We start from the raw sequence: 55,712 nt of genomic DNA on the forward strand, positions 1-55,712 counted from the left end.
TCCATCGGATGCATGGTCTCTCCCCCTGAAAAAACAATTGACGCAAAAATGTTTTTTCCCGATAAAAGACATTATATGTAAACAGACGCGTGTCAATCCGCGCATCCCCCAGGAACAGACCCAGGAAACTGCCCGTGAACGCCTCGAACAGCATTCTTCTGTCCCCCGCCGACAATGTCGCGGTCGCCAATGGCCGCATCGAGATCGGCACCGCGCTTCCCGGCGGCGCCGTTGCCACGGCCTTGATCGAGCCCGGCCACAAGGTGGCGATCAAGCCTATCGCCGCCGGCGAGGCGGTGGTCAAGTATGCCCAGGCCATCGGCCGCGCCACGATAGACATCGCGCCCGGCGACCACGTCCATTCGCACAATCTGGTTTTCGAGAGCGGCCGCCTGCCGGTGGTGCCGCCAAGCGAGGCCGAACACGCGACGGAAGCCGACCGTATCAGAACCTTCATGGGCTATCGCCGCGCCGACGGCCGTGCCGGCACCCGCAACTTCATCGGCATCATAGCCAGCGTCAATTGCTCGGCTACCGTCTGCCACGCCATTGCCGATGAGGCCAATCGTGTGCTGTTGCCGAAATATCCGGGGATCGACGGCTTCGTGCCGATCGTCCACGGCCAGGGCTGCGGCATGAGCGGCACCGGTGACGGCATGATGGTGCTGCACCGCACGCTCGCTGGCTATACCCGCCATCCGAACTTCGGCGGCGTGCTGATGGTCGGCCTCGGCTGCGAGGTCAACCAGCTTACCCTTTACGGCCAGAAGGGTGCTGCGGCCGGAAAACGCCATTTCAACATCCAGGACGCCGGCGGGTCGCGCAAATCGGTGGAAAAGGCGATGGGCGTGCTGGCGGAAATCGCCGAGGAAGTCGGTACATTGCAGCGTGAGCCGATCCCGGTCAGCGAGATCGTCGTCGGTCTGCAATGCGGTGGCTCCGACGGTATGTCGGGCATCACGGCCAATCCGGCGCTGGGTGCGGCAGTCGACATCCTGGCCGGCGTTGGCGGCATCGGCATCCTGTCCGAAACCACGGAGATTTATGGCGCCGAGCATCTGCTCGCCTATCGCGCGGCGACGCCTGAAATCGCCGCCAAGCTCGACGGCTATATCAAATGGTGGGAAGAGCATGTCGCCAAGCATGGCGCGTCGATCGACAACAACCCTTCGCCCGGCAACAAGCGCGGCGGCCTGACCACCATTCTGGAAAAGTCGCTGGGCGCGGTCGCCAAGGGCGGCCAGACGCCTCTCAACGGCGTCTTCGGCTATGCCGAGAAGGTCACCGGCAGCGGCCTGGTGTTCATGGACACGCCAGGCTACGACCCCGTCTCGGCGACTGGCCAGGTGGCCGGCGGCGCCAATATCATCGTCTTCACCACCGGCCGCGGCTCCTGCTTCGGCTGCCGGCCGACGCCCTCGATCAAGGTCGCCACCAACTCGACCATGTATCACCAGATGGAAGAGGACATGGACGTCAATTGCGGCGTCATCGCTTCGGGTGAAAAGACCATCGCCGGCATGGGCCGCGAGCTCTTCGAGCTGATCGTCGAGACGGCGTCGGGCCGCAAGACCAAGAGCGAGGCGTTCGGCTACGGCGACAACGAATTCGTGCCGTGGCACCTCGGCGCCACGCTGTAAACACCGAAAAAACATGGGCCGCAAAAGACAGCCCGCAGAGCAATTCCAGTAAAAGTGTAATCGGTTTTCCGTCCGGAATTGCGTCAAAACAGTCCGCCGTTGAAATGGCGAAATGCATTGGGGAGGCTTCGGATGAACAAACGCCGCATCGGCACGACTGCGCTCGAGGTCACCGAGATAAGTTTTGGCGGTGCGGCGATCGGCGGTCTCTACCGGGCCTGCCCGCGCGAGGCGGCGATGGAAACGCTGCAGACCGCCTGGGAGGCCGGCCTGCGCTATTTCGACACCGCGCCCTTCTATGGCTTTGGCCTGTCGGAACGTCGGACCGGCGATTTCCTGCGCTACAAGCCGCGGGATTCCTATGTCTTGTCGACCAAGGTCGGACGGCTGTTCCGTCCCGTGCCGGAAGACCAGGTTCCCGATCACTCCTATGTCGACCCGCTGCCTTTCGCGCTCGACTACGACTATTCCTATGACGGTATCATGAGCTCGGTCGAGTTCTCCTACGCGCGGCTCGGGCTAAACCGGATAGACATCCTGTTTGTCCACGACATCGGCGCCTATACGCACGGCGTCGAGAAGACGAAGCTGCACTTTCGCCAGCTGATGGATGGCGGCCTGAAGGCACTGGAAGAGCTGAAATCGTCCGGCGTCATTTCCGCCTACGGGCTCGGCGTCAACGAGGTGCAAATCTGCCTCGACGTTCTGCGCGAAGCGCCGCTCGACTGCATCCTGCTCGCCAGCCGTTATTCGCTGCTCGACCGCTCGGCCGAGGCCGAGCTGCTGCCGCTTTGCCGTGAGCGCCAGACCTCGCTGATCATCGGCGGCGTCTTCAACTCCGGCATCCTGGCGACCGGGCCGGTGCATGGCGCCCATTTCGACTATGCGCCGGCGACGCAGGACATACTCGAGCGTGTCGGCGCGATGGAGAAAATCGCTGATGAGGGCGGCTATCCGCTGGCGGCGGCGGCGTTGCAGTTTCCACTGCACGAACCTGTCGTGGCCAGCGTGCTGACCGGAACGGCCAAAGCCGCCAATCTGACACGCAATCTCGACCTGTTCGACATCAAGGTGCCGCAAACGGAATTCGCCCGCTACGCTCCCTACACCATCGTGCAGGAGCTCGGCTGACGAAAAGCCACGATCACGCGATTCTCAAGAAAGAATGAACATTCCATATTGACTGAGTTGTGGAATTAATATTCCATGACGGTGATGGAGGATCGGGAGCGCCGGAACGTGCCACAGAGGATCGGTAAGGAGACTTTCTTCGCCGCTGAGCCATGTGCAGGCCGATGTGAAACACCGCTTGCGTCGGCTGGGTCGATGCACTATCAAAAAGCGGCAACTGTTTTTTATTGATAAAGTTCCGTTTGGGCCACGCCTATCCGAATGGAGCTTCCGTAACCTTCACCGGGCGATCTAGGGAGGATTCCTAATGAAATTCGTGACCAGCATTCTCAACCGCCGCTCACTTGTCGCGCTTGCAGCCGCCTCGATGCTTGCCGGCGCGCTGCACACGGCGCCGGCTTCGGCGGCGGATGTGACCATTCCGATCATCGTCAAGGACACCACGTCCTTCTATTGGCAGATCGTCCTGGCCGGCGCCCGCAAGGCCGGCAAGGATCTCGGCGTCAATGTGCCGGAGCTCGGCGCCCAGGCTGAAACCGACGTCAACGGCCAGATCTCGATCCTCGAGAACGCCGTCGCCGGCAACCCGGCCGCCGTCGTCATTGCGCCGACCGAAGCCAAGGCGCTCGGCAAGCCGATCGACGAGGCCGCGGCCAAGGTCAAGGTCATCGGCATCGACTCCGGCGCCGACTCCAAAGCCTTCACCTCGTTCCTGACCACCGACAACGTGCAGGGCGGCCGCGTCGCAGCTGACGGTCTCGCCGCCGCGATCGGCGCCGCCAACGGCGGCAAGGTCGAGGGCAAGGTTGCGCTGATCACCGCGCTTCCCGGCGCCGGCTCGCTCGAACAGCGCGCGCAGGGCTTCAAGGAACAGCTCAAGGCCAAATATCCCGGCCTCGAACTGATCGCCGACAAATACGCCGACGGCCAGGCTACCACCGGCCTCAACATCGCGACCGACCTGATCACTGCCAATCCTGACCTGAAGGGCATCTTCGCGTCAAACCTGATCATGGCGCAGGGCGTTGGCCAGGCGATCGCCGAGAACAACCTTGCCGGCAAGGTCGCGCTGATCGGTTTCGACAGCGACGAGAAGCTGATCAAGTTCCTCAATGACGGCGTCATCTCCGGCCTCGTCGTCCAGGATCCCTACCGGATGGGCTATGACGGCATCAAGACCGCGCTCGCGGCGTCCAAGGGTGAGAACGTCGAGGCCAATGTCGACACCGGCGCCAATCTGGTTACCAAGGACAATATGAAGGATCCGAAGATCGACGCGCTGCTCAACCCGAAGCTCAACTAAGCAGCTCGACAAGTATCGTTTCCGGGGCTTCGCGGCCCCGGAAACATCCCTCACCGGCCCCATAGAGGCCGGCCGAATGCCTTGACGATGCCCCGCATCGCTGCGTGCCCAACCGCAAGACCAATCTGGGAGGATTGTCATGACGTCGACGGCGCAGGAACTGCACCCGGCCCCAACGCTGGAACCCGGCAGGACGATCCTCGAACTGCATGGGCTGGAAAAGCGCTATCCCGGCACGCATGCGCTGAAGCCGGTGCACCTTGCTTTCAAGGCCGGTGAGATCCACGCTATCGTCGGCGAGAACGGCGCCGGAAAATCGACCCTCATCAAGCTTCTGACCGGCGTCATGCCGCGCACCTCCGGCGATGTCATCTGGGAGGGCAAGCCGGCAGCGCTCGCTACGCCACATGAGGCGATGGCGCTCGGTATCAATGCCGTGCACCAGGAAGTGGTGCTCTGCCGCCACCTCACCGTCGCCGCCAACATGTTCCTCGGCGAGGAGAATTCGCGCTTCGGCATCCTGCAGCAGCGCGCCATGGTCAGGGAAGCGCAGGAGATCATCGACGGCCTCGGCTTCGATCTGCCGGCGCATGTCATGCTGGGTGACCTCACCATCGGTCAGCAGCAGCTGATCGCCGCCGCCCGCGCCACCGTTCGCGGCACAAAATTCCTGATCTTCGACGAGCCGACCGCCTACCTCACCCGCAAGGAGGCCGACCAGCTGTTCACGCTGATCCGCCGGCTTAAGGGAGAAGGCGTCACCATCATCTATATCAGCCATCGCATGGAAGAGGTCTTCGAGCTCGCCGACCGCGTCTCCGTGCTGCGCGACGGCACGCTGGTAGGCACCCGCAACATTGCCGAGACCAACGACGCCGAGCTGGTCAAGCTGATGATCAACCGCTCGATCGAGCAGGTCTACCACAAGGAGCATTTTTCCCCGGGCGCTGCGATCGTCGAGACGAGGAACCTGTCGGGCAAAGGCTTCGAGAATGTCTCCATGACTGTGCGCGCGGGCGAGATCGTCGGGCTCTACGGCCTGATCGGTGCCGGCCGCAGCGAGTTCGTCACCACGCTCTATGGCCGCCACAAGAAGTCGGCCGGCGAGGTCCTGTGGCAAGGCAAGCCGGTCCACATCAATTCCGAGCATGACGCGATAAAACTCGGCATGGCGCTGGCGCCGGAAAGCCGCCGCGACCAGGGCTTGTGCCTGAACCTGCCGGTCGGGATGAACCTCAATCTGCCGATCTACAAACGCATCTCCAGCAACCTGTTGATCTCCGGCGCGAAGGAGAAGGCCGAGGCTGACCGCCAGATCGCCGACCTCAGGATCAAGACGCCGACGCGTCATGCGCTGGCGTCCAGCCTGTCGGGCGGCAACCAGCAGAAGATCGTCATCGGCAAATGGCTGGCGCACGGCGCCAAGCTGTTCATCTTCGACGAGCCGACGGTCGGCGTCGATGTCGGCACCAAGGCCGAGATCTACCGTCTGTTCGGCGCGCTGCTGTCGAAGGGCGCCGGCATCATCCTGATCTCGTCCTATCTGCCGGAAGTCTATGAACTGGCCGACACGCTGCACGTGTTCCGGCGCGGCAAGCTTGTCGCCACGCACGGCTTCCGCACCGCCGACCACGAGGAAATTCTCACACAGGCGCTCGCCGAGAAACAAGAAAAGCTGGGAGGACAGACATGAGCACCGAAGCAGCCGCTGTCGAAAGACCGAAACGCAATTACAACGCCTTGTTCGGACTGACGCTGCTGGCGCTGCTGGTTCTGCTATGGGTTGTCCTGTCGCTGGCGACGTCAAGCTTCGCCTCAGCCAACAACATCTCAAACCTTTTGCGTCAGGGTTCGATGATCGCCATTTTGGCTGTCGGCCAGACCTTCGTCATCATCACCGGCGGCATCGATCTGTCTGTCGGCGCGGTGGTCGGCTTCGCCACCGTCATCGCCGCGATGTTGATCAATGCCGGCGTCCCGGTCTTCCTCGCCGTTCTGCTCACCCTGCTGGTCGGCGTCGCCATCGGCCTGTTCCACGGCTTCGGCATCGTCAAGATGGGCCTGCCGCCCTTCATCATCACGCTGGCGACGCTGACCTCGCTGCGCGGTATTGGCCTGTTGATGACCAACGGCAACTCGATCTCGATCAACAACGACCCATTCCAGGAGTTCTCGCGCAACTCCTTCCTCGGCGTCCCCAACCTGTTCTGGATGGTGATCCTGGTCGGCATCCCGGCCTACATCTTCCTGCATCACAGCCGCTGGGGCCGCTATCTCTTTTCGGTCGGCTCCAATGCCGAGGCCTCGCGCCTGTCCGGCGTCAACGTCCAGCGCACGATCTTCATGGCCTACACCCTGTCGGGCCTGTGCGCGGCATTCGTCGGCGTGCTGCTCGCCTCGCGCATCGGCATCGGCAACCCGACCCAGGCCGAGGGCTGGGAGCTGCAGGCGATCGCTTCGTCAGTGATCGGCGGCACCTCGCTGTTCGGCGCCGTCGGCTCGGTGCACGGACCGCTGCTCGGCGCCTTCATCCTCGCCACCATCAACAACGGCGCCAACCTGCTCAACGTCAACGCCTTCTGGCAGCGCATCATCACCGGCGTGCTGATCATCGTCATCGTCTACTTCGACGGCCTGCGCCGTCGCGGCAAATAATCCTCCCTGACTGCGCCGGTCCGCTCGACGGACCGGCGCCCTTTTGAACACTGGAATTGCTGAATGAAAGCCGTTATCTGCCGCTCGCCCGGCGATCTTGTCCTGGAAGATCGCGCCGCACCCGGCGCGCCGCCTGCGGGTTGGGCGCTGGTCGCGGTCAGCCATGTCGGCATATGCGGCACGGACTACCACATCTTCGAGGGCAAGCACCCGTTCCTCGCCTACCCCCGCATCATGGGCCACGAGGTGTCGGGCACCGTCGTCGAGGCCGGCGAAGGCGTTGATCTGGCCATCGGTGAACCGGTCGTCATCAACCCCTATCTCGCGTGCGGCAAATGCATCGCCTGCCGGCACGGCAAGCCCAATTGCTGCGTCAAGATCGAGGTGCTCGGCGTCCATCGTGACGGCGCCATGGCCGAGCAAATTCTTGTCCCGGCACAAAATCTCTATCCGACCAACGGCCTGTCGTTGGCGGACGCCGCCGCTGTCGAATTCCTCGCCATCGGCGCGCATGCCGTTCGCCGCGCCCGCGCCGAACCGGACGCCCGCACGCTGGTGATCGGCGCCGGCCCGATCGGGCTCGGCACGGCCATCTTCGCCGGTATCGCCGGGCTCGACGTCAGCCTGCTCGACATGAGCAGCGAGCGGCTGAGTTTTGCTCAAGCCGAACTCGGATTCGCCATCCTCGATGTTTCGAAAAAAAACGCCGCTGAGTTGGTTCGCGAGGCAACCGGCGGCGAGGGTTTCGACGTCGTCTTCGACGCCACCGGAAACACCGCCTCGGTGCAGTCCGCCTTTGCCCACGTCGCGCATGGCGGCACGCTGGTGTTGGTCAGCGTCGTCAAGGACGACATCGTCTTTTCCGATCCGGAATTCCACAAGCGCGAGATGACGCTGGTCGGCAGCCGCAACGCGCTGAGCGCCGACTTCGACCATGTCGCCGCCTCGATCCGCAACGGTGCCGTGCCTCTGGCCAAACTCGTCACCCATCGCACCACGCTCGCCGGCACGCCGCGCGATCTGGCTCGCTGGGCGCATGAGAAATCCGGCCTGATCAAGGCGGTGATCGAGGTGGGATAGCTTACCGTCTCGAGCCCTTGGTCACAGTGCCGACAGCTTCAACTCCACCCGCTCGGCCGGAAACCGCGTTTCGGCAAACTGGATCGGCTGACCGTCCGGCGTGACATTGACAGCGGTGGCGACCAGCACGATGGCGCCCGGCTGCAGATCGAGATCGGCGAGGTCGGCGGCATCGGCGTGGCGCGCGGACAGAACAGTCGACTGCCGGAGATAATCGTCGATGCCGAAGCGCTTGAGCGAAGCGGTGATGGATCCTGTCTCGGCCATCGCCTTCTCGATGCCGGCGAAACGCTTTGCTTCGTACCAGCTGGCAGCGCGCGACACCGGCCGTCCATCGGCTTCGCCGCGCGTCTCCAGCCGGATCACCTCGATGCCCCTGGCAAGGCCAAGCCCCTCGGCGACGCGCTGGCTGGCCGGCTCGACCACTGATGTAAGCAGCACGATATGCCGTTCCGACGTCTGTCCTTGCAGGCCCGTCGAAAACCGCGTCCGCGCGCCGATCGGATAGGACAGCCGTTTGCGCGACAGCACAAATGTGCCGCGTCCCTGTTCGGCTCGAAGCACGCCGTCCTGCACCAAGGCTGATATGGCGCTGCGCACCGTGTGACGATTGACGCCGTAGCGTTCGGCCAACGCCACCTCCGGCGGCAGCACGGCATTCTCGGCAAAGTCGCCAGCGGCAATCGAATGCAGGATCTGGTCGGCGATCTGCCGCCACAGCGAGACCCCGCTGCGCCGTTCAATACTGCTCACCATCTTATGCCCGGCCATTCTTGCCCCCGATCACGCCCTGTCATTCACCCGTCATGGACACGGGTTAGATAATAGGTATAATTTGTATAGTTGTCTATATCACTAGACAAATTTTGCATAGTCAGGGAGTTGCTGCATGCGAGGACAGGAAGCGCGCGACCGGGCCGAGCGCAAAGCCGTCATGGCGACGCTGGCGCAGGCCAGCGGCGGCGATATCGCCCGGCTCTGGAACGAGGCCGGCCTGACCTCGGAAGCCGAGCTTCTGCGCGGACCGGAAACCGGCCTGGTCACCGTGCGCGGCCGCATCGGCGGTGGCGGCGCGCCCTTCAATGTCGGCGAGGCGACGGTCACCCGCGCCACCGTGCGGCTGCCGAGCGGGCAGGTCGGCCACAGCTACATGCTCGGCCGCGACCGGAAGAAGGCGAAGCTGGCGGCGATCGTCGACGCGCTCTGGCAGGACCCTGCGCAGCGCCAGACGGTCGAGACCGCCCTGGTCGCGCCGCTGCGGGCGGCCCAGACCGAGGCGCGCGAAAAACGCCGCGCCGAGACGGCGGCTACGAAAGTGGATTTCTTCACCATGGTGCGCGGAGAAGACTGATGGATATCGCAGCCCAATCGATCGACGGCGGTTTCGCCGATCCTGTGTTCAACGCCCAGACCGTCTTCCGCGCGGTCATGGACGCCATGGCGCGACCGGGCAGCGTGCAGCCTTTGCCGGCCTTCACCCTGCCGCCGGCGCCGCTGTCGGCGACCGCCGGCGCCATCGCGCTGGCGCTGTGCGACAACGATACCCCACTCTGGCTCGACCCTGCTCTGCAGGGGTCCGCGGCGGTGAAATCCTGGCTTGGCTTCCACACCGGCGCGCCGCTCGCCAACACGCCAGCCGATGCGCATTTCGCTGTGATCGCCAACCCTGCGGAGATGGCAGCCCTCGACGGTTTCTCGCAGGGCACGCAGGACTATCCCGATCGCTCGACGACATTGATCCTGCGGGTCAGCGACCTCACCTCCGGCGCCCCGCTGCTGCTCGAAGGTCCCGGCATCGAAACCAGCGCGACCATCGCGCCGGCGCAGATGCCGCGGCATTTCGTCGAACAGTGGAAGCAGAACATCGGGCGCTTTCCGCGCGGCGTCGACATCATTCTGGCAGCGCCCGACGGCGTCGCCTGCCTGCCGCGAACGACGCGCATCAAGACGATGGAGGCGTAAAAATGTATGTCGCGGTAAAAGGCGGTGAGGCCGCTATCGCCAATGCCCACAGCCTGCTCGCTGACCGCCGGCGCGGCGACCGTTCGGTCCCGGCACTGCGCCTCGACCAGATCGTCGAGCAGTTGGCGCTCGGCGTCGACCGGGTGATGAGCGAAGGCTCGCTCTATGATCGCGAGTTGGCCGCACTCGCCATCGTCCAGGCGCGCGGCGACATGATCGAGGCGATCTTTCTGGTGCGTGCCTACCGCACCACGTTGCCGCGCTTCGGCTACGGCAATCCCATCGACACCGGCGCCATGCTGGTCGAGCGGCGCGTGTCGGCAACCTACAAGGACCTGCCCGGTGGCCAGTTGCTTGGGCCCACCTTCGACTACACGCACCGGCTGCTCGACCCCGAGCTTGCCGCCGGCGCCGAAGTCGCCGAACCTTTGCAACGCGCCGGCGAGGCGGAGGCGATGCCGCGTGTCTCGGCGATCCTCGCCCGCGAAGGCTTGATCGAGCCGGATGGAGAGATGCCTGGGGATCATGTCCCCGGCGACATCACCCGCGAGCCACTGGAATTTCCGATGGCGCGCGACATCCGGCTGCAGGCGCTGTCACGTGGCGACGAAGGGTTCCTGCTGGCGCTCGGCTATTCCACCCAGCGCGGCTATGCCCGCAACCACCCCTTTGTCGGCGAGGTCCGTATCGGCGAGGTCGAGTTGGAGCTCGACGTGCCGGAGCTGCCTTTCGCCGTGCCGCTCGGCAGCGTTCGCGTCACCGAATGCCAGATGGTCAACCAGTTCAAGGGTTCGGCCAAGGCGCCGCCGCAATTCACCCGCGGCTATGGCCTGGTCTTCGGCCAGAGCGAGCGCAAGGCGATGGCCATGGCGCTCTGCGACCGCGCGTTGCGGGCAACCGAACTCGGCGAGGATGTCGTGGCCGCCGCGCAGGACGAGGAATTTGTCATCTCACACTCCGACAATGTCCAGGCGACCGGCTTCGTCGAACATTTGAAACTGCCGCACTATGTCGACTTCCAGGCCGAGCTCGATTTGGTGCGCCGCATGCGCGCCGAATACGAGGCGCGGGAAAATGCGGATAGGGCGGCCGAGGACAAGCGGGAGGCGGCGGAATGATTTCAGCCGTCTCCGCTGCCACCATGACCAGCGCTGTGGTGGCCATTCAGCGCCTCGTTCCACTCTTTGCTGCCAGTGATAGCCTCACCACTCGCGCTTTCCTTTGGCGCGGGGAGAAACATCTTCCGCAGCGCGAAGGCCGCAACTGCGGCGAACACCAGCAACAGCACGCCAACATGCATCCAACCGGTCGAGTCCATCAGGGTCTTCTCCCGCGTCCTGGATGCCAAATCCATACCACAGAGCGGACGTGATCGCCATGACCGACATCGCCACCTACAACTTCGCCTATCTCGACGAGCAGACCAAAAGGATGATCCGCCGGGCGATCCTGAAGGGCATCGCCATCCCCGGCTATCAGGTGCCGTTCGCGTCGCGCGAAATGCCGATGCCCTATGGCTGGGGCACCGGCGGCGTGCAGGTCACCGCCTCGATCATCGGCCCTGACGATGTGCTGAAGGTCATCGACCAGGGCGCCGACGACACCACCAATGCGGTCTCGATCCGCGCCTTCTTCAAAAAGGTCGCCAATGTCGCCGTCACCACCGACACGGCGACCGCCACGATCATCCAGACCCGCCACCGCATCCCCGAGCATCCGCTCAGCGCCGGCCAGGTGCTGGTCTATCAGGTGCCGATCCCCGAGCCGCTGCGCTTCCTCGAACCGCGCGAGACCGAGACGCGCAAGATGCATGCGCTGGAGGAATATGGCCTCATGCATGTGAAGCTCTACGAGGATATCGCCAAACACGGCCGCATCGCCACCACCTATGCCTATCCGGTCAAGGTCGAGGGCCGCTATGTCATGGACCCGTCGCCGACGCCGAAGTTCGACAATCCCAAGATGCACCGCTCGCCGGCCTTGCAATTGTTCGGCGCCGGTCGCGAAAAGCGCATCTATGCCGTGCCGCCCTTCACCGATGTCGTCAGCCTCGACTTCGAGGATCATCCGTTCGAGGTCCAGACCTTCGACCAGCCCTGCGCGCTGTGCGCGGCCGAGAATGTCTATCTCGACGAGGTCATCCTCGACGACCATGGCGGCCACATGTTCGTCTGCTCCGACACCGATCATTGCGAGAAGCGGCGCGCTGACGGCCATCGCGGCCATCTTGCCCCGGAAATCTCGGAAACCCATTCTACCCCGGAAAAATTGGAGCCGGCGCAATGACCGACGAACCGCTGCTGCGCGTCTCGGCGCTGTCCAAATTCTACGGCTCGCGCGTCGGCTGCGAGAACGTTACCTTCGATCTTTGGCCAGGCGAAGTCCTGGCTGTCGTCGGCGAGTCCGGCTCGGGCAAGACGACGCTGCTCAACTGCCTGTCGACACGGATGTTGCCTTCCTCCGGCACCGCCAGCTACCGCATGCGCGACGGCCAGTTCCGCGAGCTCTACCGCATGAGCGAGGCCGAGCGCCGCTTCCTGATGCGCACCGACTGGGGGTTCGTCCACCAGAACCCGGCCGACGGCCTGCGCATGACGGTATCGGCCGGCGCCAATGTCGGCGAGCGGCTGATGGCGGTCGGCGATCGCCATTATGGAAAAATCCGCGCCACCGCCGTCGACTGGCTGTCGCGCGTCGAGATCGACGAGGACCGCATCGACGACGAGCCGCGCGCCTTTTCCGGCGGCATGCGCCAGCGCCTGCAGATCGCCCGCAACCTGGTGACCGGGCCGAGGCTGGTGTTCATGGACGAGCCGACCGGCGGCCTCGACGTCTCTGTGCAGGCGCGCCTGCTCGATCTGCTGCGCGGACTGGTCACCGATCTCGGCCTCGCCGCCATCGTCGTCACCCATGACCTCGCGGTGGCCAGGCTTCTGTCGCAGCGCATGATGGTGATGAAGGACGGCCGCGTCGTTGAAAGCGGTCTCACCGACCGCGTACTCGACGATCCGCGCGCGCCTTACACGCAGCTTCTCGTTTCTTCCATTCTACAGGTGTGACCATGCCGACGCCCCTCGTTGTTTCCGACGTCGCCAAGAGCTTCACCATGCATCTGCGCGACGGCATTAAGTTGCCTGTCGTCGCCGGTGTCTCCTTCTCGATCAAGGCGGGCGAATGCACCGTGCTCGGCGGCCCGTCCGGCGCCGGTAAGAGCTCGATCCTCAAGATGCTCTACGGCAATTATGCCGTCGACGAGGGCCAGATCATCGTCCAGCACAAGGACAGCCTGATCGATCTCGCCAACGCCAGTCCGCGCACGGTGCTTGCCGTGCGCCGGCAAACGATCGGCTATGTCAGCCAGTTCCTGCGCACCGTGCCGCGCGTTTCGGCCCTCGATGTCGTCGCCGAACCATTGGTCGAGCGCGGCGCGGAACGCGAGGCAGCCAGAGCCAAGGCACGCGCCTTGCTGGCGCAGCTCAACCTGCCGGAAAAACTCTGGGCGCTGCCGCCGGCGACCTTCTCCGGCGGCGAGCAGCAGCGCGTCAACATCGCGCGCGGCTTCATCACCGAGCACCCGATCCTGCTGCTCGACGAGCCGACCGCATCGCTCGATGCCACCAACCGCGACGTGGTGATCGAACTCATCGCCACCAAGAAGGCGGCTGATGTCGCCCTGCTCGGCATCTTCCATGACCACGATGTGCGCGAGGCGGTTGCCGACCGCATCATCGACGTCACCGCTTTCGCTCCGGGAAAAATCGCGGCATGACGAGAAAACTGTCGGAAACGCCGCTGATCCATCCGACGGCGGAGGTCGAGAATTCGACGCTCGGCCGCTGGACCGAGATCGCCGACCGCAGCCGGGTCTCGGAGAGCATTCTCGGCGACTATTCCTACATGATGCAGGATTGCGCCGTCTGGTGCGCAACCATCGGCAAGTTCTCCAACATCGCAGCCGCCGTGCGCATCAACGCCACCAACCACCCGACATGGCGGCCGACGCTTCATCACTTCACCTATCGCGCCTCCGACTATTGGGACGACGCCGAGCACGAGAGCGAATTCTTCGCCCAGCGCCGCGCCAGGCGCGTCGCCATCGGCCATGACACCTGGCTCGGCCACGGCTCGACCATCCTGCCCGGCGTCACCGTCGGCGACGGCGCCGCGGTCGGCGCCGGCGCGGTCGTGTCGAAGGATGTCGCGCCCTACACCATCGTCGGCGGCGTGCCGGCAAAACCGATCCGCGAGCGCTTCGACCGCCGCACCGCCGAGCGCTACCAGGCGCTCGCCTGGTGGGATTGGGACCACGCCCGCCTGCGCGCCGCGCTCGACGATTTCCGCGAGCTCGAGGCGGAAGCCTTCCTGGACAAGTACGGCGCGTAGCCCATCACATTGTCGTCATAAGACCAGCCCGATTCACATCTCTGACACAGGAGTCGGACAGGAGGCGGTGTTCCCTTTGGAGATCGCAATGCCCCAAACTATCAGACCCTCGCTCGCCGGCTATTTCGAAGGAACCAACCCCAAACCACCGGTGCATCTCGGCACCCGCTACGACACGTCAGGCAATTTCCTGCCCGAACCCGGCAACACGGTCGTCAGCCATCTCGTGAACGGCTCACCGTCCGAAGCGGTGGTCATCGAGGTGCGCGAGCGCATGCTTGCCATGCCCGACGCCGATCGCCTCGCCTTCACGCCCATATCCAGCCTGCACATGACGCTGTTCCAAGGCATCATCGAATATCGCCGCCGCCTGCCCTACTGGCCGCAGGACGTGCCGCTCGACACCAGCATCGAGGACATGACCAACCTCTATCTGGAACGCTTGAAAGGCTTCGAGGGCCTCGCCCCGTTCAACATAAAAGTGATAGAGGTCGTGCCGACCGGTCTCACCGTTGCCGGTGCGACCGATGACGATGTGCGCGCCATGAGCGCATGGCGCGACGCGCTGTCGGTGCCGTTCGGCTATCGCCATCCCGATCACGACAGCTATGCCTTCCACATCACCTTTGCCTACCAGATCCGCCGTCTTGCCGACGACAGGGCGGCCGCATGGCAGGATCTGTTCGAAGACTGTCTCGCTCGGTTCTCCCGGCAGGCCCCGGTGATCGAACTCAAGGCCCCGGCATTCTGCAGCTTCAGGGACATGAAGCATTTCGAGGAGCTGCTGGTGCTGGGCTGACCATTGCGCACCAGTCACCCGTCGCCTACGGGCCTGTGGGTGGTAACAAAACTGACATCAATCCGACACCGCAGGTTCATGCGGCTGCGCTAGCGAGGGTTAACGGACCTTCAAACTGCGACTGGACTGGAAGCTACGCCATGTCAGCAACCCTCGAAATCCGCGGCGTCTCCCGCCGATTTGGCAAGAACACCGCCGTCAGCGCCATCGACCTGTCGATTCCGCAGGGTCAGATGGTCGGAATCATCGGCCGTTCCGGCGCCGGCAAATCCACCCTTCTTCGCATGATCAACCGTCTCATCGACCCCAGCCAGGGGTCGATTTTTTTTGACGGCGCCGAGGTTTCCCGGCTGCGCGGCTCGCCGCTTCGGCGCTGGCAGCGCGACTGCGCCATGATCTTCCAGCAGTTCAATCTTGTGCCGCGCCTCGATGTGCTGACCAATGTTCTGCTCGGTCGGCTCAATCATCGCTCGACCTTCTCCAACCTGCTTGGCATGTTTACCCGCGCCGAATGCGCCGAAGCGATCGCAGCGCTTGAACGTCTCGACATTGCCCGCACCGCATTGCAGCCGGCCGGCACGCTGTCCGGCGGCCAGCAGCAGCGCGTCGCCATTGCCCGCGCCATGATGCAGCAGCCCAAGGTGCTGCTCGCCGACGAGCCGATCGCTTCGCTCGACCCGCTCAACGCCAAGGTGGTGATGGACTCTTTGCAGGACATCAATCTGCGCGAAGGCATCACCGTCGTCACCAATCTGCACACGCTGGACACCGCCCGCACCTATTGCAACCGTATCATCGGCATGGCGGCCGGCAAGATCGTCTTCGACGGCCCGCCGGAAGCACTCAACCGCGAAGCCGTACGCCAGGTCTATGGCGCCGACGCCAATGGCGCCGAGATCTCCGAGGCCATCACCTCAACCAGCATCGCTTACAAGCAAAAGATCGAAGCATCCGCCAGCCCGCTCGAACCCGCATTCCCGGGTTACTGAGCGGCTGGGATCGCCGGCCCGCGTCAAGGGCATCTGTCAAAATCAAGAACGCTGCCGGCGCGGGGCCGGAATCTACAGGAGAGATAAAATGTTCAGGAAGATGGTTTTCAGCGCCGTTTCGGTGCTCGCCATGGCCACCAGTGCCGCTCATGCGGCCGACATGAAGGAATTCCGCGTCGGCATCCTCGGCGGCGAGAACGAGACCGACCGCCTGCGCAACTACCAGTGCCTGGCCGACCATCTGAAGACCGAATTCGGCTTCGAAAAAGTGTCGTTGTTCCCGGCCGCCGACTATGACGGCGTCATCCAGGGCTTGCTCGGCGGCACGCTCGACTTCGCCGAACTCGGCGCTTCCGGTTATGCCAGCGTTTACATCAAGGATCCGAAGGCGGTCACCCCGATCCTCACCACCCAGCAGACCGACGGCGCCACCGGCTATTATTCGATCGGCCTGGCGCTGAAATCCTCCGGCATCACCGACATCAAGTCGGCCAAGGGCAAGAAGCTCGGCTACGCCGATCCGGATTCGACCTCGGGCTACCTGATCCCTCTGACCCAGATCCCGAAAGACACCGGCGCTTCGAATGAAACCTTCTTCGCCTCGACCCAGTTCAATGGCGGCCATGAGAACAACGTGCTTGCCGTCCGCGATGGCAAGGTCGACGTGGCCGTCGACGATTCCTCGGGCATCGGCGACTTCAAGAACGGCTACACCTCCGGCACCTTCCACAAGGAAGTTGCCAAGGGCGCCGTCGACCCCAACGACTTCGTCGAAGTCTGGCGCTCGGGCCTGATCCCGAACGGCCCGCTGGTCGTTCGCACCGCGCTCGGCGACGAGATGACCGCCAAGCTCACCGCCTTCTTCACCGACCTGCCGAAGAAGGACAAGGCCTGCTTCGAGGGCGTCGAAGGCGGCGACTTCACCGGCTACGTTCCGGTCAAGCCGGACTTCTACAGCGTCATCGTCGAAGCCCGCAAAGCTGCTATCGGCGGCTGACGGCAAAATCGAAAAGGGCGGCGTTGCCAAGCGCCGCCCTTTTTGCATGTCCACGATCATGACCATCTCAGCCACAGTCCGCTCTGACACGACCTTGCAGGTAGCCAGTGCCTGGCGCCGCCAGCTCTCGTTGCGGCGGCTTTACACCCTCCTCGGCATCGCCCTGCTGCTGGCCGCGACGCTTTCCAGCATGTGGTTCGCCGACGAGGCCAATGCCGGTCACTTCTTCGACCGGCTGCCGCATATTCTCGATTTCCTGAGCTGGCTGATCCCCAAGGACTGGAACGATGTCTGGCGGGCGCTGTTCGACATCGCCTCGCCCAATGACAAGGGTACGCAGGAATACAACTTCCCGCTCGGCCGCGTCTATGTCTGGGGCAGCTTCTACATCCCCGAATATTTCGAGCTGATGCTGACCACTGTGAACGTGGCGCTGGTCTCGACCTTCATCGGCTTCATTTTTGCCGTGCCGTTCTCCTTCATCGCCGCACGCAATTTGACGCCGCATCCGGCGTTGCGCCTCGTCGTCAAGCGCTTCATGGAATTGCTGCGCGCCTTTCCGGAGATCGTCATTGCCGGCCTGTTCGCGGCCATCGTTTCGACCGGTCCGATCGCCGCCATCATTGCCATCGGCCTGCATTCGATCGGCGCGCTCGGCAAGCTGTTCTACGAGATCAACGAGAACATCGACATGCGCGCCGAGGAAGGCCTGAGGGCCGTCGGCGCCAACTGGTTCGAGCGGGTGCGCTTTGCCGACCTGCCGCAGGTACTGCCCAATTTCATGTCCTACACACTGCTGCGCGTCGAGATCAATGTGCGCGCGTCGACCATCATCGGCGCCGTCGGCGGCGGCGGCATCGGCGAGGAATTGAAGCTATCGATCTCGCGGGGTTTCGGCGCCAAGACGCTGGCGCTGGTGCTGCTGCTGTTCACGACGATCTTCATCGTCGACCAGTTCTCCGCCTGGCTGCGCCGCAAGCTTGTCGGCGAGCAGGCTTTTCTGATGAGCGCCTAATCATGGCAACGATGACCGCCGAGCAAATATCGTCCATCGAGGAGCGCTATCCCCAGGTGTTCCCGCGGCCGGCCTACAAGCGCTTTGGGCCGCTGTTCCTGTTCGCCGGGATCGTGCTCTACCTCGGCTACGCCTTGTGGTTCTTCAACCTGCCGCAGGTGATGAGGGACTCGCATTGGGAGCGCTTGCCGCTCTTCCTGTCGCAGTGGATCAGCTACGACCTGCAGCCCGAATTCCGCCTCGACCAGCCCGAGATCACGCCGAAATATCCGCGCTTCTCAGCACTCGGCGACAATCCCAATCCCGACTGGGTCGTCAAGAATGCGGACGGCACATTCACCGTCCTGATCGACGGTCCGGCCAAGTCCGTCACCTTCGACAAGACCAGGGCGACGATCACGGCCTTTGGCGAGACCGTGCCGGTCGCGCTGACCAGCGGCAAGCCGGTGATTTCGGGCCCGGTGCCCGGCTGGATCACCGCGCATGATGACGAGATCGTCGCCAAAATGGGCTTCGTCGGCGAGGTGCGCGTCACCGTCGACCGCGTCAAGGTTCGCAGGCGTTTCCTCGGCTGGGCGAATTTCGTTTTCGACACGCGCTCGCCCTTCTTCGGCAAATCGGCCGGTGAAGTGATCTCGCTGATCTGGTCCGGACCGGAACTGAAGCCCGGCACCTCGAACCTCGCGCTGGCCGGCGACAACATCTGGAACAATGCGCAGTGGCAGCACGGCGATGTCTGGACGAAACTCTTGCAGACCATCGTCATGGCGTTTCTCGGCACGCTGCTCGGCGGCGTCGTCGCCTTCCCGCTCGCCTTCTTCGCCGCCCGCAACATCACACCGAGCGGATTGCTCGGCCAGGTGCTCAAGCGCTTCTTCGACTTCATGCGCTCGGTCGACATGCTGATCTGGGCGCTGTTCTTCACCCGCGCCTTCGGCCCGGGGCCGCTGGCCGGCAGCGCCGCGATCTTCTTCACCGAGATCGGCACGCTCGGCAAAACCTATTCGGAAAGCCTGGAGAACATCGACGACAAGCCGCGCGAGGGCATCAAGTCGACCGGCGCCAACGGCTTGCTGGTGCAGCGCTATGGCGTGATGCCGGAAGTGATCCCGGTCTTCATCAGCCAGACGCTCTACCAGTGGGAATCCAACACCAGAGGCGCCACCATCATCGGCGCCGTCGGCGCCGGCGGCATCGGCCTGAAACTCTGGGAAGCGATGCGCACCAACTCCAACTGGGCCAACGTCTTCTACATGGTGCTTTTGACGCTGCTTGTGGTGTTCATCTTCGACAACATCTCGAATTTCCTACGCCGCAGGTTGAGCCGCACGATCCATGATTACAACAGGATCCAGGCCGAGCAGGGGTAGCTGGAGTAGGCTGCGCTTGGCGTCGGTCCACCGCGGCTTCGTCATCCACGGGCGAAGCAAGGAGCGAAGCGACGCAGCGCAGACCCGAGGATCCATTCCGTTACCTGAGCCGTAGAACGCAACGGTACAGAATTCTGCATCGCTGCGGCGCTCGAACGTCACGGAATGGATCCTCGGGTCTCCGCGTCCGCTTCGCTCCCGCTCCGCCCGTGGATGACGAAGTGAACGGCTAAGCCGCCTTCTTCCACCCATCCCGGATATGCCTGTACCCCTCCCGATAAACCGCCTCGGGCGTCTCGGCAAAATCCCGCCACACCTTGGTCGCCGCCGCCAAATCCCTGAGCGAACGCCCGAACGCCTCGATAGTCAGCCAGTCGTCGTAGCCGCTCTTGCGGATGGCGGAGAATGTCTCTTTCCACGGAATGTTGCCGCGCCCAGGCACGCCGCGATCATTCTCGGAAATGTGGACATGCACGACATTCCGGCGGTGCTTGGTATAGGCACCGATCGGGTCGGCCTCCTCGATATTGGCGTGGAAAGTGTCGTACATCGCCTTGATGTGCGGCCGGTCGATGGCGTCGACGTGCTCGGAGAGGTCGGCCATCGTGTTGAGCAAATAACATTCGAAGCGGTTGAGCGCCTCCAACCCGATGGTGACACCTCGCTTGCCGGCATGGTCGCCAATCGCGCGTTGCGAGGCGACCGAGCGCTTCTTCTCGGCCGCCGTCGGCCCGCTGCCGGAAAATGCGCCAAGCGTCGAATGCAGCGGCCCGCTTAGCCTGTCGGCACCGAGCGCCACGCTGCAGTCGATCGCCCATTTCATATAGCCTATGCCGGCCTTGCGGATTACGGCATCCGGAGAGATCAAATTCATCGCCGGATCGCCCATTGCTGTGACAGCCGTGCGCTCCAGACCGATGCGGTCGAGCAACTCGCCGAGCCTCTTGTAGTCGTCAGGCACACCGGCAAAGACTGGGATCTCGACGCCGTCGAAGCCCGTCGCCTTGATGTCGCGCAGCAGCGCCTCGTGCTTCTTCGAGACGCTGGTCGTCCACAAGAACATGCACATGCCGATTTTCATCGACACCCCTCCCCATTTGACGGCGCGCCGGCTGTTGCCGCCGGCTTTGCGCCATGCCCCTTATCCGGCCGCTTCGCCGTCGTTGACCGGCGGCGCGGTTAAAGTTTCGTCCACGCCCCATTCTTCTTCGACGACTTCACGCAGGCTTCGATGAACGCCATGCCTTCGACGCCGTCCTCGATGGTCGGAAACACGACCTCCTTGCCCGGCTGGCCACCCTTCTTGCGGGCCGCACGGATCGCCCGCGCCGCTTCCTGGTAGATGTTGGCGAAGCCTTCGAGATAGCCTTCCGGATGTCCCGACGGCACGCGGCTGACGCGTCCGGCGACCGGCAGCGCGCCGGCGCCGTTGCGCGTGAGCAGCTGCTTGGGCTGGCCGAACGGCGTGTACCAGAGATAGTTCGGATCGGCCTGCACCCATTCCAGCCCACCCTTGGAACCATAGATGCGCAGCTTCAGCCCGTTCTCATGGCCGGGCGCCACCTGGCTAGCCCAGATCAAGCCCTTGGCCGGATGCGTCTTGCCGACCGGCTTGAAGCGCAGCATCACGTTGACATTGTCGTCGAGCTGTCGCCCCGGCACGAAGGCATCGAGATCGGCCGACAGGGAATCGAGTTCCAGTCCCGAGACGAAGCGCGCCAGATTGTAGGCATGCGTGCCGATATCGCCGAGCGCACCGCCGGCGCCCGCCTGTTTCGGATCGGAGCGCCACGCCGCCTGCTTCTGGCCAGTGGCGGCAAGGTCTTCGGTCAGCCAGTCCTGCGGGTACTCCGACTGCACGATGCGGATGTCGCCAAGCTGCCCCTTGGCCACCATCTCGCGCGCCTGCCGGATCATCGGATAGGCAGTGTAATTGTGCGTCAGCACGAACACCTTGCCGGTCTTCTCGACGATCGCCGCGAGTTTCTTCGCCTCGGCCAAAGTCGTCGCCAGCGGCTTGTCGCAGATGACATGAATGCCGGCCTCGAGAAAGGCCTTGGCCGCCGGCACATGCACATTGTTGGGCGTTACGATGGCGACTGCCTCGATGCCGTCGGGACGTTTCGCCTCGGCCTTGGCCATCTCGGCATAGGAGGCATAGGAGCGCGCCGGATCGAGACCGAGTTCGGCGGCGGAAGCCTTGGCACGCTCGGGATTGGCCGACAGCGCGCCAGCCACCAGAACGAAGTCATTGTCCATGCGCGCCGCGATCCGGTGCACCGCGCCGATGAAGGCGCCCTGACCGCCACCAACCATGCCATAGCGGATCGGGCCGCCTCCTGCTTCCGACTTCGATGCGCCGACCATTTTTCTCTCCTCGTAGTTTGCCTCCCCTCGAGGGGAGGTCGATCCGCGCAGCGGATCGGGTGGGGTCGCCGGACGTGGAGCTCGGCTTGAACCGACCCCACTCGGCCCGTCGGGCCACCCTCCCCTCGAGGGGAGGGAAATCGCGCTAGATTCCCATCATCGCGCGCAGCAGCTTCTTGTCCGTCGTGCCACTGGCAAAATCATCGAAGGCCCTCTCCGTCACCCGGATGATGTGGTGCTGGATGAAAGGCGCGCCTTCGGCCGCGCCGTCCTCGGGATGCTTGAGGCAGCATTCCCACTCCAGCACCGCCCAGGAATCGTAATCGTACTGGGTGAGCTTGGAGAAGATGCCGCCGAAATCCACCTGACCGTCGCCCAGCGAACGGAAACGGCCGGCGCGGTTGGTCCAGCTCTGGTAGCCGGAATAGACGCCTTGCCGCCCTGTCGGGTTGAACTCGGCGTCCTTGACATGGAACGCCTTGATCCGCTCGTGGTAGATGTCGATGAATTCGAGATAGTCCAGCTGCTGCAGCAGGAAATGCGACGGGTCGTAGTTGATGTTGCAGCGCTTGTGGCCGCCGACCGCCTCGAGGAACATCTCGAAGGTCGCGCCGTCGAACACATCCTCCGAGGGATGGATTTCGTAGCCGACATCGACGCCATTGTCCTCATAGACATCGAGGATCGGCTTCCAGCGTTTGCCGAGTTCGCCGAAGGCCTCCTCGATCAACCCGGCCGGCCGCTGCGGGAAGGGATAGAGGTAAGGAAAAGCCAGCGAGCCGGTGAACGACACCGAAGCATTGAGCCCGAGATTGCGCGATGCCTTGGCGCCGAACTTCATCTGTTCGACCGCCCATTTCTGCCGTGCCTTCGGATCGTTGTGCACCGAAGGCGGCGCGAAGCCATCCATTTGCGCGTCATAGGCGGGATGCACCGCCACCAATTGCCCCTGCAGATGCGTCGACAGTTCTGTGATCTCGACACCGGCGTCGGCGCAAATTCCCTTGACCTCGTCGCAATAGGCCTTGGAAGACGCCGCCTTCTGAAGATCGAACAGGCGTGCGTCCCAGGTCGGGATCTGCACGCCCTTGTAGCCGAGGCCGGCCGCCCATTTGGTGATCGAGGCCAGCGAATTGAACGGCGCGGCATCGCCTGCGAACTGCGCCAGAAACAGCCCCGGACCCTTCATTGTCGACGGCATCGGCATCCTCCCAATTCATTTTCCAGGGACCAAGCATAGCGCCTGATGAAAGCAGGGCCAGCCTCTTTGGTCTTTTGTGATGTGCATTCTCGTTTTGCCATTCTGGTATTACCAAATACCGAAAATGGGTCAAGCCATTTGACTCGCGAGCGCAGCAGCCGACACACCCCAAAATTGGGAATATATGCAAGCATAATCAACACAGTAAATGGTTGCGGCGTTCGCACGTCGGCAGTTCTTGCCGCGCGAAGAAAATTGCTGTAGACCTCCATTCAGGCCCAATTGGTCGAACCAGTTTGCGTAAAAATGCTGGAGCGCCTTGGGGAGGAACCATGAGACGCGCTTCGACGAGGCGCATCGCAGGCGAACTGGCACAGACGAATTCTGGGAAGGATAGACCATGCATCTTTCGACGCACAACTGGATGCGCGCGGAACCGTTGGAGGTGACGCTGAAGCGCATCAAGAAATTCGGCTACGAGTCGATCGAGATTTCTGGCGAGCCCCAGCAGTACAAGACCAAGGAGACCCGCGCGCTGCTGAAGGAACACGGCATACGCTGCTGGGGTTCGGTGACGCTGATGCTGGGCGAACGCAACCTTGCTGCCAAGGACCAGGGCCAGCGCGAACGCTCGGTACAGTATGTGAAGGATGTGCTGACCATGGTCAGCGAACTTGACGGCGAGATCATCACGTTGGTGCCGGCGACCGTCGGCAAGGTGGTGCCGGACGGTACCGAGGAAGAGGAGTGGAAGTGGGTGGTCGACGCCACTCGCGAGTGCTTCACCCACGCCAGGAAGGTCGGCGTCAAGATCGCGGTCGAGCCCCTCAACCGCTTCGAGACCTATCTGTTCAACCGCGGCGCCCAGGCGCTGGCTCTGGCCGATGCGGTGAGCCCCGAATGCGGCGTCTGCCTCGACGCCTACCACATCCACATGGAAGAATTTAACGTCCATGACGCCATCCGCCAGGTCGGCAAGCGCCTGTTCGATTTCCACGTCGCCGACAACAACCGTTTTGCCGCCGGCCTCGGCCAGATCGATTGGCCGCGGATCGTGCAGACGCTGAGGGAAGTCGGCTATGACGGCGCGCTGACCAACGAGTTCGTCGCGCCCGTCGACCGCACGCCGGCAGCACCCTATCCGGACATGGTCGAGCGCCACCCGGTCGACATCTCGCCCGAACAGCTGAAGTTCATCCAGGATCACGGCTCCAGCGTGCTGACGGAGAAATTCTACACCGACCAGATGCGCATCACCGCCGAAACGCTGCTGCCGCTGATCAAGTAGCCGATCCGATTTGGAATGCGCCCTTCCGCCTATCGGCGGCGGGGCCGGGGATGACTATGCGCGTCAGAAATGTCCAGGCCTGGTGGGTCCGCATACCGATCGAAGCCGCGAAGCAGCATCGCAGCGACTTCGGTCAGGTGACGACGTTCGACGCCGCCATCCTGCGCATCGAGACCGATGACGGGCTGGTCGGCTGGGGCGAAGGCAAGAACGCCGCCGGCAGCGCCGGTAGCTATGGCGCGCTGGTCCACATGCTGAACCATGAGGTGGGGCCGCAGCTGATCGGCCGTGACCCGGCCGATATCGGCATCATCTGGGAGATGCTGTACAACGGCGTGCGCCACGAGACCGCCGCCCATGCCGGCCACGCCATGCCGCAACTGGCACGGCGCGGCATGAGCGTAGCGGCGATCAGTGCCGTCGACATCGCGCTCTGGGATATTTTGGGCAAGTCGCTGGGGCAGCCTGTGTGGCGGCTCATCGGCGGCCGCAAGCTCGACCGCATGCAGGCCTACGCCTCCGGCGGCTGGGCCGCCGCCGACGCCATCGGCGAACAGCTGAAATCCTACATCGCCAAGGGCGGCTTCAAGGCGCTGAAGATGCGCGTCGGCGCCATGGACGGCGCCCCGCACATTTCCGCCGCCCGCGTCCGTGCCGCGCGGCAGGCGCTCGGCCCCGATGTCGAGTTGATGGTCGACGCGCACGGCACCTATACGGTGGCCGAGGCCAAGCGCTTCATCAGCCTGGCCGGCGATCTCGATCTCGCCTGGTTCGAAGAGCCGGTCATCGCCGACGACAAGGCCGGTATGGCCGAGGTGCGCGCCTCGGGCTCGATCCCGATCGCCACCGGCGAAAGCGAAGCGACGCGCTACGCCTTCCGCGATCTCGCCGTGCTCAAATCCGCCGATATCTTCCAGCCCGATCCGGCTTTCTGCGGCGGCATCAGCGAAGCCATGAAGATCGGTACCATCGCCAGCGCCTTCAACCTTCGCTTTGCACCGCATCTGTGGGCCGGCGCGCCGTGCTTCTTCGCCGGCCTGCATGTGTGTGCCGCTTCGCCGGCCAGCTTCACCGTCGAATATTCGCTCGGCGCCAACCCGATGATCCACGATCTTATCGAAGAGACTGTCGAAGCAAAGGACGGTATGATAGCGATCCCTGAAAAGCCGGGTCTGGGATTCACCATTTCGGAGCGGTTCCTGGAGGCGCACGCGCTACGCGGTTGACGATGAAAGAAAAGAACCTTCTCGCCGAACTCGCCGCCTATCTGTTCTCCCATTCGGACAACGAGACGGGCCGCACGCCCTCGGAGCGCGAACTGGCCGAGCATTTCAGCGTCAGCCGCGGCCAGATCCGCGAGGCGCTGGCCATTCTCGAAGCCATGCGCATCGTCGAACGTCGGGCCAAATCCGGCATCTATGTCGACACCCGGCAGGCCAGTGTCGAGGCGCTGGCGCTGTTCGCACGCGCCGGCCTGCCGCTCGATCCGGTGCAAATCTACGAGACCGTGGAGCTGCGCAAAATCCACGAGATCAAGGCCGCCGAACTTGCCTGTTCGCGCGCCACTGAGGAGAATTTCGAGCGCCTGCGTGAGATCCTGAAAGCGTCGGAGGAGCGCATCTCCGCCGGCGAAGGGCTCGCCAAGGAGGACCGCGAATTCCACCTCGAAATCGTGCGGGCGACCAAGAACGGCGTCTTCCACAACATCTGCAGCGTCTATTATCTGATGGGCGAGCAGCGGCTGCCGATCTACTTCAACGATCCCGAGCGTTCAGTGCGCTCGCATGCCGAGCACATCCAGATCTACGAGGCGCTGCTGCGCCGCGACGGCAACCTCGCCCAGGCGCTGATGAGCGCCCATCTGCAAGGCGCGGAAAGCTACTGGAAGGGGATCATCGAGGGCCGCGGTGTGGAGCAGACAAGCGCCACGCTTGAAAAGGTCTGAGCATTCCGGAAAAGTGTGAAACGGTTTCCTTGGGAATGTAGTGCTTTCCCTTGGGAACTGCGCCTTAAAGGAACAGGAACCCGATGCCCAAAATCCTGACGACGCACACGCTGCATCCGCGTGCTTCCGCCATGCTGGCGGGTGCCGGCGAACTGGTCGTCGCCTCGGCGCTCGATGCCGCCACGCTGACCAGCGAGGCGAAGAACGCGGACGTCATCATTGTGCGAGCGCCACTGCCGCCGGCGCTGTTCGAAAACGCGACCAAACTTCGGGCAGCAGTGCGCCACGGCGCCGGCCTCGACATGGTGCCGATGGAGGCCGCGGCCGCGGCCGGCGTGCTGGTGGCCAACGTGCCGGCAGTCAATGCGCGCTCGGTTGCCGAATATGTGATGTTTGCGGCCCTCGCATTGCTTCGCCGCTTCCGCTCGGTCGACCGCGACCTGCGCGCCAGGGGCTGGAATGCCGGCCGCGACCACGCCAGCCATGCCAGCGAGCTTGCCGGCAAGACGATCGGCATCATCGGTTTCGGCTCTATAGGTCAGGCGGTCGCCCACATCGCCGCACACGGCTTCGGTCTCAACGTGGTGGCGACGACGCGCAGCATGCAGCCGGCGCCCGACAGGATCGGCTTCCTGTCGATCGACGCGCTGGTCGAACAGAGCGATATCATCGTTCTCTGCTGCCCGCTGACACCGGAGACGCGCGGCCTGATCAACCGCGAACGCATTGCCAGCATGAAGCCCGACGCGCTTTTGATTAACATTTCGCGCGGGCCGGTGATCGATGACGACCCGCTGATCGAGGCCTTGCGCAAGGACCGCATCGGCGGCGCCGCGCTCGATGTCTTTGCCACGCAGCCGCTGCTGCCGGGACACCCGTATTTCAGCTTCGACAATGTCATCGTCACCCCGCATATGGCTGGCATTACCGAGCAGTCGATGATGCGCATGGGTGTCGGTGCCGCTGGCGAGACCTTGCTGGTGCTGGCCAACCGGCTACCGGTCAATTTGCGCAACCCCGATGTGGTCGAGCACTACCGCAGGCGGTTTCCCGCCGACTGAGGTTTCCCCAAGCTGCCTCAATTTTCCCGGATTTGACACCGACCTTCGCTGCATGGGCAGAAACGTCGCAAGAATTCTTGTTCTGGTTGTCGGCGTCTGCGCGGCATTGGCTGAGGCTCTGGCCGATGGGCAAGGCAGCTACGTGCCCTGCGACAATGGCCTGCGTTGCGTGATGGCGCCCTGCCCGTCCACCAGCGCGCTCGACCTTGCCACTGGCAAGGTCGTCAAGGGCGTGTGGGTCGACACTGACGGCCTGCCGCAGCAGGACAAGGCGCTCGAGCTCTCCGACAAGCTCTATGCCGGCAAGCTCGTTGTCACGGGTACGATCGAAAACCGGCAGCACAGCTTCGGCGGCAAGCAGTACAGCCTGCCGACATTGGTAGCGACCGGTATCTTGCGCACCGCCAAGGACAGCGAACGCAAGCACTGTTCGTCGCGCTGAGACCTGACGCCGGTCAGCGGCCAAGCAGTCCTTCGACTTCAGCCGCGATGCGCAGCAGATGATGGTCATGGCCATGCTTGGCGACCAGCATCAGTCCGGCCGGCAGCGTCATACCAGGCATCGGCACAGAGATGGCGCAGAGGTCGAATTGGTTGGCGACCTGGGTGTTGCGCAACAGCAAGCCTTCCGTCTTGTCGCGCAGCGACTCATTGCCGGCCATGGCGGTAATGGATGGCGCAATCATCGGCACGGTCGGCAAGGCCAGCACATCGATCACCTCCAGACGCTGCGCCATGGCAGCGGCAAGTTCGCCGCGACGACGGATCGTCCTGATGTAGACAGAAGCGGGCACCACCAGCGCGCGCGACAATGGCCCGGCCACATGCGGATCGACCGGCACGGACGCGCCGGTGGACAGCCATTCGGCATGCACCTCCGCGCCTTCTATCGATGCGATGGTGCCGCGCTTCGTTGCCGTGCGCATCCCCGCGATGAGATCGTCTATCGATAGATCGGCGACGCGCGCGCCGGCCTGTTCGATCTTGCCGATACACGCCTCGAAGGCGCTGGCGACCTCGGCCTGTGTCTCGCTGAACAGCACGCCCCGCGGAACGCCGACGCGCAGAGCGGCAAGTGAGACCGGCTGAACGGCAACCGGCTCCTCTCCCGCCATGACTGCATCGGCGATGGCGCATTCGGCAACACTGCGGGCAAGCGGGCCGATCGAATCGAGCGTCATCGACAGCGGGAAGGCGCCGGTCAGCGGCACGCGCCGTGCCGTCGACTTGAAGCCGACGACGCCGTTGAGCGATGCCGGGATCCGCACCGAGCCGCCGGTGTCGGAGCCGATGGCGATGTCGCACGTGCCCTCGCCCACGGCGACGCCGGCGCCCGAGGACGAGCCGCCGGGGATCAGGTTGGCATCAGATGCGTTTCCGGGCGTGCCAAAATGCTGATTGTCGCCGATGGCGGTGAAGGCGAATTCGGTCATGTTAGTCTTGCCGATAATGACAGCGCCGGCCTGCCGCAGACGGTTGACGATGGCCGCGTCGACTACCGCAGGCGTGGCGCTTCTCAGCATCAGCGACCCGGCGGTGGTCGGCTCGCCGGCGACATCGAACAGGTCCTTGATCGATACGATAGTGCCGTCGAGCGGCCCATGCGACACGCCGGCCCGTTTGCGTGCATCGCTGGCATCGGCGGCGGCGCGCGCCGCTTCGGCGTAGAGCTTTGTATAGACCTTCTCGTCCGCTGCACGATTGGCAAGACGTGACAGGATGATTTCAAGACGATCGCGGATTGATTGCATGTCGATGTCGGACTCCGCCAAGGTAGAGCGTCTTTAAAGCAGTTCCAGGAGAAGCGTGTTGCGGTTTTCCCCTGGGAAACTGCGCGGCCTTAAGGGCAGCGGAAGGGATAACCCGGCAAGCGTGCCTTTGCACCTGCCAACCACAGGAAGATGTTGATGCTGTACAAAGGCAGTTGCCACTGCGGAAAGGTGGCGTTCGAGGTCGAGGGCGAGCTCGGCATGGCGGTGCGCTGCAACTGCTCGATCTGCCGGCGCAAGGGTGCGCTGTTGTGGGCCGTTCCGCATGCGAGCTTCAAGCTTGTCGCCTGGGGCGACGACCTCGGCCGCTACACCTTCGGCAAGGCTTCGATGGCGCATCGTTTCTGCCGAACCTGCGGGATCCATCCGTTTGCGGAAGATGTCACACAGGGCTCCGAGCGGACGGCCTACATCAACATCAACTGTCTCGACGGCATCGATCCAACCGCCATCGAGGTCTTCGACTTCGATGGTCGCTCGGCCTGAAGCTTGTACGTCACCGCTACAAACGCTACAGCCCGAAAACCATTACGGTTCTCGGGCTGTCGCTTTAACGGGTGATGCCTGTGCGGCCGCGATCCGGAGTGTGCAGGAGAGCTTAGCTGGCGTGCCGCAAGCTCACACCGCTGCCCTTGTCGAACAGCACGACCTTGTCCGCATTCCAGGCGAAGCGAACCGACTGCTCGATCGCCACATCGGTCCGCGCCGGCACAGTGGCGCGCAGCGTCGTGTCGCCGACCCTGAGCGTCAGATCTTTTCGACGCCATGGTTCTCGACATCATGGACGCGTGCCTCGACCGGCGCGCCGCTCTCGAGATAGACATCCTCGGGACGGATGCCGAAGACGAGCGGGCGCCCCTCCGCCGCCGCGCCTGTCTTGGTAAGCGGCAGCTCGAAATTCATTGGCGCCATCACCGCGCGGTCGTTGACCAGCCTGCCGTCGATGAGGTTCATCGGCGGCGAGCCGACGAAGCTCGCCACATAAGTGTCGCGCGGATTGTTGTAGATCTCGTGCGGGGTACCGGTCTGGACGATCCGGCCATGGTTCAACACGCCGACCTTGTCTCCCATCGACATCGCCTCGATCTGGTCGCGGGTGACGAACAGGAAGGTGGCGCCAAGCTGTATCTGCAGGTTCTTCAGTTCCGTGCGCAGCGCCTCGCGCAATTTGGCGTCGAGCGCCGACAGCGGCTCGTCCATCAGGAACACGCGCGGCTTGCGCACGATGGCGCGGCCGATCGAGACACGCTGCATCTCGCCACCTGACAGACGGTCGGTCTTGCGGTCAAGCAGATGCTCGATCCGCAATGTCTTGGCGGCCCGCGCAACGCGGTCCTTGATCTCGGCATCGGGTCCTCCGGTCAAGCCGGAGGATGACGGCGTGAGAGTTGAGAGGGCGACGCACACCGACCGGCGCGGACCGGCGCGAGCGCGACCTGCCGGATAGCGTCAGCTGCTGATCATCGCGCTGTCTTGTTGAGAGCGGTGACGACCAGCGCGAGAATCACCGCCGCGGCGGCGATTTCCCACACGAAAGCCTGCTTGTAGAAAGGCGGCGTGGCGAGCTGCGCCTTGCCGGCGAGAGTGTTGGGGTCCGGTGGATTGAGGAAGAAGACGCCGTAGAGATGCGCCGCCGTGATCGAAACCAGCAGCGCAATGCAGAAGACCAGCGCCACGACCAGCGCTACGGTCACCACACTGCGCACCTTGACGCCCGGCTGGGCCAACGGCAGCAGGTTGTTGATGAGTCCGGCAAGCACCACGAGACCACTGCCGACCGCGTACAGGCCGATGGAAAAGGGTTGGAAGATCAGCACCAGCGCCATGACGCCGAGGCCAATGATGAAGACCTCGAGGCAGAGCGCGCCGGCGCGGCTCATGCCGGAAGAACTGTCGCTCATGACCGCACCGCCTTTCCGGCGCCATCGAAGACATGGGTTTGCCTGGGATCGGGGCGTAGATTCAGCGCCTCGCCGACCTTGACCCGCTGGCTTCTCGTCACCACGACGCGGATGTCGGCACCTGCCGCCGTGCGGGCATGAATAAGGGTTTCGGCGCCCATGGGCTCGATGAGCTCGGCCCGGGCGGAGATGGTGCCACGGTCCCCCGTATCGGTCGCGGTGAAGGCGCGGGGGCGGACACCGATCGTCACCTTGCCGGGTTGCAGGCGCGCGACCGCCGCGTCCGTGCGGATCGCCAGACTAATGCCGGCCACGGTCATGTCCGCCGTGCCATCGGCGAAGGTCTTGAGGTCGGCCTCGAGAAGATTCATCTGCGGCGTGCCGATGAAGCTCGCCACGAAAGCATTGGCGGGCTTGGCAAATACCTCGTGCGGTGAGCCGACTTGCTCGATCAGGCCGTCCTTCATGATGGCGATGCGGTTGGCCATGGTGAGCGCTTCGAGCTGGTCATGGGTCACGATCACGGTCGCTTTGGAGAGGCCCTGGAGCACTTCCTTGATCTGGCCACGCATGGTCTGGCGCAGTTCGACATCGAGACGCGACAAGGGTTCGTCGAAGAGGAAGCAATTGGGGTCGCGGACGATGGCACGGGCCATGGCGGCGCGCTGCTTTTCGCCCTCGGATATCTGGTTCGGCAGCCGGTCGAGAACGTGCTCCAAGTGGAGGATGGCGGCGACGCGGTTGACGCGGGCAGTCCGCTCAGTCCCGGAAATACCGTCATGATAGAGCGGGAAGGCGATGTTCTCGGCGACCGATGCCGACGGGTAGAGCGCGTAGAACTGGAACACCATGGCGATGTCGCGCTTCGACGGCGGCAGGTTGTTCATCACCTTGCCGGCGACGACGACCTCGCCGTCAGTGACGCTTTCCAGCCCGGCGATGACGCGCAAGGTCGTCGTCTTGCCACAGCCGGACGGGCCGAGAAGGCAGACGACCTCACCGGCGGCTACCGACAGGTCAACGTCCTTGACCGCGGTGAAGGAGCCGAAGCGCTTGGTGACTTTGCGGAGTTCGATGGTTGACATCTCAGCGCTTCACCGTGCCGAAGGTAACACCGCGCAACAGATGGTTTTGCAAGAAGAAGGTGACCAGGAAGACTGGGACGAGGAACAGGGTTTCGATGGCGGCAAGCAAAGTCCAGTCGGTGCCGCGTCCACCCGACGACACGGCCTGGTTCATGGCGACCGGGACCGTCCTCGTGTCGGGCCCCGAGAGCAACAGGGCGAAGAGGAACTCGTTCCAGGTGAGGATCAGGCCGAACACGAACGTGGCGGCGAGCCCGGCAATGACCTGGGGCAGGCAAATCTTGAAGAACACCCGCATTCCGGACGATCCGTCGATGCGGGCGGCATCCTCGACGTCTGGCGACAATTCATCGAAGAAGCTCTTCATCATCCAGATGGTGAAGGCCAGGTTGAAGGCGGTGTAGAGCATGATGATGCCGAGATACGAGCCCGACAGGCCTACTACGCGGAACATCAGGATCACCGGAATGATCACCACAATCGCCGGCAGCATGCGCGTGGTCAGGATGATGAACAGGTAGGTGTCATTGCCTTTCAGCGGATAGCGCGAGAAGCCGAAGGCCGCCAGGGTGCCGATGACCAGCGCCAGCAGCACCGACGCCGAGGCGATGAAGATCGAGTTGAAGAAATAACGGTCGAATCCTGTCGCTTCCGGGGCACCGTCCGGCGTCATCGAGCGGGAAAAGACGGACCCAAAATTTTCGAGCGTAGGCTTGAACACAAAATGGTCCGGAATCAAGCCGAACAGCGACGTGGGCGACAGCGTCGGAGGCACCAGGAGCGCGTCGCCCTGCGGTTTGAAGGCGGTGAATATGATGAACAGCACCGGCAGAAAATAGATAAAGGCGACGACGGCCACGGCGAGCGTCCGCCCCCAGCCGGCCTCGTCTACTCCGCTGGCCCTGCGGAAGCCGAGCTTTCCCAATATCGATTCGGTCACGGGTTAGGCTCCCTGCGTACGGCGATTTGCGAGGTACAGGTAGAGGTTGGTGAGAACGATCACCATAAACAGCATCAGATAGGAGATCGCCGCGCCCTCACTCGTCTTGTTCTGCTCGTTGGCGATGCGGATCAAGTGATAGGAGATCGTCAATGTGTCGTTGCCGCCCTTGGTGAGGAGGATGACGAGATCCGCCAGCTTGAATGCCTCGATGGTGCGGAAGAGAAGGGCCAACATCAGAAGGCCGCGGATGTAGGGGAAGGTGATCATCCAGAATTGCCGCCACCTGGAAATACGGTCGATGGCAGCGGCCTCGTAAAGGTATTTCGGCACCGAGACGAGGCCCGCCAGCACAAGGAGCATGACGAAGGGCGACCACATCCATGCGTCGGCGAAAACGATTCCCGCCACGGCACCGACTTTGTTGCTCATCAGGATGAACTGGTTGCCGGAGATGGAATTGATGACGTAGCTGAGAATCCCGAATGTCGGGTCATAGTAGTAGGTGAAGAACACGCCAGAGGCGACAACCGAAAGCATCATCGGTGTCAGCACCAGGATCAACAAATACTTGCGCAGCGGAAATTGCTTGGCGAACAGGATGGCCAGCAGAAAGCCGACGATCATCTGCGCGGAGACGGTGAACACGACGAACATGGCGGTATTGATCAGCGCGCCCCAAGTCGCGTGAGCAGCGAGATCGTTGGTAAGGATCCGGACGTAGTTCCCGAGTCCGACGAAGCGGATCGTCTGCTGGTTTGCCTGGTAGGCGAAGAACGAAAGGCCCAGCGACCACAGCAGGGGGAAGATATTCATCACAAACAGAACGGCGATTGCCGGAGCGACCAGCAAGGCGCCGAAGTAGTGGCGGCGATACGCGTTGACGGTAAATGCGGCCGCGACCAACGCCGCCGTGGCGCCCACCACCCAGAAGGAGACAGCCGCCGGCAAGCCCGCCATTGATATGGCCGACACGACGACAGCGACAGCGATGGCGAGTTTCCAGTTGTGGGCAACAACCGTGGTAAGGCGTGGTGTCAGCAGCGTGCTTGAAACAGCGGTCATGGGAGTCCGAAATATGGAGCGCCTGACGTGGCAATGACGGGAAGCGGCTTTTGCCGCTCCCCGCAGCTATGTCGGAAGGTTACTGGATAAGGCCATCGTTCTTCAGGAGGTCCTCCTGGAACTTGGCGATGTTATCCAGGGTGGTCTTGGCGTCCTGCTTGCCAGTGATGGCTAGGTCGTACTGGTCCTGCTGCTGGGTGAGCAATTCGAAGAACTGCGGCACGTGCCACATGTCCTTCTGCCAGTCGAGCGAGTTCGCCCAGGCGCGGTCCCACGGACGATAGGTCACATACTTCGGATCGCTGTAGACCGACTTGATCGCGGACTGGCCGCCGCCCGCGGCGAACTGGTGCTGGATATCAGGCGAGAGCCACCACTTCACGAAGCCCACCGCTTCCTTGATTTGTTCAGGCGTCGTCCAGGTGGTGAGAACGAAAGGCTGTCCGCCGATCTGTGACGTACGATTCACCTTGCCGTCGGGGCCGCGCAGGCCTGGCGCCAATCCGAACACCAGCTTGTCGGCAACCTTCGACGTCTTGGGATCCAGCGAGGCTTCGCCGAGACCGATCCAGTCGATGTTCATGGCCACCTTGCCTTCACGGAACAACTGGTCCGAGACGAAGATGTCCATGGTGCCGGTCTTGACCACCGGCGGCATGAACTTCAGCAATTTGAGGAAATGCTCCATGCCCTCGATGGACTTCGGGGAGTTTACGACGCCTTCGGCATGTCCGGTCGGGGCCTTGGTTTCATCCCAGATGCCGCCGCCATGCTGCCAGACGAACGAGTGGACCGAGCTCGTCGAGAAGTCGTAGCCTTTGCCTGCCTGATAGGCGATGCCGTAGAAATCGTCATCCAGCACCTGGCCGGCGAGCTTGTCGCCCTTCTTGCGCTGGAAGAATTCGCCAACATGCTCGAACGTGTTCCAGTCCATGGCGTCGATTTCTTCGCCGGTGCAGGGCAGCTTCTCATTGTACTTCGCCTTGAAGGCGGCCTGCTCGTCGTCGTTGCAGAGCACGTCCTTGCGGCCATAGGTGACCAGCACGTCCGGGAACTGCGGGAAGCCGTAGTAGTTCGGCGTGCTGTTGGGATAGGTCGAGTAGGCGTTGAGCACGGCGGGATGCATCGACTCCATCGTCGCCTTGAGCTCCGGGTCGGCATCGATGAGATCGTTGATCTTGCGGAAGTAGCCGCCTTCGACGAAGGCGCCCAGCCATTGCGAGTCCGACACGATGAAGTTGTACTTCTTTTCACCCGAGGTCAACGAGGCGTTGACGCGGGTGTAGAAATCCGGCCACGGAATGAAGTCGACATCGAGCTTCACGGTATTGCCAGACTTGGGCTTGTACTGCTCGTCGAAGAACTTCTTCATAATGCGGGTCGGGGGCCAATCCGGCACCGCCATCGTCAACGTCACTTCTTCGGCAGAGGCATAGGTCACGCCTCCCACCAGTAGCGTGGCAGCGAAGCTTGCGGCTGTCGCTAGCCTTTTCACTTTGGTCATCGCCGTCATTCGCGTTTCCTCCCTTGGTTAACCGTATTGCTTCTCGCCGTTCGCGTCAGGTCATTGCCTGGCCGCTCGCGGCGCGGAAGACGTGGATTTTCCTGTTATCGATGGCGATCGATGCCGAATCGCCGGTCCTGATGCTGGCGGCGATCGCTTCCGGCAGCACCATGCGCAACATCTCGCCGCCGGCCACGACGGAGACGATCGTGATGTCGCCGAGCGGTTCGACCAGATGCACCTTCGAGGCAACCCCGGCTTCGCCCTTGGCGGCGAGCCGAATGTCGCTCGGGCGAATGCCGATCAGCGCGGCCTCGCCGGCATCGGCAGCCTTTGGCGCCGTCGCCGGAACGAGAGTCCCGAGCGGCGTGTCGAAAGACCTGGTGTCGGCGCGCACCGAGGCCGTGAACAGATTCATGTGCGGCGAGCCGATCTTGCTGGCGACATAGGTATGGATCGGCTGCTCGTAAAGCTCGTCCGGCGTGCCGATCTGGACGATGCCGCCATCGCGCATGACGGCGATCACCTCGCCCATCGAGAGAGCCTCGAGCTCGTCGGGCGTGGCATAGATCACGGTCATGCCGAACTGGCGGTGCAGCCGCTTCAGCTCGGCGCGCGTCTCGTGCCGAAGCTTGGCGTCGAGATTGGTGAGCGGCTCATCGAGGAGAAGAATCTTTGGCCGGCGGATCAGGGAGCGGCCGAGCGCGACGCGCTGCTGCTCTCCGCCGGACAGGGTTGCCGGCTTGGCCTTCAGGCGGTGTGTCAGCTTCAGAATCTCGGCGGTCTCTTTCACCCGCTTGTCGATCTCGGCGCGCGCGGCTTTCTCCTCGCGCAGCGGATAGGCGAGATTGTCATAGACCGTGAGGTGGGGGTAAAGCGCGAAAGACTGGAAGACCATCGAGATGCCGCGGCCGGCGATCGGCGCATGGGTCATGTCGCGGCCGCCGATCTCAAGCGTGCCGGAGTCGGCCTGGACGAGGCCGGCGATAGTGCGCAGCGTCGTCGTCTTGCCAACCGAGCTCGGCCCGAAGAGTACGAAGAAGCGGCCTTCGTCGACGGCGAAGCTCAGGTCGTTGATGGCGCGCACGGATCCATAGGCCTTGCTGAGCCCATCGAGGCGCAGCGCAATCCCCTTGCCGGCACTGTCGCGAGGCGACGTCTGCATCACGATGCGCCACCTCGTGCGGACGGAACACGCGCCATCCGTATGATCCTCCTCGCCCTGCCGAAATGGACTGCGGCTGTCATTCCCGATCCGCCTTTTCTTTCCTAATCTGGTATTACCAATTTAAGATGCCCGTCAAGCGCTTTCTTGAAATTCGCCGTCAGCAAAATAAGCTGAAAACGTCCGCTATATGTTCGTATTTCCTTCATTTTTGGCAGTTCTCCACCTTCATCCCGTTCGCAAAACGCCAATCCCCAAAATTACTGAAATCTCCGACCTTCAAATCTGGTCGAACCAGATTGGCGCTATTTTGCCACTGCCGCCGGCCGAACCACATCCGCTTTTGTCATCGATTCCGCCACCGCGGCGCGCACCAAGGCGGCCGCTGCCCATTGCGAGACCGACCGCATTCCACGGCTGTCGAGCCCCCATATATCCTTAAGCACGATCAGCAGTTCGACGCCGAACATCATCGACAGCGCCTGCGCCAGGCGCTTGAATTCGCGCGGCGGCAGCTGCCCCTTGAGCGGCGCAATGGCATCCTTCAACAGCTGGACGCGATGGCCTCGGGTGAACTGCGGCTCGCCTCCCAGCGTGCCCGCCTGGCGCTGCGCCCACTGGTCGAGCGACAGTTTCAGCGCTGCCTTGAAGGTTGCCTCGAAAGCTTCGATGCGCGGCATGGCGGTGTCGAACAGTTCGGCGACGCGCCGCTGTGGATCTTGCGAGGCCGATTGCCAGGTCAGGATGGGACCGAGCCCCTCGTCAACCACTGCCTGCACCAGGGCTGCCTGGCTCGGGAAATAGCGATAGGCGGTGGCGCGCGACACTTCAGCCGCTTCCGCGACTTCGCTCACTGACGGATTGACGCCCGCCTGCATCAGCCGCGTCGCCGTCTCCAGCATCAGCCGTTTTGTGCGGGCACGTGGGCCGCGTTCGGCAGCCTCCTTGGCGTCGTCGTTCACTGCGGCTTGTTGACGTGAGACATTCATATCAATACGATACGCGCGTCTCAAAAAATTGCAATGGCCTTCGCGGCCAGACCCAGCTCACACCGAAGACGGGGAAACGCGATGAAGCGCATCTATGTGGTAGGCACCGCCGACACCAAGGGCGAGGAGCTTGCCTTCCTGGCCGATGCGATTGCCGCTACCGGCAGTTCGGTTGCCCGCGTCGACATCGGCACGCGCGGCGCCACCGTGCCGGTCGATATTCCAGCCGGCGAGGTCGCGGCACATCATCCCGGCGGAGCCGGCAGCGTGCTCGGCATCGACGATCGCGGCGCGGCGGTGGCCGGCATGGGCGCCGCCTTCAGCAACTTCATCCAGTCGCGCGACGACGTCGCCGGCGTGATCGGCATTGGCGGTGGCGGTGGCACCTCCATCGTCACCTCAGGCATGCGCGCACTGCCGCTTGGGCTGCCCAAGATCATGGTCTCGACGCTCGCCTCCGGCGACACAGCGCCCTATGTCGACGTCTCCGATATCATCATGATGCCGTCGGTGACCGACATGGCGGGACTGAACAGGCTCTCCCGCACGGTGCTCCACAATGCCGCGCAGGCCATCGCCGGCATGGCCGCAAAGCCGGCGCCAGCCGCAACCGGCAAACCGGCGCTCGGGCTGACCATGTTCGGCGTCACCACCCCTTGCGTGACGGCCATCGCCGACCAGCTGCGGGCAAACTACGACTGCATGGTTTTCCACGCCACCGGCACAGGCGGCCGCTCGATGGAGAAGCTCGCCGACAGTGGCCTGCTCGCCGGGATCATCGACATCACCACGACGGAGGTCTGCGACCTTCTGTTCGGCGGCGTGCTGCCGGCGACGGAGGATCGCTTCGGCGCCATTGCCCGCACTGGCCTGCCCTATATCGGCTCGGTCGGCGCGCTCGACATGGTCAATTTCTGGGCGCCACCGACCATTCCGGAAAAATATCGCGGCCGTCTGTTCTACGAGCACAATCCCAACGTCACGCTGATGCGCACAACGGCGGACGAATGCCGCAGCATCGGCGAATGGATCGGCGGGAGGCTTTCCCGCTGCGAGGGACCGATCCATTTCCTGATCCCCGAAAGAGGCGTCTCGGCGCTCGACATCGAAGGCGGCGCCTTCTTCGACCCGCAAGCCGACGCCGTGCTGTTCGACGCCATCGAGCGCACCATCAAGCCGAACGCCACGCGCCGCGTCACGCGGCTGCCGCTGCACATTAACGATCCCGAATTTGCCAGGGCCGCAACGGCGGCTTTCCTCGACATCGCCAGACAGTGAGAGACCAATGCCCGCCATACCGCGCAAGGACATATTGAAGAAGTTCAAGGCGATGATCGCCGACGGCGTGCCGATCGTCGGCGGTGGCGCCGGCACTGGCCTCTCGGCCAAGGCCGAGGAAGCCGGCGGCATCGACCTGATCATCATCTACAATTCCGGCCGCTACCGCATGGCCGGCCGCGGCTCGGCCGCCGGCCTGCTCGCCTATGGCAATGCCAATGAGATCGTCAAGGAGATGGCCTATGAGGTGCTGCCGGTGGTGAAGAAGACGCCGGTGCTGGCCGGCGTCAACGGCACCGATCCCTTTGTCATCATGCCGCTGCTTCTCAGCGAACTGAAGACGATGGGCTTTTCCGGCGTCCAGAATTTTCCCACCATCGGCCTGTTCGACGGCAGCATGCGTCAGAGTTTCGAAGAGACCGGCATGGGCTTCGGCCTCGAGGTCGACATGATCGCCGAGGCGCACAAGCTCGACCTTTTGACCACGCCCTACGTCTTCAACCCGGACGAGGCTCGCGCCATGGCACGAGCCGGCGCCGACATCATCGTCGCTCACATGGGGGTGACGACGGGCGGCTCGATCGGCGCGACGTCAGCCAAGTCGCTCGACGACTGCGTGATCCAGATCGACGCCATCGCCAACGCCGCGCGCTCGGTGCGCAAGGATGTCATCCTGCTTTGCCATGGCGGTCCGATCTCGATGCCGGATGACGCCCGCTACATACTCGACCGCTGCAAGGGCCTGCATGGCTTCTATGGCGCAAGCTCGATGGAACGGCTGCCGGCCGAAGCCGCAATCGCCAGGCAGACGGCTGATTTCAAGGCCGTCACGCTGCACGACCAGAAGAAAAAGAAGGGATAAGAGACCATGGCCGACAAGAGCAAAGTGTTCGTCTATCCGAAGGACGTCAGCGCCTTCGGCTTCGACTGGGGCAAACTGGCGTTGACAGTGGCGCCTGAAGTGAACGGTGCGACCCGTTTTTCCGGCGGCGTCGTCGACCTGCCCTCAGGCAAGGGCCACACCCGTCACAATCATCCCGGTGCCGAAGAGATCATCTTCGTCATCTCGGGCCATGGCGAGCAGATGGTCGAGGACGAGAACGGCAATCCGGTGGTGGCGAAGGTCGGGCCGGGATGCACCGTCTATGTCCCGGAGAGCCGGTTTCACTCGACGCTGAACACAGGTGACGGGCCGATGCAGCTCTTTGTCGTTTATTCACCGGCTGGGCCGGAGCTGGTGCTGCGCGAGCTGCCGGATTTCAGGCTGATCCCGGCGGGGAAGTGATCAGCTCACTATTTTTCTCCGTCAGCGCTGCCCCTCATCTGCCTGCCGGCATCTTCTCCCCGTTGAACGGGGAGAAGGGAGCAGCGTCGATGACAGCCTCTTTCTCCCCGTCACTATACGGGGAGAAATGTCCGGCAGGACAATGAGGGGCAGCGCCAGCGTTCGACGTTAAAGCCCGCCCCTGTTCCACCCCCGCGCCCGATCCCCAAACATCGCATACCCCGTGTCCGTCACCGTCAGCGTATCCTCCAGCTTGATGAACCCCCGCGTCGGGTGAAGCATTGTTGTCTCTACCGACAACACCATGTTCTTCTCCAGTGGTTTCGCCGCATAAGTGCCTTCGTACGTGACCGGATGGTTGGTCATCAGGAACGGCGCTTCGTGCGTGATCAGCCCCATGCCGTGGGCGAAGAAATCCGTGTAGGGCGCAACCTTGGATTTCTTCAGCACGCCCTCCGCATGCGAGATCATGTCGCCGCCGATGGTGCCCGCCTTCACCTTGGAGAACGCTGCCTGCTGCACCGCCTCGACCTCGGCCAGCAGATCTTCCAGTTCGGCATCGGGTTCGCCCAGAATGCCCATGCGGCAGAGGTCGCCGATATAGCCGTGATAGTTGCCGCCGGAATCGATCGACAGCACCTCGCCCTTTTTCCACGCCTGCGGTGACGCCGCGCGGTTGTGGCTCGAGCCCAGTGTCAGCAGGCAATATTCGAAATGCGCGCCGCGATTGGTTTCCTCGCGCCTGAGATGCTCGATGATCTCGATCTTGGTCGTGCCCTCGCGCGCCCACTGGATGGTCGCCAGCATGGAATCGGTGATCAGTTCGGAGGCGATGCGCAGCTGTTCCAACTCCGCGTCTGTCTTGATGGCGCGCATGTTTTCCAACATGCCCGTCGCATCAACGAGCTTGGCGTCGGGCAGCGCCTTGCGGATCATCGCATAGGCATCGGACGGCAGGAAGGCCGGCTCGATGCCGATGCGCGCGCCGGCCTTGCCGATCTTCCCGATATGCTCGACTGCAAGATTGGCGGCGTCGAGCGTGCCCCAGCAGGCGGCATGCAGGGTCGGCGTCCAGAACGGATTGTTCTGATGCTCGGCGCCCTCCATCCGGTTGCCGATATAGGCAGCATGCTCCGGCCCGCCCTTTTCATAGACGACGACAGGCAGATAGCGGCTGTGGCCGATCGCATCCATGGCGGCAAAGAAGATGAATTTGTAGCCGCCGAGCAGATATTGCGTGTTGTGCTTGGACGTTGCGAGCAGCACATCGATACCGGCCTCTTCCATCAGCCGGTCGACCCTCGCCTGGTCGAACGGGATATTGCTGACGGCACTCTTGCCCGGGGCAATGTTCATTGTTCTCTCCCTGAATTCTCCGGCTGGGTGGACTGTCGCGGCCGCGATCCCTTTGCCTTTGGCTAAAGCTGCCTCATTTTACTCAATCTGGTCCAGCCAGAAATGGATGAATCGGTATCAAGCGCCCACAGGTGAAACGTGATTTAGCACGCTCGGCTCAAAACTGGTCCTACCACACAGGGGCATAAAGCTGCTTTTCCTAAAACTGGTCCAGCGGACGAAAATTTCAAAGCCAAGCAAGGATGCGCCAATTCCGTCTCTGGCGAAACCCTTGGCAAGGGCCATAATCGCCGCAAGGATGCTGGCGGGGCCGCCGGCATCAAGGGGCGCGCCCTCCGGGTCGCGGAGAGGACGGAGTTCGATCATGTCAGATTTCACGATTTCCAGACGCACGCTGCTTGGTGGGTCCGCCCTGCTGCTGGCCTCCACCGCCATGCCGGCGATAGGTTGGACGCAGACGCCAAAGAAGGGCGGCCGCTTGGTGGTCGCCGCTGATTCAGAACCGCGCAACCTTAACCCGGCAATCGTCGCCTCCAACGGCGTCTTCTTCATCTCCAGTAAGATCGTCGAAACGTTGGCCGAAGCCTCTTTCGACGGCAAGGATGGATTGGAGCCGCGCCTTGCGCTCTCCTGGGAAGGTGCCGCCGATGGGCTCTCAGTGACGTTCAAACTGCGCGACGGCGTCAAATGGCATGACGGCAAGCCGTTCACCTCGGCCGACGTCGCCTTCTCGGCGCTGCAGATCTGGAAGCCGCTGCAGAATCTCGGCCGCACCGTGTTCAAGGATCTGGCCAGCGTCGACACCCCTGACGATCTCACCGCTGTGTTCAAGTTCGCCAAGCCGACGCCGTTCCAGCTGATCCGCAACGCCTTGCCGGCGCTGTCGAGCGTGGTGCCGAAGCACGTCTACGAGGTCGGCAAGATCGAGGATAACCCGGCCAACAATGCACCGATCGGCACCGGCCCGTTCAAGTTCGGCGAGTACAAGGCCGGTCAGTATTACAAGCTGACCAGGAATGCCGACTACTGGGGCAAGGACGAGCCCTACCTCGACGAGATCATCTACCAGGTGCTGCCCGACCGCACGTCCGCTGCGGCCGCGCTCGAGGCCGAAGAGATCCAGCTCGCCGCCTTCTCCGCCGTGCCGCTGGCCGACCTCGACCGCATCTCCAAGGTTCCGGGCCTCAAGGTCATCTCCAAGGGCTATGAGGGGCTCACCTATCAGCTCGTCATCGAGATCAACCATCGCCGCAAGGAACTGGCCGATGTGAAGGTGCGTCAGGCGATCGCGCATGCCATCGACAAGGATTTCGTCGTCAAGACGGTGTTCCTCGGCTATGCCGCCACCGCCACCGGCCCGGTGCCGAAGAACGACCCGCAATTCTACACCGCCGATGTGCCGACCTATGCTTTCGATATCGACAAGGCCAACGCCCTGCTCGACGAGGCCGGCTACGCCAGGAAGGATGACGGCAAGCGCTTCGCGCTGAAACTCCTGCCGGCGCCCTATTTCAACGAGACCAAACAGTTCGGCGATTATCTGCGCCAGGCGCTGGCCGCCATCGGCATCGACGCCGAGATCGTCAACAACGACTCGGCCGCGCACATCAAGGCCGTCTACACCGACCACGCCTTCGACCTCGCCGTTGGCCCGCCGGTGTTCCGCGGCGACCCGGCGATCTCGACCACCATCCTGGTGCAGAGCGGCATTCCCGACGGCGTGCCGTTCTCCAACCAGGGCGGCTACAAGAACGAGGCGCTCGACGCGCTGATAGCCAAGGCATCGGAGACGCTCGACACCACGGCACGCACCGATCTCTACAAGCAGTTCCAGAAGGAGGTGGCCGCCGACTTGCCACTGATCAACGTCGCCGAATGGAGCTTCATCAGCGTTTCGCGCGATACGTTGGGGAACATCGCCAACAACCCACGCTGGGCGGTGTCGAACTGGGCGGACACGTATCTGGCAGGCTAAGCGCGATCCACACGGGATGCTTGCGCATCATTTGAGCGAATGCTCATCATCAGGGATGAGAGTTCCTTCGTGCCCCCCTCTGTCCTGCCGGACATCTCCCCCACGAGGGGGGAGATCAGCTGTCATCACGGCCTTCGCCCGCCGGTGTTGCCGCAGCGAGCGCGGCGTGGGAACTGCCAATCTCCCCCCGTGTGGGGGAGATGTCCGGCAGGACAGAGGGGGGCGCCGTAGAGCGCAACTTCAAATGCCTGCGCGCGCTCCCTTTTCCCCATGACCCGCGCCCTCACCCTCATCCGCCGCCGTCTCGTTGGCAGCGTCTTCGTGCTGCTGATTGTCATCATCGGCACGTTCCTTTTGCTCGAAGCCGCTCCCGGCGACGCGGTCGATGCCTACATCGTCTCGACCGGCGGCGACGCCGGCATGATCGAATTGCTGCGCCATCGCTGGGGTCTCGACCAGTCGGAACTGACACGGCTCGCCAACTATCTCTGGGCGCTGCTGCATCTAGACCTCGGCCAATCCGTCACCTTCTCGCGGCCGATCCGTGACTTGATCCTGGAGCGCCTCCCCACCACGCTGCTCCTCATGGTCAGCGCCACCGCGCTCTCCTTCGGCTTGGGCTCGGCGCTCGGCATCTATGCCTGCGCCAAACCTGGCAGTCTGCGCGACCGCTTCCTGTCCATCGGCTCGCTGGCGCTTTATGCCGTGCCTGGCTTCTGGCTCGGCCTGGTGTTGATCGTCGTCTTTGCCGTCGACCTGCGCTGGCTGCCGATCGGCGGCATCGAGAGTCTGGCCTCGGACAAGATTGGGCTTGCCCGCGCCGCCGACATCGCCGTCCATCTCGTGCTGCCGGTTTCCGCCCTCGGCTTTATCCATCTAGCGCTCTATCTGCGCATGATGCGCGCCGGCATGGCCGAGGCCTGGCGCCAGGATTTTGTGCTGGCCGCCCGTGCAAGGGGGTTGTCGGACCCCCGCATCGTGCTTGCCCATGTCGCCCGCAATGCGCTCTTGCCGCTGGTCACCATGCTCGGCCTGCAATCGGCGCAGATGCTGGGCGGCAGCGTCGTCATCGAGAGCGTCTTTGCCGTGCCCGGGCTCGGCCGGCTGGCGCAGGAGGCGGTGGCCGCGCGCGACACGCCGCTGCTGCTCGGCATCATCCTCACCAGCGCTGTGCTGGTCATCGCCATCAACCTTGCCGTCGACATCGCCTACGCCTTCCTCGACCCGCGCGTCGGCGCCAGCGAGGCCAGCGCGTGAAACCGCTCAATCGGTACCTGCGCAGGCCGGAAGCGGTCGCCGGCGCGATCATCCTGGCGCTGCTTTTTGCCATGGCGCTGTTTGCATCGCTGCTTTTCCCCGGCGATCCGCAGGCCATTGCGGGCCCCGCACTGCTGCCGCCGTTTCAGGACTGGTCGCTGCCGCTCGGCACCGACCGGCTCGGCCGCGATGTGCTGGCCGAGTTGTTCCACGGCGCCCGTACCTCCCTGGCGGTCGGTCTGGCGGCAGCGGCCGCCGCGCTCTTCATCGGCGCGGTCGTCGGCACGCTAGCCGGCTTTGCCGGTGGCCTCATCGATGAGGTGCTGATGCGCATCACCGATGCCTTCCAGACCGTCCCCAGCTTTCTTCTGGCGCTGGCCTTCGTCAGCGTCGTCGGCCCGTCGCTCGGCATCGTCGTCGCGGCAATCGCGCTCGGCGCCTGGACCGGACCGGCACGTGTAGCGCGCGCCGAAGTTCTGTCGATCCGCGAGCGCGACTATGTCGCCGGTGCCCGTGTCATCGGCATGCATCCGCTCGAAATCGCTTTCCGCGAGGTGCTGCCCAACGCCTTGCCGCCGGTGCTGGCGCTGTCCTCGGTGATCGTCGCCGCCGCGATCCTCACCGAAGCAGCACTGTCCTTCCTCGGCCTCGGCGACCCCAACCGCGTCACCTGGGGCGGCATGATTGCCGAAGGCCGAACTGTGCTGCGCACCGCGCCCTTCCTGTCGATTGTCCCGGGCGTAGCCCTCGTATTGACCGTGCTCGGCGTCTACCTCGCCGGCGAAGGTGTGGTCGAGACGACGGCTGTGCGAAGGAGCCTGTCGTGACCGCACTGGCTTCGATCCACGATCTCTCGGTGCGCTATATCAGCGATGGCAGCAAGGTGACGGCGCTGAACGGCATCAGTCTTGATGTCCTTGCCGGCGAACGGCTGGCGGTCATCGGCGAAAGCGGTTCAGGCAAGAGCACGCTGGCGCTGGCGATTGCGGGGTTGTTGCCGGGGTCTTCTCGTATCGGCGGACGCATCGATTGGTCGGTGGCACAATTTCGACAGTTGAGTTCAGCCACACCCCCCTCTGTCCTTCCGGACATCTCCCCCGCAAGGAGGGAGATCGGCAGTTCCACCGTCGGCTCTTTTCCTCCCACTGTGGCCATTGGCGAAGGCAGAAGTGAGAGAATAATCTCCCTCCTTGCGGGGGAGATGGCCGGCAGGCCAGAGGGGGGTGTGCAGGAACGCCAACCTGCATTCATCCCCCTCCCCGGCCGCGACATCGGCTACGTCTTCCAGGACCCTTCCGCCAGCCTCGACCCCGTGATGACGATCGGCAAACAAATCGCCGAAGTCGCCCACACTCATCTCGGCGTCGACTGGCCGCAGGCTTATGCCAAGGCAAAGCAGTTGCTCGCACGCGTCCGCCTGCCTGACCCGGGCTCGGCCATGCGCGCCTTTCCGCATCAGCTCTCCGGTGGCCAGAAGCAGCGCGTGGCGATCGCTGCTGCGATCGCGGCTGGCCCAAGGCTGCTGATCGCCGACGAGGCGACCAGCGCGCTCGACACCATCGTGCAAGCCGAGATCGTCAGCCTCATTCGGCAACTGGTGGCAGAGGACGGCATGACGCTGCTGTTCATCAGCCACGACATCGCGCTTGCCGCAGAGCTCGCCGAACGCATCGCCGTGTTCCGGCACGGCGAGTTGATCGAGATCGGCCCGACGGAGCAGATCATCAATGCCCCGCGCCAAGCCTATACGCGGACGCTGCTCGACGCTCATATCGGCCTCGACGCCGAACTGCTGCTGCGGCAGGCGCCGGCATGAGTGTGCTCACCGTCTCCGACCTCACCAAGCGCTACCGCCGCGGCGGCACGGCCATCGCCGCCGTCGACGGCGTCTCCTTCACCATTGAACCCGGCGAAACGCTGGCGCTGGCCGGGCCTTCCGGCAGCGGCAAGTCGACAATCGCGCGGCTGGTGCTCAGGCTTATCGAGCCCGATGCCGGAACCATACAATTCGAAGGCGATGACTTCCTTGCCTTGAAGGGTGCGGCCCTGCGCGCCCGGCGCGCGCGGCTGCAAATAGTGTTCCAGGATCCGCTCGCCGCCTTCAATCCACGCGCCACCGTGGCGCGCGTGCTAGACGATCCCTTGCGCATCCATGCCATCGCCTCTCGCGCCGAGCGCCCCGCCCGCATTGCCGCCTTGCTCGAACGCGTGGGGCTCTCCACCGATCTCGCGCCGCGCGCCATCCACGAAATATCCGGCGGCCAGCGCCAGCGCGTGGCGATCGCCCGCGCCATCGCAACGAAACCGTCGCTGATCGTGCTCGACGAAGCGGTGTCGGCGCTCGACGTTTCGGTGCGCGGACAGATTCTTGAGCTGCTGCTCGACCTGCAAGCCAGGGAACGGATCGCCTATCTCTTCATTTCGCATGATCTCGGCGTTGTCAGAGCCATCGCCCACCGCGTCGTCCTTCTCGACGCCGGGCGGATTGCCGAGAGCGGCAACGCCCGCGCCGTCATCGACGCACCGCAATCGGCGATCGGCAAGGCGCTGGTGGCGGCGGCACCAAGATTGAACAGAAGCCACAGGCAGGTACCATGACCGATCCCGAAGCGGCCAGAGCTGAAAAACTCTCGCGAGAACTCGATTCCGCCTTCCGCAACCGCGCCGATCTCTACCGCCTGTTGCTCGATGAACTGACCAGCGAGCTGGGCGCGGACAAAGCCGAGGCGATCATGGTCCGCACCATCGAACAGCGCGGCAAGGAGGTGGCGGCGACCGCCTTTGCCCGCTTCGGGCCTAACGACGCGCCGGCCATTGGTGAAGCATTCCTGGCCGTCAGCCCGGACGGCGGCCTGATGTATCCGACCGATGTCGAGCGCGGCCCGGACCACATCGCCTTCAAGGTGAAACGCTGCCCGCTGAAGGATGCCTGGGTCGAGGCCGGTGTCGGTGACGAGAAACTTGCCACGCTCTGCCGCATCGCCGGCGCTTTCGACCGCGGCCTGTTCGAGGCGACGGGCGTGCGCTTCGACAACGTCACCTGGTCGCCGGGCCACGGCCCGGGATGCTGCCACATCGCGCTGACCAACCGGGATGCTGCCGGATAGGTAGCTGCGCCCCCCAATCAATCGGCGGGAAACACATGCAGCTCCGTGCCCGCCTGTTTGGTAGCAGTGCGCAGGTCGGCCTTGGGTTCGCTGTCGGTGACGATATCGGCAATGTCGTCAAGTCCGCAGATGCGTTCCAGGCTGGAGCGGCCGAACTTGTCGTGGGTCACAACCAGCACCGTCGACAGGGAACGCGATATCATCGCACGCTTGACTGCCGCGGCGCCCGAGATCATGTCGCTCGGACCGTCTGCACTTAACCCCGAGGCACCGATGATGGCGACGTCGGCATTGTAGCGGCGCACGAACTCGACCGTGTCTTCGCCCAGCACGCTACCTTCCCGGCTGTCATAGGTTCCGGGGCAGAGCAGCACGCGGAAGGTCGGATTGGCGCCAGCCACCGAGGCCACGCCGGTGGAATTGGTGATAATGGTCAGGTCGCGCTTCAGCTGCGAAAGGTTGCGCGCCACCTCATAGGTGGTCGAGCCGCCATCGATCATCACGATCTGGCCTTTCTCGATCAGGCCTGCGGCGCCGCGGCCGATGCGGGCGCGCTCCTCGACCAGGGTCAGGCCGCGCTCGGAGATTACCGGTTCGGACGTCACCAGCGAGATCGTTGCACCGCCATAAGTGCGGTTGATCAGCCCGGCATCGCCCAGCTCGATGAGATCGCGGCGGATGGTCTCGCCGGCAACGCCGATGCGGCGCGCAAGCTTGGATATGCGAATGGACGCCGACCGGCGCACTTCCGAAAGGATAAGCGCGTGCCGCTCCTTCTTCGTCAGTCGGCCATGATCCATGATTATTCCATTCCCTTTGCAGCAATCAACGCGTCGGCAAGCTCGGCAAATCCGTGCGCGCCGCGCCCGCTTGTGACGAAGGCAGGAGATGCCGGAAGTTCGCCGGCGAAGTCCAGCACATTAGCGACGCCGACGCTGTTGGGGAAGAAGCCGAACATTGGTGCGTCGTTTGGACTATCGCCGACGAAGACAATGCTGTCCTTGTCGTGGTCAATATCTATACCGAAACAGTCGCGCAAGAATAGCCGGCTTGTCGACAGTTTGTCGTATGTGCCGAACCAGCCATTGACATGGATGGACGAGATTTTCGCCGTCGCACCGAAGCGTTGGAAGATACCGACGATCTTCAGCACTTCGGTTTTGGGCAGCGGTGCGACGTCCTCGCAGAAATCGATCGCAAGGTCGGCCTCGCGATAGGTCTGGTCGGCAGCGACCGCCGCACCCGGAATTTCCGCGAGCACGGCGCGTTCGATCTCGCGCAAACGCGCCGCGTCGGCCTGCCGTTCGGCAGCGCTTCTGGCGTAGTGGCGGACCATCCGCTTGGCAACGTCGTCGTAGCGAAAATAAAAGGCGCCGTTCTCACCGATCACGCCGTCCACCGGCCATTGCCGGGCGATCAGGTCGCACCAGCCGGCAGGCCGGCCGGTAACCGGCGCGACGATGAACCCGGCCTGCTTCAGCCGTTCCAGCGCCGCATAGGCCTTTGCCGGCAGCCGCCCCTTGTCGGTCAAGGTGTCGTCGATGTCGGTCAGTACGACGGCGATCCCGCGACGATCCAGGCCGGTGAAGTCGGCGAGCGGACGCAGCACTCGCTCAGGCTCCCGCCGCGACCGTTTCGAGCGAGGCGGCCGCGACGTCGAGCATCGTGAACCTGTCGCGGATCAGCCGCGCATTGGCTACCGCTTCATCGTAGAAGGCGGCGGGTATGGCGACCTCCTGCGGCGTGGTTGGCGCGCCGGCGGCACGCAGTGCTGCCGCGATCTCGCGCGCCGGACGGGCCACGCGGGAAAGCCTTTCGCGATACGAACGCCATTGCTCGGCCAGCATGGTGTTGATGGCGGTCGCCCGCTCATTGTCGAGCAGCTTGGGCTTGAACGCTGCCCAGCAGGAGCGTCCGAGGGTTTCGCCAAAGATCTCGATGAAACGGTCCGGCGTATCGGAGGACGGCGCAAGCTGCAGTTCCGGCAATGCCAACACCCGCTCCTGCAGCCGCGCCATCGTCAACGTCGTCACCGCTATGTGTTCGCCGTGATGCGCATCGGGCAGTCCCTGGCCGCGCATATCGATGTAGTGGGCGATCAGATGTTCGCCCTGGCTGGCCGGATAGGAGCCACCGCACAAAGTCATGCCGAGCCCCGACATGACCAGCGTGCGGACCAGCACTTCCATTGCCGCGAGGTCGCCGGTCCTGAGTTCGCCGGCCTTGGCGATGAGCGCCTTCTCATCCTCGGCCAGAAGCATGAACGGCGCCTGCCTGTAGGGCGTACCGAGCAAAAGATGCGCCATCAGCCAGTCGGTCTGCGCGGTCGGCCGCGCCATCGAATCGCCGAAGCCGGCTGCGATCAGTCGGTGCGGCGCCCGTGCCATCACGTCGAGGTCGAGGAACACCCCGACCGGCAGGCTCGCCGTCAGCGATTTCTTCAGGCCGTCCTCGGTGATCGCCGCCGACACCGAGGTGTAGCCGTTCATCGACGGCGCTGTGCCGAACACCACATAGGGTTTTTGGGTCAGGTGCGCGGCATATTTGGTGATGTCGTTGATCGAACCCGATCCGACCGCGACCAGTCCGCTGGCATTCTTCGTGCGGGCGATCACCGATCGCACGGCGTCCATGTCTGGATGCGGACGGCGCGGCAGGATGATCTTGTCGACATCGCTGGAGCCGCGCAGCGCGATTGACACCCTCTCGCCCAGCGCCAGGCGGGTGTCGGGATCCATCACCACCGCAAGCTTGCGACCGAGGGGCAGCAGCTTGACCAGCGCATCGGCCTCGTCACCAAGACCGCGGCCGATGACGATGGTCTTCAGCGGCACTGATAGCGCTCCCTCGTCATCCGGGTCGGGCAGGGTGCCGGCAATGAGGCTATCGAGCATTTCCTTGGACATCGGGATGTCGTCCAATCAGTCGCTATGAAGCGGGGTCAGGGCATCGAACAGGGTCCGATACCGGCGGTAACTTCTGTCGTAGGCGGCCATGGCCGAAGGATTTGGGTCGATCGTCTCGATGCCGCCGCCCAACCTTTCGGCCGCCTGCTGCACCGAGGACACAAGGCCGATGGCGGTGGCGGCAAGGATTGCCGCGCCGATCGGCGAGGCATCGGCGGCACTTGCTATCTCGACCGGCCTGCCGCTGACATCGGCACGGATTTGCGCCCACACCGGGCTGCGGGCACCGCCGCCGGAAAGCCTGATGCGCCCGGTGGCGATGCCAAGCTGGTCCAGTCGGTCGATCACGTCGCGCATGCCGAAGGCACAGCCTTCCAGCACTGAGCGGGCGCAGGCCGCTTTGCCGTGGAAGGATGTCAGCCCGTAGAAAGCACCACGCGCCTCGGCAATCCAGCGCGGCGCCATGGCGCCGGACAGTGCCGGCAGGAACAGCAGATCGTCGCTGCCGGCAACGACCGTCGCCGCCAACTCCGACATCGCCGCCGGCGAATCGACGCCGAAGGTAGACTGGAACCAGGTCACTGCGCCGCCCGAAAGCCATCCGGGGTTGGAGACGAAATAGCGGTCACAAAGAAAACCATGCGTCTCGACCAGGCCGCCGGGATCGAGGCTAAGTGTGTCAGACACCGCACCGACCACTTCTGCCGTGCCGAGATTGCAGGCAACGATACCGGGCACGACAACGCCGGCGCCGATGGCGGCGGAAAAATCATCGCCCGTGCCGACTGCCAGCGGCGTGCCCACAGGCAGGCCTGTCAGTTCGGCGCCGGCCGCGGTCAAGGCGCCGGCGGCCGCCGATGCATCGTCGATGCCCGGCAGCTTATCCGCATCGATGTCGAAGGCCGCCAGCAGATCGCCGGCATAGTTGCGCTCGTTCAGCCCATAGAGCATGGTGGTCGAGGCAAGTGCGTGGTCGATGACGGCACGACCGCACAACGCAGCGACCACGAACGAAACCGGCTGGTGCCAGAGCGCCACGCGACGCGCTTCGGGCAGGTTGCGCGCTGCCCAGCGGATTTTCGCCGCCACATGGGTGGCGTCGAGGACGAGACCGGTGCGCTCGCGGATGAAACCTGGATCTATGCCGGCGATCTCTCCCGACGCCCGCCGATCCATCCAGATGATGCAAGGCGCCAGGGCCTGGCCGCTGCCGTCGACCGCGACGCAGCCGTCGAGCTGGCCGGCAATGGCAATGCCCTTGATGTCGGACGGTGCAAGCCCAGCCTTGTCGAGTGCGCCGGCAATAGCCGGCTTGAGCGCCGCCAGCCACAGCGCCGGATTCTGTTCGGCCCAACCCGGAGCCGGGAAGGCCGGCTGATAAAGCACAGCGGCCTCGCCACGCAGCCGCAATTCGTCATCGACGACGATCGCCTTCAGGCTTTGTGTGCCCAGATCGATGCCGATGACTGGCATTAGACACGCTCGCAATCCGCGAGGACATCCCGCAGCTGCGAGAGGATAGAACCTTTCGTCGGCGAATAGGAACCGTCGAAAACCGCTGTGCCAATGGTAAAAGCGTTGGCGCCGGCCTGCTTGATTGCCTTGATCCGATCGGCCGAGGCTACAGCGCCGGCGACGATCAGATGCCGCGACGGCCCAAGCCCGCGCCGGGCGGCGCGAACCAGTTCGGCCGGGTCGGCCTCGGTGGCGCGATAGGCGAGGATGTCGCATCCCGCACAACCCTTTTCGGCGAAGGCGCGGCAGTCGGCCTCGACATCTCCCGGGGAGCCGCCGAGCTTGGTCGGATGGCCGACCGGCCGGCCCGGAAAAGGGTAGTATTCGGTATCGCTCCCTTCCAGCAGAGCCATGATCTCGTCGACCTGGGTGCCGCCGAGCAGCCGCTGGATGCCGAGATCTCTGGCGATGCGCGCCGAATTGAGGCAGGCCTCCGCTGTCGTCGAGACAACTTCCATGTAAGTGGTGGCGCCTGTCCGGCGAATGGCGCCGGCGAGCTTGCTCAATACATCCGGCGCCACGCCGATGTCCTTGAAGCCGACATGCTTCAGGCCGACCGGCTCGATCAGCTCGACCAGGTCGAGACAGTCCTCGACCGTACGATCGTTACGCGTCAGCATGAAGATGAAGTCCATCCGAAAGGTCCCTCGCCTGGTCGGGAAAGCCGGTTTACTGCCGGTCTGTTAACATCTCCCAACCATTTGTTGCAAGGTGCCACATTTTAATTTGCAGTACCACACATTTTATGACAGAACGGGCGCCGGCCCGCCAGGCACGACTTCTAGGGAGAGGGAAGAATGCTCAAGCCGCTGAGACGTGGGAGTACCGCATCCGGACTGCTCGTCGTCGCCGCCCTTATGTGGCAAATCACACAGGCTGCTGCGTGGGACCTGAAGGAGGCGTCGAAGCCCTACAGCGGCCAGACCATCCGCATGGTCGGCGAGGCGCTGCCGCCGCTCGAAGCGCTGAAGAAGATGGCGCCAGAGTTTGAAAAGCAGACCGGCATCCATGTCGAAGTCGAGATGTACGAGCATTCGGAAGCCGTCAACAAGGTGCAGCTCGATCTCAATTCGCACCGCGGCCGTTACGACGTCATCATCCAGCCGCACCGCGAACTCGGCAAGTTCGCCACCAACAACCATCTGATCGAAATCGCCAAGATGATGGCCGACCCGGCTTTGCGCGATCCGACCTTCGAGCCGGAAAAGCAGCTCTACCAGACTGCCTGGCACGAGATCTCCTGGTATGACGGCAAGGAGTACGGCTTCCCCTTCACCGTGCTCAACATGTTCATGTGGTACCGCTCGGACCTGCTCGCCGATCCCAAGGAGCAGGCCGGCTTCAAGGCGAAGTATGGCTACGACCTGACGCCCGCCAAGGACTGGAAGCAGTATCGCGACATCGCCGAATGGTTCTATCGCCCCGACCAGGGCTTTTACGGCACCGCCCTGCAGGGCAAGCGCCACGAGGCGCTGTGGTATGAGTGGCTCAACTTCCTCTATTCCTTCGGCGGCGACGTGCTCGACGTGAAGAGCGGCTCAGCCTGCGGCCCGGTCATCGTCAACAGCCCCAAGGCCGTCGCCTCGCTCGAATATTACAAAAGCCTGCTGCAGTTCTCGCCGCCGGACAGCCTCAACTATTTCTGGGACGACGTCATGGCGCTGATGCAGCAGGCCAAGGTCGCCGAGCTGATCATGTGGAACGACGCCACCTATGCCGTGTCGGTCGACACCACCGCCTCCACCGTCGTCGGCAAGGTCGGCTTCGACCTCGTGCCGCAAGGCGAAGGCGGCAAGATCGGCCAGGTCGAGGGTTGGACCTATCTGATCCCGGTCTATTCGAAGAACCAGCAGGCCGCCTTCCTCTTCGTCCAGTGGATGATGGGTTATGACCGCCAGCTTGAGCAGCATCTCAATGGCGGCGCTTCCGGCCGGCCCGATGTCTATGCTTCGGCGGAGGTGCAGAAGCTGCCCTATGCCAAGGCTTCGATGGAGGCCAACGAGCATGCAGTGCCGAAGGCGACACTGCCGCAATCGGCCGAGATGACCGACATATTGGTGCGCGAGCTGTCGTCCTACCTCGCCGGCGAGAAGGAAGCGCAGGCTGCCCTCGACACCGCCGCCACCGACATCTCAACATTGCTCGGTTCTTGCGCACCCATGACCTATCCGGCACGATAGGTCTCGAATGTCGCGCAGAGGCTACCCGCAAGAAGCGGGTAGCCATTCTTGTCCGCAGGAAATGCCCGTGACGAACCGCACTCCATCGCCGCGCGGAATGCCGCTTCTCGACCGTGGGGTGGGACCGCTGCTGATGCTGCCGGCGACGCTGCTTGTCGTCGTCTTCCTGGTCGGCCCGTTCTACTACATGGTCTATACCGCGTTGACCGACCTCAGCTTTGCCGATGCCAGCCATTCCGGCGCGTTTGTCGGCTTCGACAATTTCCGCAAGCTGACGCGCAACGATCCGTTCTTCTGGGCGTCGTTCCTGCTGACGCTGAAATTCGTCCTCATCGCCGTGGGCCTCGAATTCCTGCTCGGCTTCGCGCTGGCCTTCATGATCTTCCGCTTCGTCGCCAGCCAGCGGCTTTTGACCACGCTGCTGCTCATCCCGATGATGATTGCGCCGGTCGCCGTCGGGCTGATCTGGCGCCTGCTTTTGCAGGGCGATTTCGGCATGCTCAGCTTCTACATGCGCAAGGTCGGCCTGCTGGCGCAGAACGCGGCGGTGCTTTCGGCACCCGACCTCGTTTTTCCGACCATCGTCGCCATTGACGTCTGGCAGTGGACGCCTTTCGTCACCCTGATCATGCTGGCCGGCATGATGAGCCTGCCGCGCGCGCCGTTCGAGGCGGCGATGATGGACGGCGCAAAACCGTTCCAGATTTTTCGCGACGTCATGCTGCCGCTGCTGCGGCCGGTCATCGCGCTGGTGCTGCTCTTGCGCGGCATCGACGCCTTCAAGGAATTCGACAAGGTGTTTTTGATGACCGGCGGCGGCCCGGGAACGCTGACCGAGCTGGTCTCGATCTATGCCTACCGCGTCAACTTCCGCAACTGGGACCTCGGCTACGGCGCCGCGGTCGCCTTCATGATCTATCTCGTCGTGCTGATCCTGTGCTCGGTCTTCTACAAGGCCGTCTACTGGTCGAGCCGCAAGCCGGCGGCGGCGTTTTGAGGGCGCGGCGATGATCGACCAGTCCACCAATCGCGCCTGGAAAAGCCTTGCCTGGGCCGTGCTGCTCGTCGCCGTCGTGGTCGCCTTGACGCCTTACGTCTGGATGGTGCTGGCCTCGTTCAAGAACCGCGTCGACCTGTTGTCGTCGGTGCCGAAATGGAGCTTCGCGCCGACGCTCGCCAACTATCCGGCCGTCTTCATCGACAAGGAATACTGGCCGCTGGCGATCAATTCGGTGCTGATTTCGGTGTC

The 55,712-nt window shown here is 63.5% G+C and carries 56 protein-coding genes and 1 pseudogene (1 of these 57 running past the window's edge); 36 read left to right on the forward strand and 21 right to left on the reverse strand.

Annotated elements, in window-relative coordinates; all coding sequences use genetic code 11:
- Window positions 1-134 precede the first annotated feature (134 nt).
- From ACWGTI_RS04935 to ACWGTI_RS04960, 6 genes are all read left to right on the forward strand, one after another.
- Window positions 135-1,640, forward strand: a complete 1,506-nt coding sequence (locus tag ACWGTI_RS04935) for a UxaA family hydrolase (protein WP_454586065.1) — start codon at window positions 135-137, stop codon at window positions 1,638-1,640.
- A gap of 132 nt (window positions 1,641-1,772) precedes the next feature.
- Window positions 1,773-2,771 carry an aldo/keto reductase gene (locus tag ACWGTI_RS04940; RefSeq protein ID WP_454586066.1) on the forward strand — a complete coding sequence of 333 codons (999 nt, stop codon included), beginning with the start codon at window positions 1,773-1,775 and terminating at the stop codon, window positions 2,769-2,771.
- A 307-nt stretch (window positions 2,772-3,078) separates the two neighbouring features.
- Window positions 3,079-4,074 carry a substrate-binding domain-containing protein gene (locus ACWGTI_RS04945; protein WP_454586067.1) on the forward strand — a complete coding sequence of 332 codons (996 nt, stop codon included), beginning with the start codon at window positions 3,079-3,081 and terminating at the stop codon, window positions 4,072-4,074.
- A gap of 139 nt (window positions 4,075-4,213) precedes the next feature.
- Window positions 4,214-5,767 (forward strand): sugar ABC transporter ATP-binding protein, encoded by a 1,554-nt coding sequence (locus tag ACWGTI_RS04950; protein WP_454586068.1) that lies wholly within the window; start codon window positions 4,214-4,216, stop codon window positions 5,765-5,767.
- Entirely contained in the window at window positions 5,764-6,729 is a 966-nt protein-coding gene (locus ACWGTI_RS04955; protein ID WP_454586069.1) for an ABC transporter permease, read from the forward strand. The genes ACWGTI_RS04950 and ACWGTI_RS04955 overlap by 4 nt, the downstream gene beginning before the upstream one ends.
- Before the next feature lie 63 nt (window positions 6,730-6,792).
- Entirely contained in the window at window positions 6,793-7,809 is a 1,017-nt protein-coding gene (locus tag ACWGTI_RS04960; RefSeq protein WP_454586070.1) for a zinc-binding alcohol dehydrogenase family protein, read from the forward strand.
- Window positions 7,810-7,830: 21 nt separating this feature from the next.
- On the opposite strand, the gene phnF is transcribed toward ACWGTI_RS04960, so the two are convergent.
- Window positions 7,831-8,580: a phosphonate metabolism transcriptional regulator PhnF gene (phnF, locus tag ACWGTI_RS04965; RefSeq protein ID WP_454586071.1), complete on the reverse strand. Its 750-nt coding sequence runs from the start codon at window positions 8,578-8,580 to the stop codon at window positions 7,831-7,833.
- A 118-nt stretch (window positions 8,581-8,698) separates the two neighbouring features.
- Between phnF and phnG the strand changes: the two genes are divergently transcribed.
- Genes phnG through ACWGTI_RS04980 form a run of 3 tightly spaced genes read left to right on the forward strand, consistent with a single transcriptional unit; the run spans window position 8,699 to window position 10,889 of the window.
- Complete coding sequence (gene phnG, locus ACWGTI_RS04970; RefSeq protein ID WP_454586072.1) at window positions 8,699-9,160, forward strand: phosphonate C-P lyase system protein PhnG; 462 nt, start codon at window positions 8,699-8,701, stop codon at window positions 9,158-9,160.
- On the forward strand, window positions 9,160-9,771 hold the full coding sequence (gene phnH / locus ACWGTI_RS04975; protein WP_454586073.1) for a phosphonate C-P lyase system protein PhnH: 612 nt from the start codon (window positions 9,160-9,162) through the stop codon (window positions 9,769-9,771). The genes phnG and phnH overlap by 1 nt, the downstream gene beginning before the upstream one ends.
- Window positions 9,772-9,773: 2 nt before the next feature.
- Complete coding sequence (locus ACWGTI_RS04980; RefSeq protein ID WP_454586074.1) at window positions 9,774-10,889, forward strand: carbon-phosphorus lyase complex subunit PhnI; 1,116 nt, start codon at window positions 9,774-9,776, stop codon at window positions 10,887-10,889.
- 2 nt (window positions 10,890-10,891) lie between these two features.
- On the opposite strand, the gene ACWGTI_RS04985 is transcribed toward ACWGTI_RS04980, so the two are convergent.
- Entirely contained in the window at window positions 10,892-11,089 is a 198-nt protein-coding gene (locus ACWGTI_RS04985) for a hypothetical protein (protein WP_320217760.1), read from the reverse strand.
- 59 nt (window positions 11,090-11,148) lie between these two features.
- Between ACWGTI_RS04985 and ACWGTI_RS04990 the strand changes: the two genes are divergently transcribed.
- From ACWGTI_RS04990 to phnE (ACWGTI_RS05030), 9 genes are all read left to right on the forward strand, one after another.
- On the forward strand, window positions 11,149-12,057 hold the full coding sequence (locus tag ACWGTI_RS04990) for an alpha-D-ribose 1-methylphosphonate 5-phosphate C-P-lyase PhnJ (protein ID WP_454586075.1): 909 nt from the start codon (window positions 11,149-11,151) through the stop codon (window positions 12,055-12,057).
- Window positions 12,054-12,830, forward strand: a complete 777-nt coding sequence (phnK, locus tag ACWGTI_RS04995; protein ID WP_454586076.1) for a phosphonate C-P lyase system protein PhnK — start codon at window positions 12,054-12,056, stop codon at window positions 12,828-12,830. The genes ACWGTI_RS04990 and phnK overlap by 4 nt, the downstream gene beginning before the upstream one ends.
- Window positions 12,831-12,832: 2 nt before the next feature.
- Window positions 12,833-13,540, forward strand: a complete 708-nt coding sequence (phnL, locus tag ACWGTI_RS05000; RefSeq protein WP_454586077.1) for a phosphonate C-P lyase system protein PhnL — start codon at window positions 12,833-12,835, stop codon at window positions 13,538-13,540.
- Window positions 13,537-14,154: a DapH/DapD/GlmU-related protein gene (locus ACWGTI_RS05005; RefSeq protein ID WP_454586078.1), complete on the forward strand. Its 618-nt coding sequence runs from the start codon at window positions 13,537-13,539 to the stop codon at window positions 14,152-14,154. The genes phnL and ACWGTI_RS05005 overlap by 4 nt, the downstream gene beginning before the upstream one ends.
- Window positions 14,155-14,242: 88 nt before the next feature.
- Entirely contained in the window at window positions 14,243-14,953 is a 711-nt protein-coding gene (locus ACWGTI_RS05010; protein ID WP_454586079.1) for a DUF1868 domain-containing protein, read from the forward strand.
- Between the two features lie 140 nt (window positions 14,954-15,093).
- A complete protein-coding gene (phnC, locus tag ACWGTI_RS05015; protein WP_454586080.1) occupies window positions 15,094-15,942 on the forward strand; it encodes a phosphonate ABC transporter ATP-binding protein in 849 nt (282 codons plus the stop codon).
- A gap of 88 nt (window positions 15,943-16,030) precedes the next feature.
- Window positions 16,031-16,939 carry a phosphonate ABC transporter substrate-binding protein gene (gene phnD, locus ACWGTI_RS05020; protein ID WP_454586081.1) on the forward strand — a complete coding sequence of 303 codons (909 nt, stop codon included), beginning with the start codon at window positions 16,031-16,033 and terminating at the stop codon, window positions 16,937-16,939.
- A gap of 58 nt (window positions 16,940-16,997) precedes the next feature.
- A complete protein-coding gene (gene phnE / locus ACWGTI_RS05025; protein ID WP_454586082.1) occupies window positions 16,998-17,954 on the forward strand; it encodes a phosphonate ABC transporter, permease protein PhnE in 957 nt (318 codons plus the stop codon).
- 2 nt (window positions 17,955-17,956) lie between these two features.
- Entirely contained in the window at window positions 17,957-19,324 is a 1,368-nt protein-coding gene (gene phnE, locus ACWGTI_RS05030) for a phosphonate ABC transporter, permease protein PhnE (RefSeq protein ID WP_454586083.1), read from the forward strand.
- A 229-nt stretch (window positions 19,325-19,553) separates the two neighbouring features.
- Here the strand turns inward: phnE (ACWGTI_RS05030) and ACWGTI_RS05035 are convergent, their stop codons facing one another.
- The 3 genes from ACWGTI_RS05035 to ACWGTI_RS05045 form a co-directional block, all read right to left on the reverse strand.
- Window positions 19,554-20,405 (reverse strand): sugar phosphate isomerase/epimerase family protein, encoded by an 852-nt coding sequence (locus ACWGTI_RS05035; RefSeq protein ID WP_454586084.1) that lies wholly within the window; start codon window positions 20,403-20,405, stop codon window positions 19,554-19,556.
- Between the two features lie 98 nt (window positions 20,406-20,503).
- The gene (locus ACWGTI_RS05040; RefSeq protein ID WP_454586085.1) at window positions 20,504-21,691 is read right to left on the reverse strand and encodes a Gfo/Idh/MocA family protein; all 1,188 of its coding nucleotides are present in this window, start codon (window positions 21,689-21,691) and stop codon (window positions 20,504-20,506) included.
- A gap of 145 nt (window positions 21,692-21,836) precedes the next feature.
- Window positions 21,837-22,892: a sugar phosphate isomerase/epimerase family protein gene (locus ACWGTI_RS05045; RefSeq protein ID WP_454586086.1), complete on the reverse strand. Its 1,056-nt coding sequence runs from the start codon at window positions 22,890-22,892 to the stop codon at window positions 21,837-21,839.
- Between the two features lie 400 nt (window positions 22,893-23,292).
- On the opposite strand from ACWGTI_RS05045, the gene ACWGTI_RS05050 reads away from it, so the two are divergent.
- The 5 genes from ACWGTI_RS05050 (at window position 23,293) to ACWGTI_RS05070 (ending at window position 27,628) form a co-directional block, all read left to right on the forward strand.
- Entirely contained in the window at window positions 23,293-24,180 is an 888-nt protein-coding gene (locus tag ACWGTI_RS05050) for a sugar phosphate isomerase/epimerase family protein (protein WP_454573353.1), read from the forward strand.
- A gap of 56 nt (window positions 24,181-24,236) precedes the next feature.
- Window positions 24,237-25,406: a mandelate racemase/muconate lactonizing enzyme family protein gene (locus ACWGTI_RS05055; RefSeq protein ID WP_454586087.1), complete on the forward strand. Its 1,170-nt coding sequence runs from the start codon at window positions 24,237-24,239 to the stop codon at window positions 25,404-25,406.
- 2 nt (window positions 25,407-25,408) lie between these two features.
- Window positions 25,409-26,125 carry a FadR/GntR family transcriptional regulator gene (locus ACWGTI_RS05060; RefSeq protein WP_454586088.1) on the forward strand — a complete coding sequence of 239 codons (717 nt, stop codon included), beginning with the start codon at window positions 25,409-25,411 and terminating at the stop codon, window positions 26,123-26,125.
- A gap of 83 nt (window positions 26,126-26,208) precedes the next feature.
- Complete coding sequence (locus ACWGTI_RS05065) at window positions 26,209-27,186, forward strand: NAD(P)-dependent oxidoreductase (protein ID WP_454586089.1); 978 nt, start codon at window positions 26,209-26,211, stop codon at window positions 27,184-27,186.
- A gap of 52 nt (window positions 27,187-27,238) precedes the next feature.
- Window positions 27,239-27,628, forward strand: a complete 390-nt coding sequence (locus ACWGTI_RS05070; RefSeq protein WP_454586090.1) for a hypothetical protein — start codon at window positions 27,239-27,241, stop codon at window positions 27,626-27,628.
- Window positions 27,629-27,641: 13 nt separating this feature from the next.
- Here ACWGTI_RS05070 and ACWGTI_RS05075 read toward each other — a convergent pair whose 3' ends face one another.
- Window positions 27,642-28,937 (reverse strand): amidase, encoded by a 1,296-nt coding sequence (locus ACWGTI_RS05075; RefSeq protein WP_454586091.1) that lies wholly within the window; start codon window positions 28,935-28,937, stop codon window positions 27,642-27,644.
- A gap of 156 nt (window positions 28,938-29,093) precedes the next feature.
- Here ACWGTI_RS05075 and ACWGTI_RS05080 point away from each other — a divergent pair, with 156 nt between their 5' ends.
- Complete coding sequence (locus tag ACWGTI_RS05080) at window positions 29,094-29,441, forward strand: GFA family protein (RefSeq protein WP_454586092.1); 348 nt, start codon at window positions 29,094-29,096, stop codon at window positions 29,439-29,441.
- Window positions 29,442-29,553: 112 nt separating this feature from the next.
- Here ACWGTI_RS05080 and ACWGTI_RS05085 read toward each other — a convergent pair.
- From ACWGTI_RS05085 to ACWGTI_RS05120, 8 genes and pseudogenes are all read right to left on the reverse strand, one after another.
- Window positions 29,554-30,308: pseudogene (locus tag ACWGTI_RS05085) on the reverse strand (ABC transporter ATP-binding protein); the annotation flags it as partial.
- Between the two features lie 107 nt (window positions 30,309-30,415).
- Window positions 30,416-30,856, reverse strand: a complete 441-nt coding sequence (locus ACWGTI_RS05090) for a hypothetical protein (protein WP_454586093.1) — start codon at window positions 30,854-30,856, stop codon at window positions 30,416-30,418.
- Complete coding sequence (locus tag ACWGTI_RS05095; protein WP_454586094.1) at window positions 30,853-31,941, reverse strand: ABC transporter ATP-binding protein; 1,089 nt, start codon at window positions 31,939-31,941, stop codon at window positions 30,853-30,855. Before ACWGTI_RS05095 ends, ACWGTI_RS05090 begins: the two co-directional genes overlap by 4 nt.
- A gap of 1 nt (window position 31,942) precedes the next feature.
- The gene (locus tag ACWGTI_RS05100) at window positions 31,943-32,881 is read right to left on the reverse strand and encodes a carbohydrate ABC transporter permease (RefSeq protein ID WP_454586095.1); all 939 of its coding nucleotides are present in this window, start codon (window positions 32,879-32,881) and stop codon (window positions 31,943-31,945) included.
- Window positions 32,882-32,884: 3 nt separating this feature from the next.
- Window positions 32,885-33,946, reverse strand: coding sequence for a carbohydrate ABC transporter permease (locus tag ACWGTI_RS05105; protein WP_454586096.1), 1,062 nt, complete (start codon window positions 33,944-33,946; stop codon window positions 32,885-32,887).
- 79 nt (window positions 33,947-34,025) lie between these two features.
- Entirely contained in the window at window positions 34,026-35,459 is a 1,434-nt protein-coding gene (locus ACWGTI_RS05110; protein WP_454586097.1) for an ABC transporter substrate-binding protein, read from the reverse strand.
- Window positions 35,460-35,505: 46 nt separating this feature from the next.
- Window positions 35,506-36,615 carry an ABC transporter ATP-binding protein gene (locus tag ACWGTI_RS05115; protein ID WP_454586480.1) on the reverse strand — a complete coding sequence of 370 codons (1,110 nt, stop codon included), beginning with the start codon at window positions 36,613-36,615 and terminating at the stop codon, window positions 35,506-35,508.
- A 305-nt stretch (window positions 36,616-36,920) separates the two neighbouring features.
- Complete coding sequence (locus ACWGTI_RS05120) at window positions 36,921-37,604, reverse strand: TetR/AcrR family transcriptional regulator (RefSeq protein ID WP_454586098.1); 684 nt, start codon at window positions 37,602-37,604, stop codon at window positions 36,921-36,923.
- Between the two features lie 81 nt (window positions 37,605-37,685).
- Here ACWGTI_RS05120 and ACWGTI_RS05125 point away from each other — a divergent pair, with 81 nt between their 5' ends.
- Genes ACWGTI_RS05125 through ACWGTI_RS05135 form a run of 3 tightly spaced genes read left to right on the forward strand, consistent with a single transcriptional unit; the run spans window position 37,686 to window position 40,167 of the window.
- Window positions 37,686-38,882 carry a Tm-1-like ATP-binding domain-containing protein gene (locus tag ACWGTI_RS05125; protein WP_454586099.1) on the forward strand — a complete coding sequence of 399 codons (1,197 nt, stop codon included), beginning with the start codon at window positions 37,686-37,688 and terminating at the stop codon, window positions 38,880-38,882.
- Window positions 38,883-38,889: 7 nt separating this feature from the next.
- On the forward strand, window positions 38,890-39,744 hold the full coding sequence (locus ACWGTI_RS05130) for a phosphoenolpyruvate hydrolase family protein (RefSeq protein WP_454586100.1): 855 nt from the start codon (window positions 38,890-38,892) through the stop codon (window positions 39,742-39,744).
- Between the two features lie 6 nt (window positions 39,745-39,750).
- Window positions 39,751-40,167: a cupin domain-containing protein gene (locus ACWGTI_RS05135; RefSeq protein WP_454586101.1), complete on the forward strand. Its 417-nt coding sequence runs from the start codon at window positions 39,751-39,753 to the stop codon at window positions 40,165-40,167.
- 168 nt (window positions 40,168-40,335) lie between these two features.
- Here the strand turns inward: ACWGTI_RS05135 and ACWGTI_RS05140 are convergent, their stop codons facing one another.
- The gene (locus ACWGTI_RS05140) at window positions 40,336-41,523 is read right to left on the reverse strand and encodes a M24 family metallopeptidase (protein WP_454586102.1); all 1,188 of its coding nucleotides are present in this window, start codon (window positions 41,521-41,523) and stop codon (window positions 40,336-40,338) included.
- A 117-nt stretch (window positions 41,524-41,640) separates the two neighbouring features.
- On the reverse strand, window positions 41,641-41,889 hold the full coding sequence (locus tag ACWGTI_RS05145; RefSeq protein WP_454586103.1) for a hypothetical protein: 249 nt from the start codon (window positions 41,887-41,889) through the stop codon (window positions 41,641-41,643).
- Between ACWGTI_RS05145 and ACWGTI_RS05150 the strand changes: the two genes are divergently transcribed.
- The 6 genes from ACWGTI_RS05150 (at window position 41,888) to ACWGTI_RS05175 (ending at window position 47,862) form a co-directional block, all read left to right on the forward strand.
- Window positions 41,888-43,498, forward strand: a complete 1,611-nt coding sequence (locus ACWGTI_RS05150; RefSeq protein ID WP_454586104.1) for an ABC transporter substrate-binding protein — start codon at window positions 41,888-41,890, stop codon at window positions 43,496-43,498. The genes ACWGTI_RS05145 and ACWGTI_RS05150 overlap by 2 nt on opposite strands.
- A 270-nt stretch (window positions 43,499-43,768) precedes the next feature.
- Window positions 43,769-44,755 carry an ABC transporter permease gene (locus ACWGTI_RS05155; RefSeq protein ID WP_454586105.1) on the forward strand — a complete coding sequence of 329 codons (987 nt, stop codon included), beginning with the start codon at window positions 43,769-43,771 and terminating at the stop codon, window positions 44,753-44,755.
- Window positions 44,752-45,582: an ABC transporter permease gene (locus ACWGTI_RS05160; protein WP_454586106.1), complete on the forward strand. Its 831-nt coding sequence runs from the start codon at window positions 44,752-44,754 to the stop codon at window positions 45,580-45,582. The genes ACWGTI_RS05155 and ACWGTI_RS05160 overlap by 4 nt, the downstream gene beginning before the upstream one ends.
- On the forward strand, window positions 45,579-46,571 hold the full coding sequence (locus tag ACWGTI_RS05165) for an ABC transporter ATP-binding protein (protein ID WP_454586107.1): 993 nt from the start codon (window positions 45,579-45,581) through the stop codon (window positions 46,569-46,571). The genes ACWGTI_RS05160 and ACWGTI_RS05165 overlap by 4 nt, the downstream gene beginning before the upstream one ends.
- On the forward strand, window positions 46,568-47,353 hold the full coding sequence (locus ACWGTI_RS05170; protein WP_454586108.1) for an ATP-binding cassette domain-containing protein: 786 nt from the start codon (window positions 46,568-46,570) through the stop codon (window positions 47,351-47,353). The genes ACWGTI_RS05165 and ACWGTI_RS05170 overlap by 4 nt, the downstream gene beginning before the upstream one ends.
- Complete coding sequence (locus tag ACWGTI_RS05175) at window positions 47,350-47,862, forward strand: L-2-amino-thiazoline-4-carboxylic acid hydrolase (RefSeq protein ID WP_454586109.1); 513 nt, start codon at window positions 47,350-47,352, stop codon at window positions 47,860-47,862. Before ACWGTI_RS05170 ends, ACWGTI_RS05175 begins: the two co-directional genes overlap by 4 nt.
- Window positions 47,863-47,879: 17 nt before the next feature.
- Here ACWGTI_RS05175 and ACWGTI_RS05180 read toward each other — a convergent pair whose 3' ends face one another.
- Genes ACWGTI_RS05180 through ACWGTI_RS05200 form a run of 5 tightly spaced genes read right to left on the reverse strand, consistent with a single transcriptional unit; the run spans window position 47,880 to window position 52,918 of the window.
- Window positions 47,880-48,662: a DeoR/GlpR family DNA-binding transcription regulator gene (locus tag ACWGTI_RS05180; protein ID WP_454586110.1), complete on the reverse strand. Its 783-nt coding sequence runs from the start codon at window positions 48,660-48,662 to the stop codon at window positions 47,880-47,882.
- 2 nt (window positions 48,663-48,664) lie between these two features.
- The gene (locus ACWGTI_RS05185) at window positions 48,665-49,468 is read right to left on the reverse strand and encodes an HAD-IIB family hydrolase (protein WP_454586481.1); all 804 of its coding nucleotides are present in this window, start codon (window positions 49,466-49,468) and stop codon (window positions 48,665-48,667) included.
- Window positions 49,469-49,475: 7 nt separating this feature from the next.
- Window positions 49,476-50,768: an iron-containing alcohol dehydrogenase gene (locus ACWGTI_RS05190; RefSeq protein WP_454586111.1), complete on the reverse strand. Its 1,293-nt coding sequence runs from the start codon at window positions 50,766-50,768 to the stop codon at window positions 49,476-49,478.
- A gap of 15 nt (window positions 50,769-50,783) precedes the next feature.
- Window positions 50,784-52,241: a xylulokinase gene (locus tag ACWGTI_RS05195; RefSeq protein WP_454586112.1), complete on the reverse strand. Its 1,458-nt coding sequence runs from the start codon at window positions 52,239-52,241 to the stop codon at window positions 50,784-50,786.
- A complete protein-coding gene (locus tag ACWGTI_RS05200; RefSeq protein ID WP_454586113.1) occupies window positions 52,241-52,918 on the reverse strand; it encodes a 4-hydroxythreonine-4-phosphate dehydrogenase in 678 nt (225 codons plus the stop codon). Before ACWGTI_RS05200 ends, ACWGTI_RS05195 begins: the two co-directional genes overlap by 1 nt.
- 162 nt (window positions 52,919-53,080) lie before the next feature.
- On the opposite strand from ACWGTI_RS05200, the gene ACWGTI_RS05205 reads away from it, so the two are divergent.
- From ACWGTI_RS05205 to ACWGTI_RS05215, 3 genes are all read left to right on the forward strand, one after another.
- Window positions 53,081-54,463, forward strand: coding sequence for an ABC transporter substrate-binding protein (locus tag ACWGTI_RS05205; RefSeq protein ID WP_454586114.1), 1,383 nt, complete (start codon window positions 53,081-53,083; stop codon window positions 54,461-54,463).
- A 67-nt stretch (window positions 54,464-54,530) separates the two neighbouring features.
- Complete coding sequence (locus tag ACWGTI_RS05210) at window positions 54,531-55,460, forward strand: carbohydrate ABC transporter permease (protein ID WP_454586115.1); 930 nt, start codon at window positions 54,531-54,533, stop codon at window positions 55,458-55,460.
- Window positions 55,461-55,470: 10 nt separating this feature from the next.
- On the forward strand, window positions 55,471-55,712 hold the beginning of the coding sequence (locus tag ACWGTI_RS05215; RefSeq protein WP_454586116.1) for a carbohydrate ABC transporter permease. Its footprint extends 592 nt past the window's final position; 242 of the gene's 834 nt are visible here — the first part of the coding sequence; it begins with the start codon at window positions 55,471-55,473; its stop codon lies off the right edge, out of view.

The sequence above is a fragment of the Mesorhizobium sp. ArgA1 genome (assembly GCF_053714375.1).

Bases quoted from the DNA above. Each gene is read 5' to 3' on its own strand.
- phnC (WP_454586080.1), top strand. From the start codon at position 15,094: ATGTCAGCAACCCTCGAAATCCGCGGCGTCTCCCGCCGATTTGGCAAG.
- ACWGTI_RS04945 (WP_454586067.1), top strand. From the start codon at position 3,079: ATGAAATTCGTGACCAGCATTCTCAACCGCCGCTCACTTGTCGCGCTT.
- ACWGTI_RS04980 (WP_454586074.1), top strand. From the start codon at position 9,774: ATGTATGTCGCGGTAAAAGGCGGTGAGGCCGCTATCGCCAATGCCCAC.
- ACWGTI_RS05130 (WP_454586100.1), top strand. From the start codon at position 38,890: ATGCCCGCCATACCGCGCAAGGACATATTGAAGAAGTTCAAGGCGATG.
- ACWGTI_RS04960 (WP_454586070.1), top strand. From the start codon at position 6,793: ATGAAAGCCGTTATCTGCCGCTCGCCCGGCGATCTTGTCCTGGAAGAT.
- ACWGTI_RS05140 (WP_454586102.1), bottom strand. From the start codon at position 41,523: ATGAACATTGCCCCGGGCAAGAGTGCCGTCAGCAATATCCCGTTCGAC.
- ACWGTI_RS05110 (WP_454586097.1), bottom strand. From the start codon at position 35,459: ATGACGGCGATGACCAAAGTGAAAAGGCTAGCGACAGCCGCAAGCTTC.
- ACWGTI_RS05035 (WP_454586084.1), bottom strand. From the start codon at position 20,405: ATGAAAATCGGCATGTGCATGTTCTTGTGGACGACCAGCGTCTCGAAG.
- ACWGTI_RS05135 (WP_454586101.1), top strand. From the start codon at position 39,751: ATGGCCGACAAGAGCAAAGTGTTCGTCTATCCGAAGGACGTCAGCGCC.
- ACWGTI_RS05070 (WP_454586090.1), top strand. From the start codon at position 27,239: ATGGGCAGAAACGTCGCAAGAATTCTTGTTCTGGTTGTCGGCGTCTGC.
- ACWGTI_RS05150 (WP_454586104.1), top strand. From the start codon at position 41,888: ATGTCAGATTTCACGATTTCCAGACGCACGCTGCTTGGTGGGTCCGCC.
- ACWGTI_RS04990 (WP_454586075.1), top strand. From the start codon at position 11,149: ATGACCGACATCGCCACCTACAACTTCGCCTATCTCGACGAGCAGACC.
- phnG (WP_454586072.1), top strand. From the start codon at position 8,699: ATGCGAGGACAGGAAGCGCGCGACCGGGCCGAGCGCAAAGCCGTCATG.
- ACWGTI_RS05080 (WP_454586092.1), top strand. From the start codon at position 29,094: ATGCTGTACAAAGGCAGTTGCCACTGCGGAAAGGTGGCGTTCGAGGTC.
- ACWGTI_RS04950 (WP_454586068.1), top strand. From the start codon at position 4,214: ATGACGTCGACGGCGCAGGAACTGCACCCGGCCCCAACGCTGGAACCC.
- ACWGTI_RS05090 (WP_454586093.1), bottom strand. From the start codon at position 30,856: ATGAGCGACAGTTCTTCCGGCATGAGCCGCGCCGGCGCGCTCTGCCTC.
- ACWGTI_RS05075 (WP_454586091.1), bottom strand. From the start codon at position 28,937: ATGCAATCAATCCGCGATCGTCTTGAAATCATCCTGTCACGTCTTGCC.
- ACWGTI_RS04985 (WP_320217760.1), bottom strand. From the start codon at position 11,089: ATGGACTCGACCGGTTGGATGCATGTTGGCGTGCTGTTGCTGGTGTTC.
- ACWGTI_RS05060 (WP_454586088.1), top strand. From the start codon at position 25,409: ATGAAAGAAAAGAACCTTCTCGCCGAACTCGCCGCCTATCTGTTCTCC.
- ACWGTI_RS05055 (WP_454586087.1), top strand. From the start codon at position 24,237: ATGCGCGTCAGAAATGTCCAGGCCTGGTGGGTCCGCATACCGATCGAA.
- ACWGTI_RS05200 (WP_454586113.1), bottom strand. From the start codon at position 52,918: ATGGACTTCATCTTCATGCTGACGCGTAACGATCGTACGGTCGAGGAC.
- ACWGTI_RS05050 (WP_454573353.1), top strand. From the start codon at position 23,293: ATGCATCTTTCGACGCACAACTGGATGCGCGCGGAACCGTTGGAGGTG.
- ACWGTI_RS05115 (WP_454586480.1), bottom strand. From the start codon at position 36,615: ATGCAGACGTCGCCTCGCGACAGTGCCGGCAAGGGGATTGCGCTGCGC.
- ACWGTI_RS05175 (WP_454586109.1), top strand. From the start codon at position 47,350: ATGACCGATCCCGAAGCGGCCAGAGCTGAAAAACTCTCGCGAGAACTC.
- ACWGTI_RS05155 (WP_454586105.1), top strand. From the start codon at position 43,769: ATGACCCGCGCCCTCACCCTCATCCGCCGCCGTCTCGTTGGCAGCGTC.
- ACWGTI_RS05005 (WP_454586078.1), top strand. From the start codon at position 13,537: ATGACGAGAAAACTGTCGGAAACGCCGCTGATCCATCCGACGGCGGAG.
- ACWGTI_RS05095 (WP_454586094.1), bottom strand. From the start codon at position 31,941: ATGTCAACCATCGAACTCCGCAAAGTCACCAAGCGCTTCGGCTCCTTC.
- phnD (WP_454586081.1), top strand. From the start codon at position 16,031: ATGTTCAGGAAGATGGTTTTCAGCGCCGTTTCGGTGCTCGCCATGGCC.
- ACWGTI_RS05120 (WP_454586098.1), bottom strand. From the start codon at position 37,604: ATGAATGTCTCACGTCAACAAGCCGCAGTGAACGACGACGCCAAGGAG.
- ACWGTI_RS05145 (WP_454586103.1), bottom strand. From the start codon at position 41,889: ATGATCGAACTCCGTCCTCTCCGCGACCCGGAGGGCGCGCCCCTTGAT.
- ACWGTI_RS04940 (WP_454586066.1), top strand. From the start codon at position 1,773: ATGAACAAACGCCGCATCGGCACGACTGCGCTCGAGGTCACCGAGATA.
- phnK (WP_454586076.1), top strand. From the start codon at position 12,054: ATGACCGACGAACCGCTGCTGCGCGTCTCGGCGCTGTCCAAATTCTAC.
- ACWGTI_RS05170 (WP_454586108.1), top strand. From the start codon at position 46,568: ATGAGTGTGCTCACCGTCTCCGACCTCACCAAGCGCTACCGCCGCGGC.
- phnH (WP_454586073.1), top strand. From the start codon at position 9,160: ATGGATATCGCAGCCCAATCGATCGACGGCGGTTTCGCCGATCCTGTG.
- phnF (WP_454586071.1), bottom strand. From the start codon at position 8,580: ATGGCCGGGCATAAGATGGTGAGCAGTATTGAACGGCGCAGCGGGGTC.
- ACWGTI_RS05180 (WP_454586110.1), bottom strand. From the start codon at position 48,662: ATGGATCATGGCCGACTGACGAAGAAGGAGCGGCACGCGCTTATCCTT.
- ACWGTI_RS05065 (WP_454586089.1), top strand. From the start codon at position 26,209: ATGCCCAAAATCCTGACGACGCACACGCTGCATCCGCGTGCTTCCGCC.
- ACWGTI_RS05205 (WP_454586114.1), top strand. From the start codon at position 53,081: ATGCTCAAGCCGCTGAGACGTGGGAGTACCGCATCCGGACTGCTCGTC.
- ACWGTI_RS04955 (WP_454586069.1), top strand. From the start codon at position 5,764: ATGAGCACCGAAGCAGCCGCTGTCGAAAGACCGAAACGCAATTACAAC.
- ACWGTI_RS05045 (WP_454586086.1), bottom strand. From the start codon at position 22,892: ATGCCGTCGACAATGAAGGGTCCGGGGCTGTTTCTGGCGCAGTTCGCA.
- ACWGTI_RS05195 (WP_454586112.1), bottom strand. From the start codon at position 52,241: ATGCCAGTCATCGGCATCGATCTGGGCACACAAAGCCTGAAGGCGATC.
- ACWGTI_RS05125 (WP_454586099.1), top strand. From the start codon at position 37,686: ATGAAGCGCATCTATGTGGTAGGCACCGCCGACACCAAGGGCGAGGAG.
- ACWGTI_RS05190 (WP_454586111.1), bottom strand. From the start codon at position 50,768: ATGTCCAAGGAAATGCTCGATAGCCTCATTGCCGGCACCCTGCCCGAC.
- ACWGTI_RS05040 (WP_454586085.1), bottom strand. From the start codon at position 21,691: ATGGTCGGCGCATCGAAGTCGGAAGCAGGAGGCGGCCCGATCCGCTAT.
- phnE (WP_454586082.1), top strand. From the start codon at position 16,998: ATGACCATCTCAGCCACAGTCCGCTCTGACACGACCTTGCAGGTAGCC.
- phnL (WP_454586077.1), top strand. From the start codon at position 12,833: ATGCCGACGCCCCTCGTTGTTTCCGACGTCGCCAAGAGCTTCACCATG.
- ACWGTI_RS05105 (WP_454586096.1), bottom strand. From the start codon at position 33,946: ATGACCGCTGTTTCAAGCACGCTGCTGACACCACGCCTTACCACGGTT.
- ACWGTI_RS05010 (WP_454586079.1), top strand. From the start codon at position 14,243: ATGCCCCAAACTATCAGACCCTCGCTCGCCGGCTATTTCGAAGGAACC.
- phnE (WP_454586083.1), top strand. From the start codon at position 17,957: ATGGCAACGATGACCGCCGAGCAAATATCGTCCATCGAGGAGCGCTAT.